The organism is Klebsiella sp. CN_Kp088, assembly GCF_040064335.1.
GTDB lineage: Bacteria > Pseudomonadota > Gammaproteobacteria > Enterobacterales > Enterobacteriaceae > Klebsiella > Klebsiella aerogenes.
Genome location: NZ_JBEAIQ010000025.1, coordinates 1 through 57,671 on the forward strand (window position 1 = coordinate 1; position 57,671 = coordinate 57,671).

General features: G+C 53.9%; 53 protein-coding genes (1 of these 53 running past the window's edge). 35 read left to right on the top strand and 18 right to left on the bottom strand.

Features of this window, described 5'->3' with window-relative positions:
* Positions 1-402: 402 nt before the first annotated feature.
* Together ABLV08_RS15390 and mdtD are read left to right on the top strand one after the other, a co-directional pair.
* The gene (locus ABLV08_RS15390; RefSeq protein WP_015368986.1) at positions 403-1,104 is read left to right on the top strand and encodes a FadR/GntR family transcriptional regulator; all 702 of its coding nucleotides are present in this window, start codon (positions 403-405) and stop codon (positions 1,102-1,104) included.
* 13 nt (positions 1,105-1,117) lie between these two features.
* Entirely contained in the window at positions 1,118-2,515 is a 1,398-nt protein-coding gene (mdtD, locus tag ABLV08_RS15395) for a multidrug transporter subunit MdtD (RefSeq protein ID WP_015368987.1), read from the top strand.
* On the opposite strand, the gene rbsR is transcribed toward mdtD, so the two are convergent.
* The 7 genes from rbsR to kup all read right to left on the bottom strand — a co-directional run bounded on the left by rbsR (position 2,512) and on the right by kup (position 10,418).
* Entirely contained in the window at positions 2,512-3,504 is a 993-nt protein-coding gene (gene rbsR, locus ABLV08_RS15400; RefSeq protein WP_072206472.1) for a ribose operon transcriptional repressor RbsR, read from the bottom strand. The two genes, mdtD and rbsR, sit on opposite strands and share 4 nt — an antisense overlap.
* Before the next feature lie 3 nt (positions 3,505-3,507).
* Entirely contained in the window at positions 3,508-4,440 is a 933-nt protein-coding gene (gene rbsK, locus ABLV08_RS15405; protein ID WP_162184124.1) for a ribokinase, read from the bottom strand.
* Between the two features lie 98 nt (positions 4,441-4,538).
* On the bottom strand, positions 4,539-5,429 hold the full coding sequence (rbsB, locus tag ABLV08_RS15410; RefSeq protein ID WP_015368990.1) for a ribose ABC transporter substrate-binding protein RbsB: 891 nt from the start codon (positions 5,427-5,429) through the stop codon (positions 4,539-4,541).
* 27 nt (positions 5,430-5,456) lie between these two features.
* Positions 5,457-6,422 carry a ribose ABC transporter permease gene (gene rbsC / locus ABLV08_RS15415; protein ID WP_015368991.1) on the bottom strand — a complete coding sequence of 322 codons (966 nt, stop codon included), beginning with the start codon at positions 6,420-6,422 and terminating at the stop codon, positions 5,457-5,459.
* Positions 6,423-6,427: 5 nt separating this feature from the next.
* Positions 6,428-7,933, bottom strand: a complete 1,506-nt coding sequence (gene rbsA, locus ABLV08_RS15420; protein WP_020077611.1) for a ribose ABC transporter ATP-binding protein RbsA — start codon at positions 7,931-7,933, stop codon at positions 6,428-6,430.
* A gap of 10 nt (positions 7,934-7,943) precedes the next feature.
* Complete coding sequence (gene rbsD / locus ABLV08_RS15425; protein ID WP_045362075.1) at positions 7,944-8,363, bottom strand: D-ribose pyranase; 420 nt, start codon at positions 8,361-8,363, stop codon at positions 7,944-7,946.
* 186 nt (positions 8,364-8,549) lie between these two features.
* On the bottom strand, positions 8,550-10,418 hold the full coding sequence (gene kup / locus ABLV08_RS15430; protein WP_015368994.1) for a low affinity potassium transporter Kup: 1,869 nt from the start codon (positions 10,416-10,418) through the stop codon (positions 8,550-8,552).
* 217 nt (positions 10,419-10,635) lie between these two features.
* Between kup and ravA the strand changes: the two genes are divergently transcribed.
* Together ravA and viaA are read left to right on the top strand one after the other, a co-directional pair.
* A complete protein-coding gene (gene ravA, locus ABLV08_RS15435; RefSeq protein ID WP_020077612.1) occupies positions 10,636-12,135 on the top strand; it encodes an ATPase RavA in 1,500 nt (499 codons plus the stop codon).
* Complete coding sequence (viaA, locus tag ABLV08_RS15440) at positions 12,132-13,580, top strand: ATPase RavA stimulator ViaA (protein WP_015703920.1); 1,449 nt, start codon at positions 12,132-12,134, stop codon at positions 13,578-13,580. The genes ravA and viaA overlap by 4 nt, the downstream gene beginning before the upstream one ends.
* Before the next feature lie 3 nt (positions 13,581-13,583).
* Here the strand turns inward: viaA and asnA are convergent, their stop codons facing one another.
* Positions 13,584-14,576: an aspartate--ammonia ligase gene (gene asnA / locus ABLV08_RS15445; RefSeq protein ID WP_015368997.1), complete on the bottom strand. Its 993-nt coding sequence runs from the start codon at positions 14,574-14,576 to the stop codon at positions 13,584-13,586.
* 152 nt (positions 14,577-14,728) lie between these two features.
* On the opposite strand from asnA, the gene asnC reads away from it, so the two are divergent.
* The 26 genes from asnC (at position 14,729) to ABLV08_RS15575 (ending at position 41,023) form a co-directional block, all read left to right on the top strand.
* Positions 14,729-15,187, top strand: a complete 459-nt coding sequence (asnC, locus tag ABLV08_RS15450; RefSeq protein WP_015368998.1) for a transcriptional regulator AsnC — start codon at positions 14,729-14,731, stop codon at positions 15,185-15,187.
* A gap of 98 nt (positions 15,188-15,285) precedes the next feature.
* On the top strand, positions 15,286-15,726 hold the full coding sequence (gene mioC / locus ABLV08_RS15455) for an FMN-binding protein MioC (RefSeq protein WP_015368999.1): 441 nt from the start codon (positions 15,286-15,288) through the stop codon (positions 15,724-15,726).
* 383 nt (positions 15,727-16,109) lie between these two features.
* On the top strand, positions 16,110-17,999 hold the full coding sequence (mnmG, locus tag ABLV08_RS15460) for a tRNA uridine-5-carboxymethylaminomethyl(34) synthesis enzyme MnmG (protein WP_015369000.1): 1,890 nt from the start codon (positions 16,110-16,112) through the stop codon (positions 17,997-17,999).
* A 113-nt stretch (positions 18,000-18,112) separates the two neighbouring features.
* Positions 18,113-18,736 (top strand): 16S rRNA (guanine(527)-N(7))-methyltransferase RsmG, encoded by a 624-nt coding sequence (gene rsmG / locus ABLV08_RS15465; protein WP_015369001.1) that lies wholly within the window; start codon positions 18,113-18,115, stop codon positions 18,734-18,736.
* Between the two features lie 616 nt (positions 18,737-19,352).
* Positions 19,353-19,733 (top strand): F0F1 ATP synthase subunit I, encoded by a 381-nt coding sequence (gene atpI, locus ABLV08_RS15470; RefSeq protein ID WP_015703918.1) that lies wholly within the window; start codon positions 19,353-19,355, stop codon positions 19,731-19,733.
* Positions 19,734-19,741: 8 nt separating this feature from the next.
* Positions 19,742-20,557 carry a F0F1 ATP synthase subunit A gene (gene atpB, locus ABLV08_RS15475; protein ID WP_015369004.1) on the top strand — a complete coding sequence of 272 codons (816 nt, stop codon included), beginning with the start codon at positions 19,742-19,744 and terminating at the stop codon, positions 20,555-20,557.
* 48 nt (positions 20,558-20,605) lie between these two features.
* Positions 20,606-20,845 carry a F0F1 ATP synthase subunit C gene (atpE, locus tag ABLV08_RS15480; RefSeq protein ID WP_000429386.1) on the top strand — a complete coding sequence of 80 codons (240 nt, stop codon included), beginning with the start codon at positions 20,606-20,608 and terminating at the stop codon, positions 20,843-20,845.
* Between the two features lie 54 nt (positions 20,846-20,899).
* Positions 20,900-21,370, top strand: coding sequence for a F0F1 ATP synthase subunit B (gene atpF, locus ABLV08_RS15485; RefSeq protein ID WP_004107293.1), 471 nt, complete (start codon positions 20,900-20,902; stop codon positions 21,368-21,370).
* Between the two features lie 14 nt (positions 21,371-21,384).
* Positions 21,385-21,918 carry a F0F1 ATP synthase subunit delta gene (gene atpH, locus ABLV08_RS15490; protein WP_015369005.1) on the top strand — a complete coding sequence of 178 codons (534 nt, stop codon included), beginning with the start codon at positions 21,385-21,387 and terminating at the stop codon, positions 21,916-21,918.
* A 12-nt stretch (positions 21,919-21,930) separates the two neighbouring features.
* Positions 21,931-23,472, top strand: a complete 1,542-nt coding sequence (gene atpA / locus ABLV08_RS15495) for a F0F1 ATP synthase subunit alpha (protein WP_015369006.1) — start codon at positions 21,931-21,933, stop codon at positions 23,470-23,472.
* Positions 23,473-23,522: 50 nt separating this feature from the next.
* Positions 23,523-24,386 carry a F0F1 ATP synthase subunit gamma gene (atpG, locus tag ABLV08_RS15500; RefSeq protein ID WP_015369007.1) on the top strand — a complete coding sequence of 288 codons (864 nt, stop codon included), beginning with the start codon at positions 23,523-23,525 and terminating at the stop codon, positions 24,384-24,386.
* 26 nt (positions 24,387-24,412) lie between these two features.
* Positions 24,413-25,795 (top strand): F0F1 ATP synthase subunit beta, encoded by a 1,383-nt coding sequence (gene atpD, locus ABLV08_RS15505; protein WP_015369008.1) that lies wholly within the window; start codon positions 24,413-24,415, stop codon positions 25,793-25,795.
* A 20-nt stretch (positions 25,796-25,815) separates the two neighbouring features.
* A complete protein-coding gene (locus ABLV08_RS15510; RefSeq protein ID WP_015703917.1) occupies positions 25,816-26,235 on the top strand; it encodes a F0F1 ATP synthase subunit epsilon in 420 nt (139 codons plus the stop codon).
* A 703-nt stretch (positions 26,236-26,938) separates the two neighbouring features.
* Positions 26,939-28,309, top strand: a complete 1,371-nt coding sequence (gene glmU / locus ABLV08_RS15515; protein ID WP_047036359.1) for a bifunctional UDP-N-acetylglucosamine diphosphorylase/glucosamine-1-phosphate N-acetyltransferase GlmU — start codon at positions 26,939-26,941, stop codon at positions 28,307-28,309.
* Between the two features lie 185 nt (positions 28,310-28,494).
* Positions 28,495-30,324, top strand: a complete 1,830-nt coding sequence (gene glmS, locus ABLV08_RS15520) for a glutamine--fructose-6-phosphate transaminase (isomerizing) (protein ID WP_047058298.1) — start codon at positions 28,495-28,497, stop codon at positions 30,322-30,324.
* A 231-nt stretch (positions 30,325-30,555) separates the two neighbouring features.
* Complete coding sequence (locus tag ABLV08_RS15525; protein ID WP_348856011.1) at positions 30,556-31,521, top strand: hypothetical protein; 966 nt, start codon at positions 30,556-30,558, stop codon at positions 31,519-31,521.
* Positions 31,518-32,096, top strand: a complete 579-nt coding sequence (locus tag ABLV08_RS15530) for a hypothetical protein (protein WP_348856012.1) — start codon at positions 31,518-31,520, stop codon at positions 32,094-32,096. The genes ABLV08_RS15525 and ABLV08_RS15530 overlap by 4 nt, the downstream gene beginning before the upstream one ends.
* A gap of 226 nt (positions 32,097-32,322) precedes the next feature.
* On the top strand, positions 32,323-33,363 hold the full coding sequence (pstS, locus tag ABLV08_RS15535) for a phosphate ABC transporter substrate-binding protein PstS (RefSeq protein ID WP_032712997.1): 1,041 nt from the start codon (positions 32,323-32,325) through the stop codon (positions 33,361-33,363).
* A gap of 125 nt (positions 33,364-33,488) precedes the next feature.
* Entirely contained in the window at positions 33,489-34,448 is a 960-nt protein-coding gene (pstC, locus tag ABLV08_RS15540) for a phosphate ABC transporter permease PstC (RefSeq protein ID WP_015703914.1), read from the top strand.
* Entirely contained in the window at positions 34,448-35,338 is an 891-nt protein-coding gene (gene pstA, locus ABLV08_RS15545) for a phosphate ABC transporter permease PstA (protein WP_015369014.1), read from the top strand. Before pstC ends, pstA begins: the two co-directional genes overlap by 1 nt.
* Positions 35,339-35,384: 46 nt before the next feature.
* On the top strand, positions 35,385-36,158 hold the full coding sequence (gene pstB / locus ABLV08_RS15550) for a phosphate ABC transporter ATP-binding protein PstB (protein WP_015369015.1): 774 nt from the start codon (positions 35,385-35,387) through the stop codon (positions 36,156-36,158).
* A gap of 49 nt (positions 36,159-36,207) precedes the next feature.
* Positions 36,208-36,933 carry a phosphate signaling complex protein PhoU gene (phoU, locus tag ABLV08_RS15555; protein ID WP_004145007.1) on the top strand — a complete coding sequence of 242 codons (726 nt, stop codon included), beginning with the start codon at positions 36,208-36,210 and terminating at the stop codon, positions 36,931-36,933.
* A gap of 166 nt (positions 36,934-37,099) precedes the next feature.
* Positions 37,100-37,300, top strand: coding sequence for a hypothetical protein (locus tag ABLV08_RS15560; protein WP_015703913.1), 201 nt, complete (start codon positions 37,100-37,102; stop codon positions 37,298-37,300).
* Positions 37,301-37,410: 110 nt separating this feature from the next.
* Positions 37,411-39,045, top strand: a complete 1,635-nt coding sequence (locus ABLV08_RS15565; protein ID WP_348856013.1) for a carbohydrate porin — start codon at positions 37,411-37,413, stop codon at positions 39,043-39,045.
* Between the two features lie 42 nt (positions 39,046-39,087).
* A complete protein-coding gene (locus ABLV08_RS15570; RefSeq protein ID WP_348856014.1) occupies positions 39,088-40,254 on the top strand; it encodes an alpha/beta hydrolase-fold protein in 1,167 nt (388 codons plus the stop codon).
* Between the two features lie 49 nt (positions 40,255-40,303).
* A complete protein-coding gene (locus ABLV08_RS15575) occupies positions 40,304-41,023 on the top strand; it encodes a glucosamine-6-phosphate deaminase (RefSeq protein ID WP_032713000.1) in 720 nt (239 codons plus the stop codon).
* 69 nt (positions 41,024-41,092) lie between these two features.
* Here the strand turns inward: ABLV08_RS15575 and yieH are convergent, their stop codons facing one another.
* Complete coding sequence (yieH, locus tag ABLV08_RS15580; protein ID WP_032713001.1) at positions 41,093-41,758, bottom strand: 6-phosphogluconate phosphatase; 666 nt, start codon at positions 41,756-41,758, stop codon at positions 41,093-41,095.
* A gap of 170 nt (positions 41,759-41,928) precedes the next feature.
* Here yieH and ABLV08_RS15585 point away from each other — a divergent pair, with 170 nt between their 5' ends.
* Positions 41,929-43,266, top strand: a complete 1,338-nt coding sequence (locus tag ABLV08_RS15585) for an NCS2 family permease (protein WP_015369021.1) — start codon at positions 41,929-41,931, stop codon at positions 43,264-43,266.
* 46 nt (positions 43,267-43,312) lie between these two features.
* Here ABLV08_RS15585 and ABLV08_RS15590 read toward each other — a convergent pair whose 3' ends face one another.
* The 9 genes from ABLV08_RS15590 to rpmH form a co-directional block, all read right to left on the bottom strand.
* On the bottom strand, positions 43,313-43,879 hold the full coding sequence (locus ABLV08_RS15590) for an NADPH-dependent FMN reductase (protein ID WP_015369022.1): 567 nt from the start codon (positions 43,877-43,879) through the stop codon (positions 43,313-43,315).
* A 37-nt stretch (positions 43,880-43,916) separates the two neighbouring features.
* Positions 43,917-44,501: a hypothetical protein gene (locus ABLV08_RS15595; protein WP_161798780.1), complete on the bottom strand. Its 585-nt coding sequence runs from the start codon at positions 44,499-44,501 to the stop codon at positions 43,917-43,919.
* A 330-nt stretch (positions 44,502-44,831) separates the two neighbouring features.
* Positions 44,832-45,770: an HTH-type transcriptional regulator YidZ gene (gene yidZ, locus ABLV08_RS15600; RefSeq protein WP_348856026.1), complete on the bottom strand. Its 939-nt coding sequence runs from the start codon at positions 45,768-45,770 to the stop codon at positions 44,832-44,834.
* Positions 45,739-46,923 (bottom strand): MFS transporter, encoded by a 1,185-nt coding sequence (locus ABLV08_RS15605; protein WP_045412595.1) that lies wholly within the window; start codon positions 46,921-46,923, stop codon positions 45,739-45,741. Before ABLV08_RS15605 ends, yidZ begins: the two co-directional genes overlap by 32 nt.
* A 196-nt stretch (positions 46,924-47,119) precedes the next feature.
* Positions 47,120-48,484: a tRNA uridine-5-carboxymethylaminomethyl(34) synthesis GTPase MnmE gene (gene mnmE / locus ABLV08_RS15610; RefSeq protein ID WP_015703904.1), complete on the bottom strand. Its 1,365-nt coding sequence runs from the start codon at positions 48,482-48,484 to the stop codon at positions 47,120-47,122.
* Between the two features lie 140 nt (positions 48,485-48,624).
* A complete protein-coding gene (gene yidC / locus ABLV08_RS15615; protein WP_015369027.1) occupies positions 48,625-50,271 on the bottom strand; it encodes a membrane protein insertase YidC in 1,647 nt (548 codons plus the stop codon).
* Between the two features lie 2 nt (positions 50,272-50,273).
* The gene (gene yidD / locus ABLV08_RS15620; protein ID WP_015703903.1) at positions 50,274-50,531 is read right to left on the bottom strand and encodes a membrane protein insertion efficiency factor YidD; all 258 of its coding nucleotides are present in this window, start codon (positions 50,529-50,531) and stop codon (positions 50,274-50,276) included.
* Positions 50,495-50,854: a ribonuclease P protein component gene (rnpA, locus tag ABLV08_RS15625; protein WP_015703902.1), complete on the bottom strand. Its 360-nt coding sequence runs from the start codon at positions 50,852-50,854 to the stop codon at positions 50,495-50,497. The genes yidD and rnpA overlap by 37 nt, the downstream gene beginning before the upstream one ends.
* A 15-nt stretch (positions 50,855-50,869) precedes the next feature.
* Positions 50,870-51,010, bottom strand: coding sequence for a 50S ribosomal protein L34 (rpmH, locus tag ABLV08_RS15630; RefSeq protein WP_015369029.1), 141 nt, complete (start codon positions 51,008-51,010; stop codon positions 50,870-50,872).
* Positions 51,011-51,629: 619 nt separating this feature from the next.
* On the opposite strand from rpmH, the gene dnaA reads away from it, so the two are divergent.
* From dnaA to gyrB, 4 genes are all read left to right on the top strand, one after another.
* Positions 51,630-53,030 (top strand): chromosomal replication initiator protein DnaA, encoded by a 1,401-nt coding sequence (gene dnaA / locus ABLV08_RS15635; protein WP_015703901.1) that lies wholly within the window; start codon positions 51,630-51,632, stop codon positions 53,028-53,030.
* A gap of 4 nt (positions 53,031-53,034) precedes the next feature.
* A complete protein-coding gene (gene dnaN, locus ABLV08_RS15640) occupies positions 53,035-54,135 on the top strand; it encodes a DNA polymerase III subunit beta (RefSeq protein ID WP_015369032.1) in 1,101 nt (366 codons plus the stop codon).
* Positions 54,136-54,283: 148 nt separating this feature from the next.
* Positions 54,284-55,357 (top strand): DNA replication/repair protein RecF, encoded by a 1,074-nt coding sequence (gene recF / locus ABLV08_RS15645; protein ID WP_015369033.1) that lies wholly within the window; start codon positions 54,284-54,286, stop codon positions 55,355-55,357.
* A gap of 28 nt (positions 55,358-55,385) precedes the next feature.
* Positions 55,386-57,671, top strand: the 5' portion of a protein-coding gene (gyrB, locus tag ABLV08_RS15650; protein ID WP_015703899.1) for a DNA topoisomerase (ATP-hydrolyzing) subunit B. It continues 129 nt past the right edge of the window; 2,286 of the gene's 2,415 nt are visible here — the first part of the coding sequence; its start codon is at positions 55,386-55,388; its stop codon lies beyond the right edge, outside the window.

Below are 57,671 nucleotides of genomic sequence, written 5' to 3' on the forward strand. Positions count from 1 at the left end.
ATGTCACTTTGAGTGCCCACACAGATTGTCTGATAAATTGTTAAAGAGCAGTTGCAACGCGGCTTTCAGCTCACCGTTGCGAGGTCCCGTATATTACGTTTTCCTCATTCAGAGTCAAGCGTTTATTTTCACTTTTCTCTGTCGGTTTTCAGCGTTGTTATTTACCGCTGAAACCCTGCTGACCCGGCGGCTTGCTTGCCGTTGTTCCGTGTCAGTGGAGGCGCATTATAGGGAGTTCTGGGACGTTGACAAGCCCTGTTTTCAAAAAACTTTTCAACCGTCTCTTTTTTCACCAAAGGCGGTGTCAAAACCGTAAAAAATCGCCCTTTTGCTGTTTTAACCACCGAAACAAGCCGCCAGGTGGCATACTGATGAAGTAGAAAAGAGAAAGGAACGGCATTTATGTCTATAAGCGCACAGCAGCTGGCGGCACAAAAAAACATATCCTGGGTCATCGCGGAGAAGATCGCCCAAAAAATTCTCACCGGCGAATATCCGCCAGAGAGCATTCTTCCTGGTGAAATGGAACTGGGCGAACAGTTTGGCGTGAGCCGGACGGCAGTACGAGAAGCGGTAAAAACGCTGGCAGCTAAAGGCATGCTGCTTCCGCGCCCGCGTATCGGAACTCGCGTTCTGGCACGCAGCAGCTGGAACTTTCTGGATAAAGAGCTGCTTGCCTGGTGGCTGACGGAAGATAATTTTGCCGAGGTGGTTAGCCATTTTCTGGTGATGCGCAGCAGCCTGGAGCCTCAGGCCTGTTTTCTGGCGGCGATAAACGGCACCTCCGAGCAGAAAGCGCAGCTCAATACGCTAATGGAAGAAATGATCGAGCTGAAAAGACATTTTATCCGCGAACGCTGGATTGAAGTCGATATGGCCTGGCATGAACATATTTATGCGATGAGCGGCAACCCGTTTCTCACCTCTTTCGCGTCGTTATTCCATTCGGTATATCAGACTTATTTCACCTCGATTACGCAAAATGAAGTCGTTAAACTCGATCTACACCAGGCTATTGTTGACGCCATTCAGGAAAGCGACGGTCCACGCGCGCAGCTTGCCTGCCAGACATTATTGAACACCCCAAACCACACAGGTAAATAAAGAAGGAAATGGCATGACCGGGAAGAAAGGGCTGAGTATGGCCGGACTGCCGTGGATTGCGGCCATGGCTTTCTTTATGCAGGCGCTGGACGCCACTATTCTTAATACCGCGCTTCCCGCGATTGCGCATAGCCTTGGTCACTCCCCGCTGGCGATGCAATCCGCCATTATCAGCTACACCCTGACGGTAGCGATGCTGATTCCAGTGAGCGGCTGGTTGGCCGATCGCTTTGGCACCCGCAAGGTCTTTATCGTTGCCGTTAGCCTGTTTACCCTGGGCTCCCTCGCCTGCGCGCTTTCCACTTCGCTTCCCGAATTGGTTGTCTTCCGCGTCATCCAGGGGATCGGCGGTGCAATGATGATGCCGGTTGCGCGCCTGGCGCTGTTACGCGCCTATCCGCGTAGCGAACTGCTGCCGGTACTCAACTTCGTTACCATGCCCGGACTGGTCGGCCCCATCCTCGGCCCTGTACTCGGCGGCGTGTTAGTCACCTGGGCCAGTTGGCACTGGATTTTCTTGATTAACATCCCGATTGGCATCATCGGCATTCTCTACGCCCGCAAATATATGCCGGACTTCACCACGCCCCGCCGTCGTTTCGACACCAGCGGTTTTGTGCTTTTTGGTTTAAGCCTGGTGCTGTTCTCCAGCGGTATTGAGCTCTTTGGCGAGAAAATCGTCGCCAGCTGGATAGCGCTGGCCGTCATCGCCCTGAGCGTCGTGCTCATGCTGGCCTATATTCGGCATGCTCGTCGCCATCCCACTCCGCTGATTTCGCTCTCTCTCTTTAAGACCCATACCTTCTCTGTCGGGATCGCCGGTAACCTGGCGACACGGTTAGGTACCGGCTGCGTGCCGTTCCTGATGCCGCTGATGCTACAAGTCGGTTTCGGCTACCCGGCCATTATCGCCGGCTGCATGATTGCGCCGACGGCCATCGGCTCGATAATCGCCAAGTCGACCGTCACGCAGATCCTGCGCTGGTTTGGTTATCGCAAAACGTTGGTGGGAGTCACCATCTTTATTGGTCTGATGATCGCGCAGTTTGCGCTGCAGTCGCCGGGAATGCCGCTGTGGCTGCTACTACTGCCGCTATTTGTACTGGGGATGGCGATGTCCACGCAGTTCACCTCGATGAACACCATTACGCTTGCTGATTTAACCGATGACAATGCCAGTAGCGGCAACAGCCTGCTCGCGGTAACCCAGCAGCTGTCGATTAGCCTTGGCGTAGCCATCAGCGCGGCGGTTCTGCGTTTTTATGAAGGGTTTGATAACGCCAGTACCATCGAACAATTCCACTATACCTTTATCACGATGGGTGCGATCACCGTGGTGTCAGCGTTGATGTTTATGCTGCTCAGAGCCAAAGATGGCCGCAACCTGATAACGGAGCGGCACAAGCACTAAGCTGAACCGCGAATCACCAGCTCTGGAGTGAGCTGCACGCGCTGCTGTTTTTGCCCGGGATCCGCCATGCGGTGAATCAGCACATCGATAGCGAGCTCTCCCAGTTCATCTTTAGGTTGATGAATGGTGGTGAGCGGCGGGGTCATATAGCGCGCCAGTTCAATATCGTCATACCCCACCAGCGCCATATCCTGCGGAATACGCAACCCGGACTGATACAGCGCCTGATACGCGCCGACCGCCATCGCATCATTACCGACAAAGACCGCCTGCGGCCGTGGCGTTAACGCCAGCAGTTGCTGCATCGCAGTAAAACCGCCGCCAAATTCAAAATCGCTGGTAATGACATAACCTTCGGCGACATCCAACCCGGCGCGCGCCATCGCCGCATGATAGCCCTCCAGCCGCAGTCGCGACGGCGTTTTATCCAGCGGCCCGGCAATGCAGGCAATACGGGTATGACCGCGATCGATCAGATACTGGGTCGCCATATCGCCACCGAGCAACGAATTATCCTGAATGAGATCGCTGTCGCCGTCGAACGGCGCCCAATCCATCATCACCGTCGGCACCGACGGATAACGCTGCATGATTTCCTGGGAAGGTTGATGCGTTTCGGTGCACAGCAGCAGCAGACCATCGACGCGTTTTTGCATCAGCGTTTCCAGATTGCGGTTCATCCGCTGCTCATCGCCTTCGGTATTACATAGCACCAGGCTGTAGCCGCGCTCGAAACAGCTGCGTTCCACGCCGCGCACCAGCTCCGAATAAAACGGGTTAGTACTGGCGGTGATCAGCATGCCGATGGTTCGCGTCTGATTTAACTTGAGGCTGCGCGCCAGCGCCGAAGGCGCGTAGTTAAGACTTTTGATCGCCGCATCAACTTTGGCGGTAATCGCCTCGCTGACAAAGCGGTCTTTATTAATGACGTGAGAAACGGTCGAGGTGGAAACGCCCGCGACGCGGGCCACATCCTTCATGGTAGCCAAGCATTACCCCTGTTGACGCAAGAATTCGTCGATCTCTTTGCGCCACGGCACAGACGGTTGCGCCCCCTTACGGGTGACGGCAATCGCGGCGGCGGCATGGGCAAAACGGATGGCGTCTGACACTTCACGGCCTTCCAGCAGCGCGGTGACAAATGCGCCATTAAAAGTGTCGCCAGCGGCAATCGTATCGATGGCCTGAACTTTAAATCCTGGAACCCGGCGGCTTTCGCCCTCGCAGCTTAACCAAACGCCGCGGCTGCCGAGAGTAATCATCACCGTACCAATTCCCTTCGCATGAAGCGCACTGGCGGCTTTCGCGGCATCGTCGTCGCTCTCAACGCGAATACCGGTCAGCTTTTCCGCTTCGGTTTCATTCGGCGTAATGACATCCACCAGCGCCAATAGCTCATCCGAAAGTTCACGCGCCGGTGCGGGATTGAGTACCACCGTCGTCTGATGCTCATGAGCGATTTTCGCGGCAGCCATCACGCTCTCCAGCGGCGACTCCAGCTGCATTAACAATGCCTGCGCGTTGGCGATACGTTCTTTCTCCGCCTCTACCTGAGAAACCGATAGCGCTGCATTAGCGCCGGCATGAATACCGATGACATTCTCACCTTCCGCGTTAACGAAAATTAACGCGACGCCGGTAGATTCGCCAGCAACGGCACGCACCGGAGCCACGTCGATATTATCGCTCGCGAGCTGGCGGCGGACGCGTTCGCCAATGTCGTCATCGCCGGTACAGGCGATGAAGGCAATATCCGCGCCGCTACGCCCGGCAGCCACCGCCTGGTTAGCGCCTTTACCGCCGAATGCGACCTGATAGTGGTTTCCGGTGACGGTCTCACCTGGAGTAGGGAAGGATTCAAGGTTAAGAATGTGATCGGCATTGATGCTGCCAAGGACGACAAGTTTGCCTGCGGTTTTCATCATCTTTATTCCCGGGAAAGCGCGCCACCGGACTCCGGTGGCGCATGCCCTGCTTTTCTTTTTATGTTGTCCCTCGGGCCGTTGCCGGCCCGAATCGCATTTTACTGCTTAATGACCAGTTTCAGCTCAACCGGATAGCTGGCATCCACTTTTTCGCCCTTCAGCACTTTATCAGCGGTTTCGACGCCTTTAACGCCGATCTGCTCCGGCAACTGGGCGATAGTCGCTGCCAGTTTGCCACTATTTACTGCTTTTTCGCCATCCGGAGTACCGTCAAATCCAACCACCATCACATCAGATTTTCCTGCAGTCTGCAGCGCACGCAGCGCGCCCAGCGCCATTTCGTCGTTCTGCGCAAACACCGCCTGCACGTCAGGATGCGCCGTCAGCAGGTTCTGCATCACGTTCAGACCTTTAGTACGGTCGAAGTCAGCGGGTTGGCTGGCCAGTACGTTGAACTTATGCGCCGCCACGGCCTGTTTGAAACCTTCGCCACGCTCGCGCGCCGCAGAGGTACCAGCAATACCTTGCAGCTCAATCACTTTCGCGCTTTCGCCAACTTTCTTCGCAATATAGTCGCCGGCCATTTTACCGCCCAGCACGTTATCGGAAGCAATATGGCTCACCACATCACCTTTAGAAGCCTGGCGGTCAAGGGTAATGACCGGGATTTTAGCCTGGTTCGCCATCTTCACCGCATTGCCGACAGCATCGGAGTCGGTTGGGTTAATCAGCAGCAGCTTGGCGCCACGCACCGTTAAGTCTTGTACGTTCGCCAGCTCTTTTGCCGGGTTATTCTGAGAATCCAGCACCACCAGGTTGTAACCCAGCTTATCGGCTTCTTTCTGCGCGCCGTCTTTCAGAGAAACGAAGAACGGATTATTCAGGGTAGAGATAACCAGTGCGATGGTATCTTTCGCCATCGCGTTTGCGCTAACGGTCGCGCTTAGAGCAACAGCAGAGACCAGGGTCGCCAGTTTTTTCATATTCATAGTTAAGATGTCCTGTAGAGTTCTCAGTTACTGCTTTTTGTTATCTACCAGTACCGCCAGCAAAATCACCACCGCTTTGACGATCATCTGGTAATAGGAAGAAACGCCTAAAAGGTTCAGACCATTGTTCAGGAAGCCAAGGATCAGCGCGCCAATCAGCGTGCCGACGATACGACCTTTACCACCGGCCAGGCTAGTGCCGCCAAGTACGACCGCTGCAATCGCATCTAATTCATAGCCCGTCCCCGCCGTCGGCTGCGCAGAGGAAAGACGCGCCACTTCGATGATCCCGGCCAGTGAAGCCAACATTCCGCATAACGCATAGACGATGATTTTCACTCTATTTACGCTGATGCCGGAAAGCCGCGTCGCCGCTTCATTACCGCCCAGGGCATAAATATAACGACCCAGGCGAGTATGGTGCAGCATGTACCAGGCCGCCAGGAAGACAATCGCCATAATCCATACCGGCGTAGGGATCCCCAGCGGGCGTCCGATACCGAACCAGCCGAACAGATCGGCGTTATCGCTAAAGCCGGTGTTGATCGGGCTGCCGTTGGTGTAAACCATCGTCACGCCGCGCAGCAGCAGCATCATTACCAAAGTGGCGATAAACGCCTGCACACGCCCTTTCGCGACAATCACCCCGGTCACCGCGCCAATAGCCGCACCGAGCGCCAGCGCGGCGGCAACGGCCACCAGCGCATTCACTTCGATACCGACGATAGACGCCGCGACGGCGCCGGTCAACGCCAACAGAGAACCGACGGACAGATCGATCCCCGATGTCAGAATGACCAGCGTCATCCCGACCGCCATGATGGCGTTAACGGAAGTCTGCTGCAGAATATTGAACAGGTTATTGACGGTAAAAAAGTTGGGGCTCATGGTCGAAACGATCGCGATCAGCACCAGCAGGGCGATCAGCGATTTTTGCTCCATCAGCCACGCTTTAGTGAAATAGCGGCGACCAGTAACAGCCTGGGTAGTCATCTTTTTTACTCCTGATTCACACGGTTAAGCTTGCCCACAGCGGCAGCCATCAATACTTCCTGGGTGGCCTGCTCGCGTGTGAATTCACCGCCGAGATGCCCTTCATGCATCACAATGATGCGATCGCTCATGCCCAGCACTTCCGGCATCTCCGAAGAGACGAGAATGATGCTCAGGCCATCGGCTTTAAACTGGTTAATCAGCTGGTAGATCTCTTTCTTCGCACCAACGTCGACGCCACGGGTCGGTTCATCGAGGATCAGCACTTTCGGCCGGGTCATCAGCCCGCGAGCGATAGCGACTTTTTGCTGGTTACCGCCGGAAAGCAGGCCGATTGCCTGCTCCATTGAAGGCGTCTTCACATTAAACAGCCGAATGAAATCACTGACCGCCTGCTGTTCATCTTTATGCTTAAGGCTGCCGCCCGCCCGGCTGAAGTAGCGTAGCGCGGTCAATGACATGTTTTCTTTGACCGACATTCCGAGCACCAGGCCATCACGCTTACGGTCTTCGGAGATATAGACAATGCCGTTCGCCAGGCCATCCTGCGGCGAACGGGTGACGACTTCATGGCCATCCAGCGTCACGGAACCGCTGCTACGCGGCAGCGCGCCGTACAGCACCTTCATCAGTTCAGTACGCCCGGCGCCCATCAGCCCGGCGACGCCGAGGATTTCGCCCTGACGCAGGGTAAACGTCACGTTTTCCACACCGGAGCCGCAGAGATTATCAACCTTCAGACGTACCGCGCCCGGCGCCTTATCGAGATGCGGATATTGATCTTCCAGCTTACGGCCAACCATCATCTCGATCAGTCGATCCTCATCCAGCGAAGCCACTTCGCGCTCGGCAATAAATTGCCCGTCGCGAAATACGGTGACGTCATCGCAGATTTCGAAGATCTCTTTCATGCGGTGAGAGATATAGACAATGCCGCGCCCCTGCGACTTCAATTCGCGGATGACGCGGAACAGCGATTCGGTCTCGGTATCGGTCAGGGCATCGGTGGGCTCATCCATAATGATGACCTTCGATTCGAAGCTCAGCACTTTAGCGATTTCCACCATTTGCTGATCGCCAATCGACAGATCGCCCACCAGCTTCTGGCTGTTAAAGCGTAAATTCAGCTTCGCCAGCAGCTTGTCCGCTTCGGCATACATCTTTTTCCAGTCGATTTTGCCAAAGTGGTTAACGAACTCGCGGCCGAGGAAGATGTTCTCGGCAATCGTTAATTGCGGGATCAGGTTGAGTTCCTGGTGAATGATGCCGATACCGGCTTCCTGTGAGGATTTTGGGCCGTTAAAGGTCGTTTCTTTACCTAACCACAGCAAAGAACCGGCATCACGGGTATAGATACCGGTCAGCACCTTCATCATTGTAGATTTACCGGCGCCATTTTCCCCTACCAGCGCCATCACCCGGCCGGCATAGACATTCAGCGCCGCGCCGGAGAGCGCTTTGACGCCAGGGAACGCTTTATCGATCCCTTTCAGCTGTAATAAAGCTTCCATGACGGCGACCTCAGAAAGTGACGCCGGCACAAAGAATAATATTCGCATACGGGGAACACTCCCCGCTGCGAATTACCGCCTGACTATCTGCGGTTTGTTTTTTGAACTGCTCATGACTGGTGTAACGAATTTCAATCGTATTTCCCTGGTGCTGCTGCAGCTGCTCAAGATGATTGAGCAACGTCGCGTGGAGTTGCGGATTATGGGTTTTAATCTCTTCCGCGATGAGCGCCGCCTCAACCTGCATTTCCGCCGTTACGACTTCCAGAACCTGCATAAAAGAAGGTACGCCCTGAGTAAGCGCCATATCAATGCGCGCGCTGCTGCGGGGAACCGGCAATCCGGCATCGCAAACAACCAGCGTATCGGTATGACCGAGGCGGGAGATAACGGAAGAAATATCAGCGTTAAGTACGGTGCCTTTTTTCATTTTGTCTCTTTTGCTCCACTAGCGAAACGTTTCGCTGCCCTAAGTATTGTCAATCAGCGAACAGAAAACCACCGGCAGAAGAGAGAAATGTGATCGCCATCGAAACGTTTCGCAACGCGGGGACAAGAAGTTACATCAAGATGTGAGAGACAAAAAAGCCCTTCATTATTGAAGGGCTTTTTGACATCAGATTTCCACCTGCGTACCGAGCTCAATAACCCGGTTAGGAGGGATTTCAAACTGATCCGGCGCGCGCAGGGCGTTACGCTGCAGCAGCAGATACAGCTTGCCACGCAGGCGCAGATACCATGGCCGTTTGCCAATAATCAGCGACTCATGGGACATAAAGAACGACGTTTCCATCATTCGGCAGCTCAACCCTTCCAGGCCGCAGCGATGGAACACCTCTTCGACGTTCGGCGTTTCACGCCAGCCATAGCTTGCCACGACGCGCCAGAACGACGGCGACAGTTGCTCAATCTGCACGCGGCGAACGTTATGCACATACGGGGCATCTTCGGTACGCAGAGTCAGCAGGATCACGCGTTCATGCAGCACCTTGTTGTGTTTCAGGTTATGCAGCAGAGCAAAAGGGATCACGTTCAGGGCGCGAGACATATAGACCGCGGTACCCGGTACGCGCACCGGCGGCGATTTCTCCAGCGAGGAGATCATCGCTTCCAGCGAGTTGCCATGCTCGTGCATCCGGCGCAGCAGGCGGAAACGCTCGCTCTTCCAGGTGGTCATCACCGTAAACATCACCAGGCCCAGCGATAACGGCAACCAGCCGCCGGAGACGATTTTATCGAGGTTCGCCGAGAACAGCGGAATATCGATACACAGGAAGGCCACCAGCATCAGGCCGACAAACAGCTTATTCCAGTGCCAGTTTTTGCGCGCCACGGTCGCCGAAAGAATGGAGGTCAACACCATGGTGCCCGTTACCGCAATACCGTACGCCGCCGCCAGATTAGAAGAGTGCTCGAAGCTGACAATGACGATGACCACAGAAACGTACAGCAGCCAGTTAATGAACGGGATGTAAATCTGCCCGGACTCCATTTCCGAAGTATGGATAATGCGCATTGGTGACAGATAGCCCAGACGCACGGCCTGGCGAGTCAGCGAGAAGACCCCGGAAATCACCGCCTGCGAGGCGATAACCGTCGCCAGGGTCGCGATAATCAGCATCGGGATCAGCGCCCATTCCGGCGCCAGCAGGAAGAACGGGTTTTTAATGGCTTCCGGGTGCTTCAGCAGCAGCGCACCCTGGCCAAAATAGTTAAGCACCAGTGATGGCAGCACCACCGAGAACCACGCCACGCGAATCGGTAGTTTGCCGAAGTGGCCCATATCAGCATACAGCGCTTCCACACCGGTAATCGACAGCACCACCGCGCCAAGCGCAATAAAGGATACCGTTTTGTACTGCAGGAAGAAATGTACCGCCCAGTAAGGGTTCAGCGCCTGCAGAACTTCCGGGTTATCGAGGATACTGCGAGCGCCAAGCACCGCCAGCAACAGGAACCAGATCAGCATAATTGGCGCGAACAGCTTGCCGACCATCCCGGTACCGTGTTTTTGAATAGCAAATAGCAGGGTCAGCACAATAATGGAGATGGGGACAATCCAGGTATCCAGCTGTGGGGCGATAATTTCCAACCCCTCTATCGCCGACATCACCGATATTGCCGGGGTTATTACTACTTCACCATAGAAGAAGCTACCGCCAATCAGGCCGAGGATCACCAACACGGAGGTCATCTTTGCCGAGGTGTTGCGCCCCGCCAGTGACATCAGCGTTAAGATCCCGCCCTCGCCGGCGTTATCCGCCCGCATCACGAAGGTGATGTATTTAATTGATACGGTAAAGATCAACAGCCAGAAAATCAGCGACAGAAAGCCAAACACCGCATCGCGTTCAACGCCAAAGCCAAACTGGCCTGACAGACATTCGCGAAGAGTATACAGTGGGCTGGTACCGATATCGCCGTAAACCACGCCGATTGCCGCCAGCGTTATTGCCGGCAACGATTGTTTATTATCAGTGCTCATAGACTAGTCTTTTCGTTTATAAAACAAATGTGTGCCTAGTCCCTTGGCCCACAAAAAGCGCACAGTATGCACGATTATTTGCTGAATCGTACCCCTAACTGACACCATATTAACTTAGCTCAAAGAAAATAAATCGATTCTTCAGGCTATTACCACCCCTAATCAAACATCTATACTCGACGCAATAACGACACACGACAAAGCACGCAACTCTATTATGGCTCAATCACATTTACTGGCAGAAAGAATTTCCCGACTTAGCGCCGCCCTGGAAAAAGGACTCTTTGAACGCAGCCACGCAATACGTCTGTGCCTGCTGGCTGCGCTCAGCGGCGAGAGCGTATTCCTGCTGGGTCCACCCGGCATCGCGAAAAGCCTGATCGCCCGCCGGCTTAAGTTCGCTTTCAAGCAGGCGCGCGCTTTCGAATATCTGATGACCCGCTTCTCCACCCCGGAAGAAGTTTTCGGCCCGCTGTCTATTCAGGCGCTCAAAGATGAAGGGCGCTATGAGCGTTTAACGGCAGGCTATCTACCAGAGGCGGAAATCGTCTTCCTGGATGAAATCTGGAAAGCCGGCCCGGCTATCCTTAATACCCTGCTGACGGCCATCAACGAACGCCACTTCCGCAACGGCGCCCATGAAGAGAAAATCCCGATGCGCCTGCTGGTTGCGGCGTCGAACGAACTTCCCGAAGCGGATAACAGCCTCGAAGCCTTATATGACCGCATGCTGATCCGCCTGTGGCTGGATAAAGTGCAGGATAAAACTAACTTCCGCTCGATGCTGGTGAGCCAACAGGATGAAAACAGCAATCCGGTTCCCGAAAACCTGCAAATCAGCACCGAAGAGTTCACCCAGTGGCAGCATGACATTGGTACCGTGAAGTTGCCGGACAATGTCTTCGAGCTGGTTTTCCAACTGCGCCAACAATTAGATGCCTTGCCTAATGCGCCTTACGTTTCCGATCGCCGCTGGAAAAAAGCCATCCGTCTGCTGCAGGCCAGCGCCTTCTTTAGCGGCCGCGACGCCATCGCCCCTATCGACCTGATCCTGTTGAAAGATTGCCTGTGGCATAACATCGAAAGCATGAATCTGATGTCTCAGCAGTTGGAATCCCTGATGACCAGCCATGCCTGGGGCCAGCAGGCGATGCTGACTAAACTGGGCGCTATCATCCAACGCCGCATCCAAATCCAGCAGCAGCACAGCGATAAAACCGCGCTTAAAGTCACGCGCGTGGGCGGCATGTTCAGCCGTAAGCCGCATTATGAACTGCCGGACGGAATTGAAGGCGAGACGTTGACGCTGCTTCTCCAGCAACCGCTGAAATTGCACGATCTCGAAGTCATTCATATCGCCTTCGAACGCGAAGCGCTGGTCAACTGGCTGGAAAAAGGCGGCGAGATCCGCGGCAAGCTCAACGGCATCGGTTTTGCCCAGCCATTGACGATGGATGTCGATGCCAGCCAGCACCTGGTGGTGCGCGACGTCAGCCTGCAAGGCTCGCGCCTGTCGCTGCCAGGCAGCGAATCTCAGGAAAATATGCCTGCCGAGATCCGCCAGCAGCTGGAAGCGCTGGATGACGAGTGGCACCAGCAACATAACCGCTTTAGCGAACAGCAAAAATGCCTGTTTATTCCCGGCGACTGGCTGGGGCGTATCGAAGCCAGCCTGCAGGACGTCGGCGCGCAAATTAAACAGGCGCGCCAGCCATGACGCTCGACATGCTGAATGTCATGCTGGCGGTCAGCGAAGAAGGGATGATCGAGGAGATGCTGCTGGCGCTGCTGGCCTCTCCTCAACTGGCGGTGTTCTTTGAAAAATTTCCGCGGCTGAAAAATATCATCGCCGCCGATATTCCGCGCTGGCGAGAAGCGGTTCGCGCCCGGCTCAAAGAGACGCAAATCCCTCCTGAACTGGACGCCGAAGTGCAGATCTATCAGCAGGCTCAGCTGCTTTCAACGTCGCAATTTATTGTGCAACTGCCGCAGATCCTCGGCAAGCTGCATAAGCTACAGTCGCCCTTTGCCGCTCAGGCGCAGCAGCTGGTGGACGATAACGCGACCTTCACCCCAGCGCTACATACTCTGTTCTTACAACGCTGGCGCTTAAGCCTCGTGGTACAGACCACCACCCTCAACCAGCACCTATTAGACGATGAGCGCGATCAGCTGCTCAGCGAGGTGCAGGAACGAATGACGCTCAGCGGGCAGCTAGAGCCGGTGCTGGTGGAAAACGACAACGCCGCCGGCCGCCTGTGGGATATGAGCGCCGGCGAGCTTAAACGTGGCGATTATCAGCTGATCGTGCGCTATGGCGATTTTCTCAGCCAACAGCCGGAACTGATGCAGCTTGCTGAGCAGTTGGGCAGATCGCGGGAAGCCAAACTGGTGCCGAAGAAAGATGCGCCGATGGAGACCTTCCGCGCGATGGTTCGTGAACCGGCAACGGTACCAGAGCAGGTCGATGGCCTGCAGCAAAGCGACGATATTCTACGTCTATTGCCGCCAGAGTTGGCAACGCTCGGCATCACCGAACTGGAGTTCGAGTTCTACCGTAAGCTGGTGGAAAAACAGTTGTTAACCTATCGCCTGCACGGCGACGCATGGCGGGAGAAAATAACCGAACGCCCGGTAACCCGGCAGGATTTTGATGAGCAGCCGCGGGGGCCATTTATTGTCTGCGTAGATACCTCAGGTTCGATGGGCGGCTTTAACGAGCAATGCGCTAAAGCCTTTTGTCTGGCGCTGATGCGCGTCGCGCTGGCGGATAACCGTCGCTGCTACATCATGCTGTTCTCCAGCGAAGTGGTGCACTACGAGCTAACCGGCCCGCAGGGGCTTGAACAGGCGATCCGTTTTTTAAGCCAGCGTTTTCGCGGCGGCACCGATCTGGCCAGCTGTTTTCGCGCGATCGTTGAACGTTTGCAAAGCCCGCAATGGGTCGATGCCGATGCGGTGGTGATTTCCGATTTTATCGCCCAGCGGTTGCCGGATGAGGTGGTCAATAAGGTGGGGGAGTTGCAGCACAAACATCAGCACCGTTTTCACGCGGTGGCGATGTCGGTACACGGCAAACCCGGCATCATGCGCATCTTCGATCATATCTGGCGCTTTGATACCGGATTGCGTAGCCGCCTGCTGCGTCGCTGGCGGCGTTAAACTTTACAACAGAGCGGCGACGCTTTCACGCACCTGCGTGGGCCATACGCCGCACTGTACCTGGCCGATATGGTCAAGCTGCAGCAACAGCATGGTTAAACGCGACTGGCCAATACCGCCGCCAATGGTCTGCGGCATTTCGCCGCGCAGCAGCGCCTGGTGCCATTCCAGCTGCAGACGGTCTTCATCGCCGGTCACCGCCAACTGGCGCTTCAGCGCCTCGGCGTCAACACGGATCCCCATAGAGGAAAGCTCAAAAGCGTCTTCCAGCACCGGGTTCCACACCAGGATATCGCCGTTCAGGCCGGCAAAACCTTCCGCCGATGGCGAGCTCCAGTCATCGTAATCCGGCGCGCGAACATCGTGGCGCTTGCCGTCAGACAGTTTACCGCCGATACCGATTAAGAAGACGGCGCCAAGCTCTTTAGCGATCGCCCGCTCGCGGCCTTTGGCATCCAGACCCGGATAACGGCTCAGCAACTCCTGACTGTGAATAAAGTGGATCTGTTCCGGCAGGAATGGCGTCAGACCAAATTCCTGACTTACCGCCAGCTCGGTGGCTTTGATCCCGGCGTAGATCGCCTCAACGGTCGCTTTCAACGTGCCAGTATGGCGTTCGCCGTCGCCCATGACGCGTTCCCAGTCCCACTGGTCAACGTAAACGGAGTGAATTGGGGTGAGGCGGTCTTCATCGGGGCGAAGGGCCTTCATGTGCGTGTACAGCCCTTCGCCCGCGCTGAAGTCGTGTTGTCCCAGGGTTTGACGCTTCCACTTCGCCAGTGAATGAACCACTTCGAATTGGGCGTCTGGCAGTGTTTTCACTTTTACCTGAACCGCTTTCTCGCAGCCGGACAAGTTGTCCTGCGTCCCATCTCCTACGCGGCTTAAGATCGGCGCCTGCACTTCAATCAGGCCAAGCTTCTCTTCCAGCTGACGGGAAAAATGGGATTTAACGAAACTAATCTGGCGTTGTTTTGCGATGTATGCGGTTTTCATTTTTTATTACTCCTGCGTCCTGTTGATATTGATTAAGCAACAGAAATGGCACTGAATTCAATAATCAATCAATAAAAAGACGCCTTGAGTTTTGATTCATTAAATTAAAAAGCTAAAATAGAAAGAATCATCAAACATCATAAGAAAAAACAATGGAAAATTATCAGATCGACAATCTGGACCGCGGCATTCTTGATGCCCTAATGGCGAATGCGCGCACCGCTTACGCCGAACTGGCCAAACAGTTCGGCGTGAGTCCAGGTACGATTCACGTACGCGTAGAGAAAATGAAACAGGCGGGCATAATTACGGGGGCGCGAATCGACGTCAGCCCGAAACAGCTCGGTTATGACGTCGGCTGCTTCATCGGCATTATTCTTAAGAGCGCCAAAGACTATCCTTCCGCTCTCGCCCGGCTGGAGAGCCTGGAGGAGGTGACCGAGGCTTACTACACCACCGGCCACTACAGCATCTTTATTAAGGTGATGTGTAAATCTATCGATGCCCTGCAGCAGGTACTTATCAACAAGATCCAAACAATCGATGAAATTCAGTCCACTGAAACCCTGATCGTGCTGCAAAACCCGATCATGCGTACTATCAAGCCCTGATCGTTTTTTTTAATCCCACATTTTTCCACAGGTAGATCCCAGCTCGCTCACAGCGTACAATACGCCACTCAGAATAGTTGAGCGAGCGATCGGCGATCATGGCAGACATTACACTTATCAGCGGCAGCACCCTGGGCAGTGCGGAATATGTAGCAGAACATCTGGCAGAAAAGCTGGAAGAAGCGGGCTACAGCACTGATATCCAGCACGGTCCGCTGGTTGACGATCTGCAGGCTGAAGGGATCTGGTTAGTTATCTCTTCTACCCATGGCGCCGGCGATATTCCGGACAACCTGGTCCCCTTTTATGAAGCGTTGCTGGAGAAGCAGGCCGATCTTTCTGCCGTTCGCTTTGGCGCGGTGGGTATCGGTAGCCGCGAATATGACACTTTTTGCGGCGCAATCGACAAACTCGAAGCGGCATTAAAGGCCAACGGGGCAAAACAGATCGGTGAAACGCTGAAAATTAATGTCCTCGAACACGAGATTCCTGAAGATCCGGCCGAGGTTTGGGTGGGATCCTGGAAAGATTTACTCTGAGTTTTGTAAAGATCCGCAGCTTCTTCTGTGGATAACCCTGCTCAAAAGCTTGGATCAACCGGTAGTTATCCAAAGAATAACCGGAGTATGCTTTTTGAGCTGTGCATAACCCTTCATTCTGATCCCAGCTTATACGGAACAGGATCACCGATCATTCACAGATTGCGATCCTTCTTAAGCGTTTGATCTTAAACAGTGGATCCGACTTATCCACAAAGAGAGTCGATCCTAATAAGAGATCACAATAGAACAGATCTCTAAATAAAAGATCTTCTTTTTAATACTCAGGATCCCGACCCCTTTCTCGAAAGAGCAAAGTTGAGTAGAATCCACGGCCCGGGCTTCAATCCATTTTCAAACCGCGTTATGCGAGGCAGATCACCATGTTTTATCAGGATCCTTTTGACGTCATCATCATTGGCGGGGGTCATGCAGGCACTGAGGCCGCGATGGCAGCAGCGCGAATGGGCCAACAAACCCTGCTTTTGACACACAATATCGACACGCTGGGGCAGATGAGCTGCAACCCGGCGATTGGCGGCATTGGGAAGGGACACCTGGTAAAAGAAGTGGACGCGCTCGGTGGTCTGATGGCGAAAGCGATCGATCAGGCAGGTATTCAGTTTAGGATACTAAACGGTAGCAAAGGACCAGCTGTTCGTGCGACCCGCGCCCAGGCCGACCGCGTGCTGTATCGCCAGGCGGTACGCACCGCGCTGGAGAACCAGCCGAACCTGATGATCTTCCAGCAGGCGGTAGAAGATCTGATTGTCGAAAACGATCGTGTCGTCGGCGCGGTGACCCAAATGGGCCTCAAGTTCCGCGCTAAGTCGGTGGTACTAACCGTCGGCACCTTCCTGGATGGCAAAATCCACATTGGGCTGGACAACTACAGCGGCGGTCGCGCCGGCGATCCGCCGTCGATCCCGCTGTCTCGCCGTCTGCGTGAACTGCCGCTGCGCGTAAGCCGCCTGAAAACGGGTACTCCGCCGCGTATTGACGCACGCACCATCGATTTTAGCGTGCTGGCGCAACAGCACGGCGATAACCCGATGCCGGTCTTCTCGTTTATGGGTTCCGCGGATCAACATCCGCGCCAGGTACCGTGCTATATCACGCACACCAACGAGAAAACCCATGATGTGATCCGCAGCAACCTCGATCGCAGCCCCATGTACGCCGGGGTGATTGAAGGTATCGGCCCACGTTACTGCCCGTCGATCGAAGACAAAGTCATGCGCTTTGCCGATCGCAACCAGCATCAGATCTTCCTTGAACCAGAAGGGCTGACTTCAAACGAAATTTATCCAAACGGTATCTCCACCAGCCTGCCGTTTGATGTACAAATGCAAATCGTCCGCTCAATGCAGGGGATGGAAAACGCGAAGATCGTTCGCCCTGGCTATGCCATTGAGTACGATTTCTTTGACCCGCGTGACCTGAAGCCGACGCTGGAGAGCAAATACATTCAGGGTCTGTTCTTCGCCGGCCAGATTAACGGCACTACCGGTTATGAAGAAGCCGCCGCACAGGGTTTGCTTGCCGGTCTTAATGCCGCCCGCTTCTCAGCGGAAAAAGAGGGTTGGGCGCCGCGTCGCGATCAGGCCTACCTTGGCGTGCTGGTGGACGATCTGTGCACACTTGGCACCAAAGAACCGTACCGCATGTTTACCTCCCGTGCGGAATATCGCTTGATGCTGCGTGAAGACAACGCCGATCTGCGCCTGACCGAACAGGGGCGTGAGCTGGGGCTGGTGGACGATGAGCGCTGGGCGCGTTTCAACGAGAAACTGGAAAGCATTGAGCGTGAACGCCAACGCCTGAAAACCAGCTGGGTCAACCCGCTGGCGGAAAGCGCTGCCGAAGTGAACGCTCACCTGACCGCGCCGCTATCGCGTGAAGCCAGCGGCGAAGATCTGCTGCGTCGTCCGGAAATGACCTACGAACAGCTGGTTCAGCTTTCTCCGTTCGCGCCGGGCCTGCAGGATCAACAGGCGGCAGAGCAGGTTGAGATTCAGGTTAAGTACGAAGGCTATATCGCTCGTCAGCAGGACGAAATCGAAAAGCAGCAGCGCAACGAGAATACTTTGCTGCCGGCAACGCTCGATTACCGTCAGGTATCCGGCCTGTCCAACGAGGTTATTGCCAAGCTGAACGACCATAAACCGTCATCGATCGGCCAGGCATCGCGTATTTCCGGGATTACCCCGGCGGCAATTTCTATTTTGCTGGTGTGGCTGAAAAAGCAGGGGATGCTGCGCCGCAGCGCCTGATAATCGTCAGAGCGCGTTAATTTGGCGGATGCAAAATCAGCGTTCGCCTTTATAATTCACAGCCCGGTAAGCGTTAGCGCCTCCGGGCTCATTATTTTTAGAAGGTACTCACCGTGCTCAACAAACTTTCTCGTCTGCTGGATGAAGCGGGTATTTCGCTCACCGATCACCAGAAAAACCAGCTGGTGGCGTATGTCGGGCTGCTGGATAAGTGGAACAAAGCCTATAACCTGACCTCTGTTCGCGATCCTAACGAGATGCTGGTTCGCCATATCCTCGATAGCATTATCGTTGCGCCATATCTACAGGGCTCCCGCTTTATCGATGTGGGAACCGGCCCGGGCCTGCCGGGTATTCCGCTGGCTATCGTGCGCCCGGAATCTCATTTCACATTACTGGATAGCCTTGGCAAGCGTGTGCGCTTCCTGCGCCAGGTCCAGCATGAGCTAAAACTGGATAACATCACCCCCGTGCAGAGCCGTGTGGAAGCGTTTCCCGCCGAGCCGCCGTTTGATGGCGTCATTAGCCGCGCTTTTGCTTCGCTGAACGACATGGTGAGCTGGTGCCACCACCTGCCGGCGGCAGATGGGCATTTCTACGCGTTGAAAGGGCAGGCGCAGGAAAGTGAAATGGCAGACCTGCCAGAAGGTTACCAGGTTTGCGACGTGATTAAACTGCATGTACCCCAGTTGGAAGGGGAGAGACATTTGGTGGTCATTAAGCCAAACGCCTTATAATTTTTATCAAAAAATGTGGAAAAAATGTGGCCTGCGCATGTTACAAAAATCAAAGTTACCTGCGGGTATTATCTGGCCACTTTTAACCTTGTTTTTACTATGGCTTTTCTAGTGTTTAACTTTAGCGTGGTGGTTTACTGGCAGAATAGTCAACTTTGAAAATATCAGGGTGCTAAAAATCGATGAACTGTCAGTTCATATTGATGTTAAATTTTTATTATAAATGTCAATAAAAGGTTTTTATTGTATGTGGGGTTGTTTTACAAAAAGACCTCACTTTTTATCTTGAATATCAAAAAGATGAAAACTTACTGATTCTGTACAGATTTAATTCGATTGCGCCGAAAATGTTTATTATGTGATCTGATGCACGCTTTAATGGCCGCGTTTTCTCATTATTTGCACTTCTGGTTGATCCCTCACTGATTGACGAAATGCATGAAAAATTGCCGCTCAGAAAATAATTAAACATTTATTCACTATTTTGCTACTTAATGTTTGAAATCACGTGTTGTCACCGTATAATTTGTCCGCTTTTTGACGCTTGACTCTTGGTCTTAAAGAACGTTTTATACGACACGCGGCATACCTCGAAGGGAGCAGGAGTAAAAACGTGATGTCTATGTCGCTCGTGAGTCGAAACGTTGCTCGAAAGCTTCTGTTTATTCAGTTACTGGCAGTAATAGCAAGTGGACTGCTGTTCAGCCTCAAAGACCCCTTCTGGGGCATCTCCGCCATATGCGGAGGTTTGGCAGTTGTTTTGCCAAACGCGTTGTTTATGATTTTTGCCTGGCGCCATCAGGCGCATACACCAGCACAAGGCCGAGTGGCCTGGACCTTCGCCTTCGGTGAAGCATTCAAGGTGTTGCTGACCTTCGCCCTACTGGCGATGGCGCTGGCGGTTTTTGAAGTGGTATTTTTGCCGCTGATAGTGACGTGGGTTTTGGTGCTGGTGGTACAAATTCTGGCTCCAGCTGTAATTAACAACAAAGGGTAAAAGGCATCATGGCTTCAGAAAATATGACGCCGCAGGATTACATAGGACACCATCTGAACAACCTTCAGTTGGACCTACGTACATTCTCGCTGGTGGATCCGCACAACCCCCCAGCCACCTTCTGGACGCTCAATATTGACTCCATGTTTTTCTCGGTGGTTCTCGGTCTGCTGTTCCTTGCCATGTTCCGTAGCGTTGCTAAGAGAGCGACCAGCGGCGTACCAGGGAAATTCCAAACCTTCATCGAAATGATCATCGGCTTCGTCCATGGCAGCGTCAAAGACATGTACCATGGCAAGAGCAAGGTCATCGCGCCGCTGGCGCTTACCGTGTTCGTCTGGGTATTCCTGATGAACCTGATGGACCTGCTGCCAATCGACCTGATTCCTTATATCGGCGAACACATTTTCGGCCTGCCTGCACTGCGCGTGGTTCCGTCTGCTGACGTGAACATCACCCTGTCAATGGCGCTTGGCGTGTTCATCCTGATTATTTTCTACAGCATCAAAATGAAAGGCGTTGGTGGGTTCGTTAAAGAACTGACCATGCAGCCGTTCAATCACTGGGCGTTCATTCCTGTCAACTTAATCCTTGAAGGGGTAAGCCTGCTGTCCAAACCGGTTTCTCTCGGTCTGCGACTGTTCGGCAACATGTATGCCGGTGAGCTGATTTTCATTCTGATTGCTGGTCTGTTGCCGTGGTGGTCACAGTGGATTCTGAATGTGCCTTGGGCCATTTTCCACATCCTGATTATTACGCTGCAAGCCTTCATCTTCATGGTTCTGACGATTGTCTATCTGTCGATGGCATCCGAAGAGCATTGATTTTTACCAACACTACTACGTTTTAACTGAAACAAACTGGAGACTGTCATGGAAAACCTGAATATGGATCTGCTGTACATGGCTGCCGCTGTGATGATGGGTCTGGCGGCAATCGGTGCTGCGATCGGTATCGGCATCCTCGGGGGTAAATTCCTGGAAGGCGCAGCGCGTCAACCGGATCTGATTCCTCTGCTGCGTACTCAGTTCTTTATCGTTATGGGTCTGGTGGATGCTATCCCGATGATCGCTGTAGGTCTGGGTCTGTACGTGATGTTTGCTGTCGCGTAGTAAGTTGTTCGAAAGAAACCTAAGCCACAGAGTTAATTTAAGAGGTATTGTGCTGTGAACATGAACGCAACAATCCTCGGCCAGGCCATCGCGTTTGTTATCTTCGTATGGTTCTGCATGAAGTACGTATGGCCGCCGTTAATGGCTGCCATCGAAAAGCGCCAGAAAGAAATTTCTGACGGTTTAGCTTCTGCAGAACGCGCTAAGAAAGATTTGGACCTTGCACAGGCCAACGCGACCGACCAGCTGAAAAAAGCGAAAGCGGAAGCCCAGGTAATCATCGAGCAAGCGAACAAGCGTCGCTCTCAGATTCTGGACGAAGCTAAAGCTGAAGCAGAACAGGAACGCACCAAAATCGTCGCACAGGCGCAGGCTGAAATCGATGCCGAACGTAAACGTGCTCGCGAAGAACTGCGTAAGCAGGTTGCTATCCTGGCTGTTGCTGGCGCCGAGAAGATCATCGAACGTTCCGTGGATGAAGCTGCTAACAGCGACATCGTGGATAAACTTGTCGCTGAACTGTAAGGAGGGAGGGGCTGATGTCTGAATTTGTAACGGTAGCTCGCCCCTACGCCAAAGCAGCTTTTGACTTTGCCGTCGAACACAAAAGTGTTGAACGCTGGCAGGATATGCTGGCGTTTGCCGCTGAAGTGACTAAAAACGAACAAATGGCAGAGCTTCTCTCCGGTGCCCTGGCGCCGGAAACGCTCTCAGATGCGTTTATCGCTATCTGCGGCGAGCAACTCGACGAAAATGGTCAGAACCTGATTCGGGTGATGGCTGAAAATGGTCGTTTGAAGGTGCTCCCGGATGTTCTTGAGCAGTTCATTCACCTGCGTGCGGCCAGCGAGGCCATCGCAGAGGTAGATGTTATTTCTGCCAACCAACTGAGTGAAGAACAGCTTGCGAAGATCTCCGGCGCGATGGAAAAGCGTCTGTCACGCAAAGTTAAGCTGAATTGCAAAATCGATAAGTCTGTTATGGCAGGAGTTATCATCCGTTCGGGTGATATGGTCATTGATGGTAGCGTACGCGGCCGTCTTGATCGCCTGGCAGACGTCTTGCAGTCTTAAGGGGACTGGAGCATGCAACTGAATTCCACCGAAATCAGCGAACTGATCAAGCAGCGCATTGCTCAGTTCAATGTTGTGAGTGAAGCTCACAACGAAGGTACTATTGTTTCTGTAAGTGACGGTGTTATCCGCATCCACGGCCTGGCCGATTGTATGCAGGGTGAAATGATCTCCCTGCCGGGTAACCGTTACGCTATCGCACTGAACCTGGAGCGCGACTCCGTTGGTGCGGTTGTGATGGGTCCGTATGCTGACCTCGCCGAAGGCATGAAGGTTAAGTGTACTGGCCGTATTCTGGAAGTTCCGGTCGGTCGTGGTCTGTTAGGCCGCGTAGTGAACACCCTGGGTGCGCCAATTGACGGTAAAGGTCCTGTTGAGCACGATGGTTTCTCGCCAATCGAAGTTATCGCTCCGGGCGTTATCGATCGTCAATCCGTAGACCAGCCGGTACAGACCGGTTACAAATCTGTTGATGCCATGATTCCAATCGGCCGTGGCCAGCGTGAGCTGATCATCGGTGACCGTCAGACCGGTAAAACCGCGATGGCAATCGATGCGATCATCAACCAGCGTGATTCCGGCATCAAATGCGTATACGTAGCTATCGGCCAGAAAGCGTCCACCATCTCTAACGTGGTGCGTAAACTGGAAGAGCACGGCGCGCTGTCCAACACTATCGTTGTTGTGGCGACCGCTTCTGAATCTGCTGCGCTGCAATACCTGGCGCCGTATGCCGGTTGCGCAATGGGCGAATACTTCCGCGACCGCGGTGAAGATGCGCTGATCGTTTACGATGACCTGTCTAAACAGGCTGTTGCTTACCGTCAGGTTTCCCTGCTGCTCCGTCGTCCGCCAGGACGTGAAGCATTCCCGGGCGACGTGTTCTACCTCCACTCCCGTCTGCTGGAGCGCGCATCCCGCGTTAACGCGGAATACGTTGAGAAGTTCACCAATGGTGAAGTTAAAGGTAAAACCGGCTCCCTGACTGCGCTGCCGATTATCGAGACGCAAGCGGGTGACGTTTCCGCATTCGTTCCGACCAACGTAATTTCCATTACCGATGGTCAGATCTTCCTGGAAACCAACCTGTTCAACTCCGGTATTCGTCCGGCGGTTAACCCGGGTATCTCCGTATCCCGTGTTGGTGGTGCTGCTCAGACCAAGATCATCAAGAAACTGTCCGGTGGTATCCGTACCGCGCTGGCGCAGTATCGTGAACTGGCTGCGTTCTCTCAGTTCGCATCCGATCTGGACGAAGCGACTCGTAAGCAGCTGAGCCACGGTCAGAAAGTGACCGAACTGCTGAAACAGAAACAGTATGCCCCTATGTCTGTAGCACAGCAGGGCCTGGTACTGTTCGCTGCTGAACGCGGTTACCTCGAAGATGTGGAACTGGCGAAAATCGGTAGCTTCGAAGCCGCTCTGCTGGCTTACGTTGACCGTGACCACGCTCCGCTGATGCAAGAGATTAACCAGACCGGTGGCTATAACGACGAGATCGAAGGCAAGCTGAAAGGCATCCTCGACTCCTTCAAAGCAACCCAGTCCTGGTAAAGTCTGGCGGCTTGCCTTAGGGCAGGCCGCAAGGCATTGAGGAGAAGCTCATGGCCGGCGCAAAAGAGATACGTAGTAAGATCGCAAGCGTCCAGAACACGCAAAAGATCACCAAAGCGATGGAGATGGTCGCCGCCTCCAAAATGCGTAAAACGCAGGATCGCATGGCGGCCAGCCGTCCATATGCAGATACTATGCGCAAAGTGATTGGTCACCTTGCGAACGGTAATCTGGAATATAAGCACCCATACCTGGAAGAACGCGACGTTAAACGCGTGGGCTACCTGGTGGTGTCGACCGACCGTGGTCTGTGCGGTGGCTTGAACATTAACCTGTTCAAAAAACTGCTGGCGGATATGAAAGCATGGTCCGATAAAGGCGTTCAGTGCGACCTCGCAATGATCGGCTCTAAAGGCGTGTCTTTCTTTAACTCCGTGGGCGGCAATATTGTGGCCCAGGTGACCGGTATGGGTGATAACCCGTCCCTGTCCGAACTGATCGGCCCGGTAAAAGTGATGTTGCAGGCCTACGATGAAGGCCGTCTGGACAAGCTTTACGTTGTCAGCAACAAATTTATTAACACCATGTCTCAGGCTCCGACCATCACTCAGCTGCTGCCGTTACCGGCTTCAGAAGATGATGATCTGAAACGTAAGTCCTGGGATTACCTGTATGAGCCCGATCCGAAAGCGCTGCTGGATACCCTCCTGCGTCGTTATGTGGAGTCTCAGGTTTATCAGGGCGTGGTAGAAAACCTGGCCAGCGAGCAGGCCGCCCGTATGGTGGCGATGAAAGCCGCGACCGATAATGGCGGCAGCCTGATTAAAGAGCTGCAGTTGGTATACAACAAAGCTCGTCAGGCCAGCATTACTCAGGAACTCACCGAGATCGTCTCGGGGGCCGCCGCGGTTTAACCAGGTTATTTCGTAGAGGATTTAAGATGGCTACTGGAAAGATTGTCCAGGTAATCGGCGCCGTGGTCGACGTCGAGTTCCCTCAGGATGCCGTACCACGCGTGTACGATGCCCTTGAGGTACAGAATGGTAATGAGAGCCTGGTGCTGGAAGTTCAGCAGCAGCTCGGCGGTGGCGTAGTTCGTGCTATCGCCATGGGTTCTTCCGACGGTCTGCGTCGTGGTCTGGAAGTTAAAGACCTCGAGCACCCGATCGAAGTCCCGGTAGGTAAAGCGACTCTGGGCCGTATCATGAACGTCCTGGGTCAGCCGATCGACATGAAAGGCGACATCGGCGAAGAAGAACGTTGGGCTATCCACCGCGCGGCGCCTTCCTATGAAGAGCTGTCCAGCTCTCAGGAACTGCTGGAAACCGGCATCAAAGTTATCGACTTGATGTGTCCGTTCGCTAAGGGCGGTAAAGTTGGTCTGTTCGGTGGTGCGGGTGTAGGTAAAACCGTAAACATGATGGAGCTGATTCGTAACATCGCGATCGAGCACTCCGGTTACTCCGTGTTTGCGGGCGTTGGTGAGCGTACTCGTGAGGGTAACGACTTCTACCACGAAATGACCGACTCCAACGTTCTGGATAAAGTATCCCTGGTTTACGGCCAGATGAACGAGCCGCCGGGAAACCGTCTGCGCGTTGCGCTGACCGGCCTGACCATGGCTGAGAAATTCCGTGACGAAGGTCGTGACGTTCTGCTGTTCGTCGATAACATCTATCGTTACACCCTGGCCGGTACTGAAGTATCTGCACTGCTGGGCCGTATGCCTTCAGCGGTAGGTTATCAGCCGACTCTGGCGGAAGAGATGGGCGTTCTGCAGGAACGTATCACCTCCACCAAAACCGGTTCTATCACCTCCGTTCAGGCGGTATACGTACCTGCGGATGACTTGACTGACCCATCCCCAGCAACCACCTTTGCGCACCTTGACGCAACCGTGGTACTGAGCCGTCAGATCGCGTCTCTGGGTATCTACCCGGCCGTTGACCCGCTGGATTCCACCAGCCGTCAGCTGGATCCGCTGGTTGTTGGTCAGGAACACTACGACACCGCGCGTGGCGTACAGTCCCTGCTGCAGCGTTATCAGGAACTGAAAGACATCATCGCCATCCTGGGTATGGATGAACTGTCTGAAGAAGATAAACTGGTGGTAGCTCGCGCTCGTAAGATCCAGCGCTTCCTGTCCCAGCCGTTCTTCGTAGCAGAAGTATTTACCGGTTCCCCGGGCAAATACGTTTCGCTGAAAGACACCATCCGTGGCTTTAAAGGCATCATGGAAGGCGAATACGATCACCTGCCGGAGCAGGCGTTCTACATGGTCGGTTCCATCGAAGAAGCCGTGGAAAAAGCCAAAAAACTTTAACGCCTTAATCGGAGGGTGATATGGCAATGACTTACCACCTGGATGTCGTCAGCGCAGAGAAACAGATGTTCTCTGGCCTGGTCGAGAAAATCCAGGTAACGGGTAGCGAAGGTGAGCTGGGTATTTTCCCGGGTCACGCGCCGCTGCTCACCGCCATTAAGCCTGGTATGATTCGCATCGTTAAACAGTTCGGTCACGAAGAGTTTATCTATCTGTCCGGCGGCATTCTTGAAGTGCAACCGGGCAACGTGATCGTTCTGGCCGATACGGCAATTCGTGGTCAGGATCTCGACGAAGCGCGAGCCCTGGAAGCGAAACGTAAAGCGGAAGAGCACATCAAGAGCTCTCACGGCGACGTGGATTACGCTCAGGCGTCCGCGGAACTGGCCAAAGCGATCGCTAAACTGCGCGTTATCGAATTGACCAAAAAAGCGATGTAACACCGGCTTGAAAGCTAAAAGCCAGTCTGGAAACAGACTGGCTTTTTTTATGCTTAATACGACAGCGGTGACGTCGGACAAAACACACTCCCCCTTAATTGTTATTGATTAGTTAAATGATGAAGCGTAGACTGATTTTTGTGATGCAAATCACAAAAAACACTGTCAAACCGCACCTGCAATCTGGAAATCATCATGAAACTGTTCCACAAAATCATCGCCAAATTTAGCGCCCTGAGCTTCTGATCGCCGCGCTACCGTCCTGCTTTCACGCACTATCGCTCATCAAAACGACAACACATGCGATGTGAAACAACGGAAAAGAGGTCACCAGAGAGTGGCCTCTTTGCTTTTTATGCCTCTCTTTAACCACTTTCCAGCCCAAACTCATTGACCTTTCCCGCCCGGGACAGGCTAAAATTCTGTCAGGTTATAAACTTACGGTTTATCAGCGACAACGGTAAACACTGCTTTATTCAGGTGACAAAAAAACAGCAAAAGCAGTGAGATAGAAGGCCATTCCCCTCACTATCATCGTTTTTCAGCGTTAAACTGTTTTACGATGGTTAAAAATAGCGCCCTAAAATGGTGTATAGCATTGAGCCTGGACGTTTTCTCCGCGTCTCGTTTCATGATGAAAAATATGTAGCAATTTCAACGTGAAAGGCTTTTACTTTTCGTTCTAACAGCTGTCAGGATGCGTATGTCAAACAGTGCGATGAGCGTGGTTATCCTTGCCGCAGGCAAAGGGACCCGCATGTATTCCGATCTTCCTAAGGTGCTGCATACTCTGGCCGGGAAGCCAATGGTTCAGCACGTCATTGATGCGGCTAAAGATTTAGGCGCTGCCGCGGTACACCTGGTGTACGGCCACGGCGGCGATCTGCTGCGTCAAACGCTGCATGAAGATAACCTCAACTGGGTGCTGCAAGCAGAGCAGCTCGGTACCGGCCATGCGATGCAGCAGGCGGCGCCGTTCTTCAGTGATGATGAAGATATCTTGATGCTCTATGGCGATGTGCCGCTGATTTCGGTTGAAACGCTACAGCGCCTGCGCGCCGCAAAACCGCAGGGCGGCATTGGCCTGTTGACGGTGAAGCTGGATGATCCAACCGGTTATGGGCGCATCACGCGTGAAAATGGCCAGGTGACAGGTATCGTTGAGCATAAAGACGCCAGCGAAGCTCAGCGCCAGATTCAGGAAATCAATACCGGGATTCTGGTTGCTAACGGCGCGGACCTGAAACGCTGGCTGGCGAAGCTCACCAACAATAACGCCCAGGGCGAATACTACATCACCGATATTATCGCGATGGCCCATCAGGAAGGTCATGAGATCGTTGCGGTGCATCCTCAGCGCCTGAGCGAAGTTGAAGGGGTGAACAATCGCCTGCAACTTGCGCGTCTGGAAAGAGTGTATCAGTCAGAGCAGGCGGAAAAACTGCTGTTGGCGGGCGTGATGCTGCGCGATCCGGCGCGTTTCGATCTGCGCGGCGTGCTGAAACACGGGCGCGATGTCGAAATTGATACTAACGTTATTCTGCAAGGTCATGTCGTGCTGGGCGATCGCGTGAAGATCGGCGCCGGCTGCGTCATCAAAGACAGCGTCATCGGTGACGACTGCGAAATCAGCCCGTATAGCGTGGTTGAAGATGCGCAGCTGCAGGCCGCCTGCACCATCGGCCCGTTTGCACGTCTGCGTCCGGGGGCTGAGCTGCTGGAAGGCGCTCACGTCGGCAACTTTGTCGAAATGAAGAAAGCGCGTCTGGGCAAAGGTTCGAAGGCAGGTCATCTCTCCTACCTCGGCGATGCTGAAATTGGCGACAACGTTAATATCGGCGCGGGTACTATCACCTGTAACTATGATGGCGCAAATAAGCATAAAACGATCATCGGCGATGATGTGTTTGTCGGTTCTGATACGCAACTGGTCGCGCCGGTCAGCGTCGGTAATGGCGTGACGATTGCCGCGGGCACCACCGTCACGCGTAATATAGCTGACAACGAACTGGTGCTAAGTCGCGTGCCGCAGGTCCACAAACAGGGCTGGCAGCGACCGGTGAAGAAAAAGTAGTGATTAGATTGTCGCCGGGTGAGAGATCGCCCGGCAAACCAGGATGAGAGGATCAATATAGGTCCCCGTCCGCAGGCAGTACCATAAAAATAACCCCACTCTCTACAAGGCTCGGGGCGCCCGTAAAGGGCAAATACAGGTCAGCGACAACGCATGGCATATCGCCATTATCAGGAAATTTAACTATGTGTGGAATTGTTGGCGCAGTCGCGCAGCGTGATATTGCTGAAATCCTTCTCGAAGGTTTACGTCGTCTGGAATACCGTGGCTATGACTCTGCCGGTCTGGCTGTGGTCGATAACGAAGGTCATATGACCCGCGTTCGTCGTCTCGGTAAAGTTCAGATGCTGGCTCAGGCGGTAGAAGAGCAACCGTTACACGGCGGTACCGGGATTGCCCATACCCGCTGGGCGACGCACGGCGAGCCGTCTGAGAGCAATGCGCATCCGCATGTTTCTGAACATATTGCGGTGGTCCATAACGGGATCATCGAGAACCATGAGCCGCTGCGCGCCCTGCTGCAGTCTCGCGGTTATGTCTTCGTCTCTGAAACCGATACCGAAGTTATCGCGCATCTGGTGCACTGGGAGCTGGAACAGGGCGGCACTTTGCGTGAAGCCGTACTGCGTGCAATCCCGCAGCTGCGTGGCGCCTATGGTACGGTGATCATGGATACCCGCGATCCGGGGACGCTGCTGGCGGCACGCTCAGGCAGCCCGCTGGTTATTGGCCTGGGCATGGGCGAAAACTTTATCGCTTCTGACCAGCTGGCGCTGCTGCCGGTGACCCGCCGCTTTATCTTCCTCGAAGAGGGCGATATTGCCGAAGTTACCCGTCGTACGGTGGTGATTTTCGATAAATCCGGCGCGGAAGTGAATCGCCAGGAGATCGAATCTAATCTGCAGTATGACGCCGGTGATAAGGGGATTTATCGCCACTATATGCAGAAAGAGATTTACGAGCAGCCGAACGCGATTAAGAACACCCTGACCGGGCGCATCAGCCATGGCGAGGTCGATCTCAGCGAGCTGGGGCCGAATGCCAACGCGCTGCTGTCGCAGGTTGAGCATATCCAGATTGTTGCCTGCGGAACCTCGTATAACTCCGGGATGGTCTCCCGTTACTGGTTCGAAGCGTTAGCCGGTGTGCCGTGTGATGTCGAGATTGCTTCGGAATTCCGCTACCGCAAATCCGCGGTGCGTCGCAACAGCCTGATGATCACCCTCTCCCAGTCCGGTGAGACGGCGGATACCCTGGCGGCGCTGCGTCTCTCTAAAGAGCTTGGCTATCTGGGGTCGTTGGCTATCTGCAACGTTCCGGGCTCCTCGCTGGTGCGCGAGTCTGACCTGGCGTTGATGACCAAAGCCGGTACCGAAATCGGCGTGGCATCGACCAAAGCCTTTACCACTCAGCTGACCGTGCTGTTGATGCTGGTGGCGAAACTGGCGCGTCTCAAGGGCCAGGATGCGGCTATCGAGCAGGATATCGTGCATGGCCTGCAGGCGCTGCCGAACCGTATCGAGCAGATGCTGTCGCAGGATAAGCGCATCGAACAGCTGGCGGAACGTTTCTCCGATAAGCATCACGCGCTGTTCCTTGGCCGCGGCGATCAGTTCCCGATCGCGCTGGAAGGGGCGCTGAAGCTGAAAGAGATCTCCTACATTCATGCTGAAGCTTATGCGGCGGGCGAGCTGAAACACGGCCCGCTGGCGCTGATTGATGCCGAAATGCCGGTCATCGTTGTGGCGCCGAACAACGAACTGTTGGAAAAACTGAAATCCAATATTGAAGAAGTTCGCGCCCGCGGCGGTGAACTGTACGTCTTCGCCGATGGAGACGCCGGTTTCAGCGGCAGCGACAACATGCACATCATCGAGATGCCACATGTCGAAGAGGTGATTGCGCCGATCTTCTACACCGTGCCGCTGCAGCTGCTGGCTTATCACGTTGCGCTGATCAAAGGCACCGACGTTGACCAGCCGCGTAACCTGGCGAAATCGGTGACCGTAGAGTAATCAGGCTGTACGGACCGACACTCTTGTGAGTGACGCTATAATCCGGTATTTCTGCAAAGGGATGCCGGATTTTTTATATTGTCACAGTCTATTTTTGATTTTATTTTAATACTATTCACAAAATAGGAATTGTCCTGTTTTCTTGTTTTTTCTCTGTTTTCTTATAGGAAGTGTTTACATACGCGAGTGTGTCGTATAGTTTTTATACTAAAAGCCAATGCAAGGAATGCTATGAGTTCTCTCTTCTCTAATTCAGAAAATAAGTTATTAAATTATGACTTTTCTCGCTGGATGGGTAATACATCTGGCTCTGACTTTGATTTCCGCGCTCTAGGTTCTGCATTAGATTGCACCCGTGATTTTAATCAAGTAGGTATCATATTTAATGATGGAAGAATGAGTTATCTCGTCCGGGCTTCCCGTTGTTATGCTAACCCATCGCGAAATCAGATAACCCATGTAATAGTCACAAAACTTAATCGTAGAGATACATACTCTTCTGAGCAAAGTATTAAGAAATCTATATCTGAGCCGTCATTAAGTTCGGAAATATCGTCAACAGCACTATCTTGTGGCGGTGCTCTGTTAACTGCGGGTGTTTTTATTATCGGTACTGGTGCTACTGCAGTTACTGCTGGTGCATCAAGCGCATTTGCGATATTAGGGTATGCAGGTGCGGTGGCAACAACTGCGCAATGTATCAATGGTGTGATAAGGCTATGGGATATTGAGTTCAATAATTCTGCGTTAACAGGTTGGTTGGATTCGGAAGATTGGTATACATCAACGTCAACGGCGTTGGATGTCATCTCTCTTGCTTCTGCTGCTGGTGCATTGCTTGATGTTTTAAAAACTTATAAAAGTATGAAAGCGATTTCTTCTTTAGAAGCCAAAAAGTGGCTTAAAGCATGGCCGAGGCAGGATCGGGCTCGTTTAACCGAGTTAATTATAAAAACACAAAATCCGGGTATTTCTAATAAAGAAATAAAAGCATTGATTCGGGCTGGAGTTTATCCTAAACGTTACCCTATTGAGCCGATCCAGAAAGAGCTTAAAAAACAACTCATTAGTGCATTATCGAGTATGACTGCTTTTTCGGGAAGTGCGGTGAGTGGAGTCATTGGTTCACCTGGGAGCCTTAAAAAAACTGGTGATTACGTAATAGGGACAATTCAATCGTTTGCGATTCTAAAATGAAAAACTTATGTGGTAATAATTTCTTAGCGCTTCTCAAGCATGGTGTGGAAATCGATCAACTTATCAAGCGAAGAGATAGAGATGAGATCGCGCAGCATACAACAACAGATATGATGAGTTTGTCTCATGGGCAACGCTTATCACCTTCTCCGCTAGTTCCTGCTTGTATTTATTTGATATTAATTGTTATTTTTTCAGTTAATGCGGCTTTTATATTGCAGAGTCTCCAACTTACTCCGCCCCGTTTTCTGGCTTTCTACTTTCCGCTGCTATTAGGGGTTATTGTTATAACCAGCTTAGCTGCAGGGTTAGTAGGTCGAGGTCATGCTGTTGGATTACGTATTTTTATGTACCTATATCTCGCCAATTTGTTTATTTTTTGTCTAGTCCTGGCGCTTGCCGTCATCGAAGATGAAGCTATTGCTGCCAATAAGGTCATTCTTTTTATGTGTGAGATAGCCGTACTCTGGTTAGGCCGTAGATTGATGAATGGAACGGCTTTTACACTGTTTACGCTTTATCGCCGTACGATCAGGCTTGCTATGGTTGCCCAACATCTCAACGTTGCCAGATGATTTTACGCTATCCATAATGATGTAATAAAAGCCAAATCTTCCTGTCATATGACCAAAAGATAAAAATGTAATTAATTGATATTATTAATTTTATTTTAGGTTTTCTTACTTTCTCCTGGTGTGTCATAAAACTGTCATAATTCGTACATTTTACTGTCACCTGTTTGTCCTATTTTGCTCACCATAGCTTCGAAACAACGGTTTACGAATCCCAGCAGGAGACATTATGAACGTTATGCGTACCACCGTCGCAACAGTTGTCGCCGCGACCTTATCGATGAGCGCTTTCTCTGCTTTCGCAGCAGCAAGCCTGACTGGCGCAGGTGCAACTTTCCCTGCTCCGGTGTATGCCAAATGGGCTGATACCTATCAGAAAGAAACGGGCAATAAAGTTAACTACCAGGGTATCGGTTCCTCTGGCGGCGTTAAACAGATTATTGCCAACACCGTGGATTTCGGTGCTTCTGATGCTCCTCTGGCTGATGACAAACTGGCGCAGGAAGGCCTGTTCCAGTTCCCGACCGTCATCGGCGGCGTGGTACTGGCGGTTAACCTGCCGGGCGTTAAATCCGGCGAGCTGGTGCTCGATGGTAAAACCCTCGGCGACATCTATCTGGGCAAAATCAAAAAATGGGATGACGAAGCGATCGCTAAACTCAACCCTGGCCTGAAACTGCCGGCTCAGAACATCGCAGTGGTTCGCCGCGCGGATGGTTCCGGTACTTCCTTCGTCTTCACCAGCTATCTGGCGAAAGTGAACGAAGAGTGGAAATCTAAAATTGGCTCAGGCTCTACCGTAAACTGGCCAACCGGCCTGGGCGGTAAAGGCAACGACGGGATCGCAGCCTTCGTTCAGCGTCTGCCGGGCGCTATCGGCTACGTCGAGTATGCTTACGCTAAGCAGAATAACCTGGCCTACACCAAACTGCTGTCCGCTGACGGCAAACCGGTCAGCCCGACGGAAGATAACTTCGCTAATGCGGCGAAAGGTATCGACTGGAGCAAGTCCTTCGCTCAGGACCTGACTAACCAGAAAGGTGAAAATGCATGGCCGATCACCTCAACCACTTTCATCCTCGTCCACAAGGCCTCCAATAAGCCGGAGAATACCGCGGAAGTGCTGAAGTTCTTCGACTGGGCATATAAAAACGGCGGCAAAGAAGCGAATGCGCTGGATTACGCCAGCCTGCCGGACAGCGTGGTTGAGCAGGTTCGCGCCGCATGGAAAACCAACGTGAAAGACAGCAGCGGTAAAGCGCTGTACTAATACCCGCGGAATGTCGAGCTGCCGGCTAGCTTCCTGCAGCTCGAATTATTTCGGGTATAGCATTACCTTTGCCCGTAAGCTCAGTAAAATGCTGGCTTTTTGGGCCCGAACTTAAAGAGTAACCTATGGCTGCAACCAAGCCGGCATTCAACCCTCCGGGGAAAAAGGGTGACATGATCTTCAGCGCGCTGGTGAAACTGGCTGCGCTGATTGTGCTATTGATGCTGGGTGGCATCATCGTTTCCCTCATCATCTCTTCATGGCCAAGTATTCAGAAATTTGGCTTTTCCTTTTTGTGGACCAAAGAGTGGGATGCGCCGAATGAAATCTTCGGTGCGCTGGTACCGATTTACGGGACTCTGGTTACCTCAATTATCGCGTTGTTGATCGCCGTTCCGGTGAGCTTCGGCATCGCGCTGTTCCTGACTGAACTCTCCCCGGCCTGGCTAAAACGCCCGCTGGGTATCGCTATTGAGCTGCTGGCGGCGATCCCGAGTATCGTATACGGCATGTGGGGCCTGTTTATTTTTGCTCCGCTGTTTGCGACTTACTTCCAGGAACCAGTCGGCAACGTCCTTTCGACGATCCCGTTTGTCGGCGCGCTGTTTGCCGGCCCGGCGTTCGGTATCGGCATCCTGGCGGCCGGCGTCATTCTGGCCATCATGATCATTCCTTATATCGCCGCCGTAATGCGTGACGTCTTCGAGCAGACGCCGGTGATGATGAAAGAGTCCGCATATGGGATCGGCTGCACCACGTGGGAGGTAATTTGGCGCATCGTGCTGCCGTTCACCAAAAACGGGGTGATTGGCGGCGTCATGCTCGGCCTGGGCCGCGCGCTGGGTGAAACCATGGCCGTCACCTTTATTATCGGTAACACCTATCAGCTCGACAGCGCTTCACTGTATATGCCGGGCAACAGTATTACCTCGGCGCTGGCCAATGAATTCGCGGAAGCGGAAAGCGGCCTGCACGTAGCGGCGCTGATGGAACTGGGTCTGATCCTGTTCGTTATCACCTTTATCGTTCTGGCCGCGTCGAAGTTCATGATTATGCGTCTCGCTAAGAACGAGGGGGCACGCTAATGGCAACGATCGAATTGCAAACCACCGCCGCGCTGGCGGAATCCCGTCGCAAGATGCAGGCTAAGCGCCGCCTGAAGAACCGCATCGCCCTGACCCTGTCGATGGCGACCATGGCGTTTGGCCTCTTCTGGCTTATCTGGATCCTGATGTCGACCATTACGCGTGGCATCGACGGCATGAGTCTGGCGCTGTTTACCGAAATGACGCCGCCGCCGAATACCGCGGGCGGCGGTCTGGCGAACGCCCTGGCGGGTAGCGGCCTGCTGATCCTGTGGGCGACCGTTTTTGGTACGCCGCTTGGCATCATGGCCGGTATCTATCTGGCGGAGTACGGCAGAAAGTCGGTACTGGCGGAAATCATCCGCTTTATTAACGATATTCTGCTTTCCGCGCCATCTATCGTCGTGGGGCTGTTCGTCTACACCATCGTGGTGGCGCAGATGCAGCACTTCTCCGGCTGGGCGGGCGTTATCGCGCTGGCGCTGCTGCAGGTGCCAATCGTGATTCGTACCACTGAAAACATGCTGAAGCTGGTGCCGGATAGCCTGCGTGAAGCAGCCTATGCGCTGGGGACGCCGAAATGGAAGATGATTTCCGCGATCACCCTTAAGGCGTCGGTATCCGGCATTATGACCGGTATCCTGCTGGCCATTGCCCGTATCGCCGGGGAGACGGCGCCGCTGCTGTTCACCGCGCTCTCCAACCAGTTCTGGAGCACCGATATGATGCAGCCGATCGCCAACCTGCCGGTGACCATTTTTAAATTTGCCATGAGTCCGTTCGCGGAATGGCAGCAACTGGCATGGGCCGGGGTATTGATTATCACCCTGTGCGTCTTGCTGCTGAATATTCTGGCGCGCGTTGTCTTCGCGAAGAAGAAACACGGTTAATTTTTGCGGCGCGGCTTAAGCGGCGCCGAATGAGGAAGAGATTGAGATGAGTATGGTGAACGCGAATCCGGGTAAAATTTCAGTTCGTGACCTGAACTTCTACTACGGCAAATTCCATGCCCTGAAGAACATAAACCTGGATATCGCTAAGAACCAGGTGACGGCGTTTATCGGCCCGTCAGGCTGCGGTAAATCCACTCTGCTGCGTACGTTCAACAAGATGTTTGAGCTGTACCCGGAGCAGCGTGCAGAAGGCGAAATTCTGCTGGATGGCGACAATATTCTCACCAATACCCAGGATATCGCGCTGCTGCGCGCGAAAGTAGGGATGGTATTCCAGAAGCCGACTCCGTTCCCGATGTCTATCTACGACAACATCGCCTTCGGCGTGCGTCTGTTCGAGAAGCTGTCGCGCGCCGATATGGACGAGCGCGTACAGTGGGCGTTGACCAAAGCCGCATTATGGAATGAAACCAAAGATAAACTGCACCAGAGCGGGTATTCTCTCTCCGGTGGTCAGCAGCAGCGTCTGTGTATCGCCCGCGGTATCGCGATTCGCCCGGAAGTGCTGCTGCTCGATGAACCTTGCTCAGCGCTGGACCCGATCTCCACCGGGCGCATCGAGGAACTTATCACCGAGCTGAAGCAGGATTACACCGTCGTTATCGTTACCCACAACATGCAGCAGGCTGCGCGTTGTTCCGACCATACGGCATTTATGTATCTCGGCGAGCTGATTGAATTCAGCAACACGGACGATCTGTTTACCAAGCCCGCTAAGAAGCAAACTGAAGATTATATTACTGGCCGCTACGGTTGATTGCCCTTCTGCTTTCAGGTGCTAACCCGATGGGCAATCAGGAGACATCATGGATAACTTAAATCTTAATAAACATATTTCCGGCCAGTTCAACGCCGAACTGGAGTACATTCGCACCCAGGTAATGACCATGGGTGGGCTGGTGGAGCAACAGCTTTCTGATGCGATCACCGCGATGCACAATCAGGACAGCGATCTGGCGAAGCGCGTAATCGATGGCGACAAGCAGGTCAATATGATGGAAGTGGCGATCGACGAGGCCTGCGTGCGCATCATCGCTAAACGTCAGCCGACCGCCAGCGACCTGCGACTGGTGATGGCGATCATCAAGACTATCGCCGAGCTGGAACGTATTGGCGACGTGGCGGATAAAATCTGCCGCACCGCGCTGGAGAAGTTTTCCCAGCAGCACCAGCCGCTGCTGGTGAGCCTGGAGTCGCTAGGCCGCCATACCGTACAGATGCTGCATGATGTGCTGGATGCCTTTGCGCGTATGGATCTTGATGAAGCGGTACGTATCTATCGCGAAGACAAGAAAGTCGATCAGGAATATGAAGGCATCGTGCGTCAACTGATGACCTATATGATGGAAGATTCACGTACTATTCCTAGCGTTCTGACCGCGCTGTTCTGCGCGCGCTCCATCGAGCGTATCGGCGATCGCTGCCAGAATATCTGCGAATATATTTTCTACTTCGTTAAAGGCCAGGATTTCCGTCACGTAGGCGGCGACGAACTGGATAAACTACTCGCGGGTAAAGATCCGAAAGAGTAAAAATCATGGTGGCCGATTCTGGTAAAGGAAATTATCAGAATCGACTATGATTTTGCGCATCTCTGAAATATTGCTGCGATTATCGTCACAATTAATACTCTGGCTATTTGAGTTTTAAATTTTCTCGCGTAACAATCCTTCTCACTGACTGAGCGCTGAAGCTCAGATGGTTAAAATGGATTGTTACTGCGACAGCAGGCAAAACCTGATATTGCCCCAGACGGCGATGTCAGGTTTTTTTGTTTTAGACGCTGAATGGTTTGCTGATAAGGGTTGCTACCGCAATGAGCGGGCAAAACCTGAAGAGGATTATCTGTTAATGCAGATGGTCTCCTTCAGGTTTTTTTTTGCCACTTATTCGGCATGAAAATAAAAGCTGCAGTTACGTGGAATGGTATTAATGCAGTTTATTAAAAACATAACGCTATTTATTCGTTACGTGTTTCATTTACGCCAATGCTTATATAAGGGATTATTATGATTAGAAGAAATATGATCGCTTCGGCGATGGTTTTGCTGGCGCCGCTTTGTTATTCAACAAATCTTATTGCCGGACAGCTTACGGTTGAACAACGATTGGAGCTTCTGGAAAAAGCGCTTCAGGACACGCAAAAAGAACTCAAGAAATATCAGGATCAGGAGAAAAAAAGAAACCAGGTTTGGGCCGCCTGGTCGCAACCGGTAAATAGCCAGAAGAGCCAGAGTGCGAAAGCGCCTACGGCGACCCAAGCGGCCGTTAAGCCAGACGCGGTACTGGTCAAAAATGAACAGCCGGCGCAGGGCGGTGAGCCAGCCTATAGCGCCATGACGCTGAAAGATTTTAGTAAATTCGTGAAAGATGAAATTGGCTTTAGCTATAACGGCTATTACCGTTCTGGCTGGGGAACTGCCTCGCACGGCTCGCCAAAATCGTGGGCCATCGGCTCGCTTGGCCGTTTGGGTAACGAGTATTCCGGCTGGTTTGATTTACAGCTTAAACAGCGCGTTTTTCAGGAAGGCGACAAACGTGTGGACGCCATCGTGATGCTCGATGGCAACGTGGGTCAGCAATATTCTGCTGGCTGGTTTGGCGACAACGCCGGCGGCGAAAACTACCTTCAGTTCTCGGATATGTACGTCAACACCAAAGGCTTTTTGCCGTTTGCCCAGGAAGCGGATTTTTGGGTCGGTAAGCACGGTGCGCCGAAAATCGAGATCCAGATGCTGGACTGGAAAACACAAAGAACCGATGCGGCAGCTGGCGTAGGGCTTGAAAACTGGAAAGTGGGCGCCGGTAAATTTGATATCGCGCTGGTGCGCGAAGATATTGATGATTACGACCGCTCTTTGACTAATAAGCAGCAAATTAATACCAATACCCTGGATGTGCGTTACAAAGATATTCCGCTGTGGGACAAAGCCTCGCTGATGGTCAGCGGGCGCTATGTCGCCGCCAATCAAAGCTCATCAGAGAAATATAAAGAGGGGAATGAAGGTTACTACCAATGGAAAGATACCTGGATGGTGGGAACCTCGTTAACGCAGAAATTTGATAACGGCGGCTTTAACGAATTTTCATTATTACTGGCGAACAACTCCATTGCCAGCAGCTTCTCGCGCTATGCCGGTTCGAGCCCGTATACCACCAACAATGGGCGCTATTATGGCGATCATACCAACGGCACCGCCGTGCGCTTAACCTCGCAGGGGGAAACCTATTTGCGTGATGATGTCATTATGGCGAATGCAATCGTCTACTCATTTGGTAATGACGTCTATAGCTACGAAACCGGCGCCCATTCAGATTTTGAATCTATTCGCGCCGTGGTTCGCCCGGCATATATCTGGAATAAATATAATCAGACCGGCGTTGAGTTGGGCTACTTCAAACAGCAGAACAAAGATGTGACGGGAAAGAAATATAACGAATCCGGTTATAAGACCACCTTATTCCATACCTTCAAAGTTAATACCAGTATGCTGACCTCGCGCCCGGAAATCCGTTTTTATGCGACTTATATTAAAGCCGAAGATATCGACCTGGATAAGGCCGCTAACAATACCACCGCGGTTTTTGAAGATGGCAAGAACGACCAATTCGCACTCGGCGCGCAGGCCGAAATTTGGTGGTAAGGCCGCAAGCGCCTGCTCATAAAAACGTAAAAAGGAATCAAGATGAAACGACATGCAATCTACTTCACCCTGGCGCTGGCTGGCGCCACATTTACGGCACACGCCGCACCACTGCCGACGGTGCCTGATGCCGCCATTCCAGTTAGCCAATATATTACTCAGGTGAATACGGATAACAGCGTGACTTTCCGGTTATTTGCCCCCGATGCCAGGCGCGTTTCCGTCGTCACGGGGTCGACGCCGGATACCTTTGTCTCTCATGACATGACCAAAGACAGCCAGGGCGTATGGACGTGGAAAAGCTATCGCCTGGCCGCCAATCTTTATGAGTACTACTTTGATGTTGACGGTTTTCGTTCCGTCGATACCGGCAGCCGTTATCAGAAGCCGCAGCGCCAGGTGAATACCAGCCTGATCCTGGTGCCCGGCAGCATTCTTGACGATCGGGCGGTCCCGCACGGCGATCTGCGTACCGTCACCTACCATTCGACGGCGCTTAAGTCAGAACGCCGCGTCTATGTCTGGACGCCACCGGGCTATAACGGCAGCGGCGAGCCTTTGCCGGTGCTCTATTTCTACCACGGTTTTGGTGATAGCGGTCTGTCGGCCATCGACCAGGGACGCATCCCGCAAATGATGGATAACCTGCTGGCGGAGGGCAAAATCAAGCCGATGCTGGTGGTGGTGCCGGATACCGAAACCGATATTCCTCAAGCGATCGCGGAAAACTTCCCGCCGCAGGAGCGGCGTAAAAACTTCTATCCACTGAATGCGAAAGCCGCAGACAACGAATTGATGCATGACATCATTCCGCTGATCGATTCCCGATTTAACGTGCGTAAAGATGCCGACGGCCGGGCGCTGGCGGGGCTGTCACAGGGCGGTTATCAGGCGCTGGTGTCCGGGATGAATCATCTTGAGAATTTCGGTTGGCTTGCCACCTTTAGCGGGGTTACGACAACCACGGTTCCCGATGCTGGGGTGGAGGCGCAGTTGAATAACCCTGACGCCATCAATAAGCAACTGCGTAACTTTACGCTGGTGGTTGGCGAAAAAGACTCCGTCACTGGCAAAGATATTGCCGGCCTGAAAAGTGAACTGGAAAAGCAGAAGATCAAATTTGATTACCACTCTTATCCCGGCCTGAACCATGAAATGGACGTCTGGCGTCCGGCCTATGCCGAGTTTGTGCAAAAGCTCTTTAAATAACCGTCAGGGGGCATGGCGCCCCCTGTCTCAACCAGTAAAGGAAGATGAGATGAAATTGATTGTGACGGAAGATTATGAAGAGATGAGCCTGGTCGCCTGCCATCATCTTTTAGGCTATATCACGGTGCCGCGACGGATGAATCTGGCGGTGACGGCGGGGAGTACGCCGAAGCGTATGTATGAGCATTTAGTGGCCGCCATCAAAGGAAAATCATTCTATGATCGGGTTCACTATTACAACTTTGATGAGATACCTTTTCGCGGCCAGCAGCGTGAAGGGGTGACGATTTCCAACCTGCGCCAGCTGTTTTTTACTCCAGCGCAAATCAAAGAAGAGAACATCCATAAATTGACGCTGGAGAACGCGGCTCAACACGATCGCCGCCTCGAAGAGGCCGGCGGTCTTGACCTGGTCGTGCTGGGGCTGGGTGCCGACGGCCATTTTTGCGGCAACCTGCCGAACACTACACGTTTTCATGATGAGACGGTCGAAGTACCGATACAGGGGGAGCTGATTGGCATTGTCGCGAACGGCGAAATGGGGGGCGATTTCAATGTGGTGCCGGATAGCTATGTCACCATGGGGCCGAAAAGCGTGATGGCGGCAAAAAACCTGCTGCTGATTGTCAGCGGCGCGGCAAAGGCGCAAGCGCTAAAGCAGGTGGTGGAAGGCCCGGTCAGCGAACTGGTGCCGGCCTCTGTACTCAAGTTGCACCCTTCGTTGGTGATTATTGCGGATAAAGCGGCTGCGGCGGAATTGCAGCACTAAAAAGCCGCTGGCCAGCGGGGCTACCGTTGTGACCAACCGTAGCCCGACCGAGCGTAGTGACGTCGGGTCTTAACGAGTAATATCCCAGCCACGCGCTCTCCACAATGCCGGCAGCTCAGCTAAATCGGTAAAGGTCGTTACTTTCGGATGATCGATCGGTTGGTTGTGCGGGTCGGCGCAGAAGTAAAAGACTTCCATACCCGCGGCAATTCCTGATTGGGCTCCCGCGCTGGAATCATCGACCAGAATACAGTTTTCGACTTGTACCTGCATGGCCTCTGCCGCATGGAACATCAGCGCCGGGTCGGGTTTCCAGCGCTGAATGTCGTAACCGCTGTACAGCCGGTCTGGGAAGTGGTGCAGCATCTGCGTTCTACCGAGCGAATGCTGCATTTTACTGACCGGGCCATTCGACACCACGCACATGGGGATCTTCACCGCGTCCAGCAGCGCAGCGGCGCCGGGGATGACCTCCAGCTCGCTATCGAACAGACGGGCGACTTCGGCGCGATACACCGGCTCCAGAGTCTCTTTCTGCAGGTTAACGCCATATTCAGCGTTGATGGTGTCGATAATCTCGTACAGCTTAACGCCCTTGAAGCGCTTAAAAATTTCGGCTAAATCCAGCGTAATACCGAATTCCTGAAACATGTGAACATAGGCGCGTGAGCAAATCACCTCGCTATCGACCAGCGTGCCGTCACAATCGAAAAATACTGCTTGTGGTTGGGTCATACTCTTTCCAGTTTAACAAGTTTAACGTTTTCGTAATGCTCAATGCCGCGACGCAATCGTTGCCGTATAAGCAAAATAAATGAAAAAAATTACCATACAACCGCGCCTGGTGCCGTAATTTGGTATAGGATAGCCTCGAATTTTCCCTCCTTTACGTTCGGAAACCGATAATGAGTCAACAACCAACCAGCCAGTCTTCTGGCCAGGGTCTGCTGGAGCGCGTATTTAAACTGCGCGAGCACGGCACCACGGTGCGCACTGAAGCGATCGCCGGTTTCACCACGTTCCTGACGATGGTCTACATCGTCTTCGTGAACCCACAAATTCTTGGCGTGGCGGGTATGGATACCAGCGCTGTCTTTGTGACCACCTGTCTGATCGCTGCCTTCGGCAGCATTCTGATGGGTCTGTTCGCGAATCTGCCGGTGGCGCTGGCGCCAGCGATGGGTCTGAATGCCTTCTTTGCCTTCGTGGTAGTTCAGGCGATGGGCCTGCCGTGGCAGGTGGGTATGGGCGCGATTTTCTGGGGCGCCGTTGGCCTGCTGCTGCTGACCCTCTTCCGCGTACGCTACTGGATGATTGCCAATATCCCGGTGAGCCTGCGCGTGGGTATCACCAGCGGTATCGGGCTGTTTATCGGCATGATGGGCCTGAAGAACGCCGGCGTTATCGTGGCGAACCAGGACACGTTGGTCAGCATCGGCAACCTGACTTCCCACAGCGTGCTGCTGGGCGTGCTCGGATTCTTTATTATCGCTATCCTGGCATCGCGTAATATTCATGCCGCCGTGCTGGTCTCCATCGTCGTCACCACCCTGTTGGGCTGGATGCTCGGCGATGTGCACTATACCGGCATCGTCTCCGCGCCGCCGAGCGTGACCTCGGTTGTGGGTCAGGTCGATCTGGCCGGTTCGCTGAACCTTGGCCTGGCGGGCGTGATCTTCTCGTTCATGCTGGTTAACCTGTTCGACTCCTCCGGCACCCTGATTGGCGTCACCGATAAAGCCGGGCTGGCAGATGCGCAGGGTAAATTCCCACGCATGAAGCAGGCGTTGTTCGTCGATAGCGTGTCGTCTGTTGCCGGCTCCTTTATTGGCACCTCTTCGGTTACGGCCTATATCGAATCCTCCTCCGGCGTTTCGGTTGGCGGGCGTACTGGCCTGACCGCCGTTGTCGTAGGTATCCTGTTCCTGCTGGTCATCTTCCTGTCGCCGCTGGCGGGGATGGTTCCGGCCTATGCCGCCGCTGGGGCGCTGATTTACGTTGGCGTGCTGATGACCTCAAGCCTGGCGCGCGTGAAGTGGGATGACCTGACGGAAGCGGTACCGGCGTTTATCACCGCGGTGATGATGCCGTTCAGCTTCTCGATCACCGAAGGTATCGCCCTGGGCTTTATTTCCTACTGCGTGATGAAGATTGGTACCGGCCGTCTGCGTGAACTCAGCCCGTGCGTGATCATCGTTTCGCTGCTGTTCGTGCTGAAAATTGTCTTTATCGATGCGCATTGATCCGCACGCATGATGAAATGGCCCGGCATCGCTGCCGGGCTTTTTTTTATGCTTTAACCCGCTGAATATAATCGCCAAAGGCGGTCAACTGGCCGCGCAGATGGTCCAGTGTGCTCTGATCGACCACTTCACCCGCCTGCGGATCGACTTTGTTCTGAATCACACCGCCCATAAATTCCGGCTTGTTCATGACCATCGCATCGAGGAAGACCAGAATCTGGCGTAGATGATACTGGCAGCGGGCCCCGCCGATGGCGCCCATGGAGCTGGTCTGGATCAGCACCGGCTTACCGGCCAGCGGCTGTTCCGGCAGACGCGAGAGCCAGTCGATAGCGTTCTTCAGACCGCCGGGTACCGAGTAGTTATATTCCGGAGTAACGATCACCACGCCATCCGCTTCGCGGATTTGTTTCGCGATCGCCTGCACGCTCTGCGGGAACCCCTCTTCCTGTTGGATATCGGCATCGTACAGCGGGATATCGCCGATCGACGGCAGCGCGGAGATTTCCATGCCCGCAGGCGCAATGCCCGGCAGCGTGCGCGCAACCATGGCATTAAAAGAACCTTTGCGTAGACTTCCGAGTAACGTAACAACTTTCAACGTATCAGACATGAGTGCTCCTTTGCATCATGATGGCCGGCTAAACCGGTCAGTTGAGGGAGAATACTTTTTCTACCGGTAAGCTGGTAAAGCGCATCAGGCGCGCGTCAGTCTCTTTGGCGCGCGTTTGCGCATCAGGCAGGCAGCGCCAGCCCTCTTTACTATCAAATTCCCAGACCTTCAGCGGCCCGATATTCGGGGTGACGGCGATTGACCACACCAGCAACGTTTCAGCATCACAGATGGCTTCAATCGATTGGGTGCCAGCGGTACGCAGGCGACCAGACCCCGGCAGCAGTTGTACTCGCACGGGGGCTTCACCGGTGAGCTTCAGCACGCTGCGGCGCAGCGCCACCAGTTGGGCGCGGGCTTCATCCGGATCGTGCTGGATGTTAATCCATAAATTCTCATTGCTATTGAAGACATAGCGATCGGCTGCATGTAGCGGATGGACGCCACGCGAGGCATGCTGTAGTTCCATATCGAGACCGCAGTCACCTTCGGTCGTCAGCGCTACGCCGACGATATTCCCGGCATAAGAGATGGAAAAGCGGGGAAGGTGGGGATCGCGAAATACGGGCCGTCCATTGGGTTCGCTGATGATTTCCGGCAGCTCGCCGATACCATAAAGCATGAAAAGCAGTTCAGCGAGCAGCGAACGCGAGGCGCGATAGCGGCTCTGTCGGTATTCGGGTAGGTTACGTGCGGATTGATGACATGCCGCCGACAAACGCGTCGATAGCGGCTCCCTGGTGTTGAGTATCCCTCTTGCAAAATGCGTTGCCATTCGTCGCTCCGTGATTAATGGTCAGAGATAAAAATTGTGAATGATATTATCGCTCACAATGAGCAGGTTTTAATGCGGAAATTCTTCCTTGAGAAGGGATAATGTCTGACTTTTACAATTTCTTGCGCAACAACGTGAGGATGATGGGCAATTTCCCTACAGCGTATTGGAATAGAGCTATTTGAGGGTCTCTCTGAGCCATACGATCTTTGGATTATAGCTATTACGCTTATGCCACAGCAGGGTAAACGGCACGCGCATTTTTTCCAGCAGCTGCGGCTCCAGCGGCAGCGGGCGCGAAACCAGCGGCAGATGATGTTGCTGATTGTAGTGCTGACAGTAGCGCGGCGCGGTGGCTATCATGGTGTGATTTGGTTGCGCCGCCATAAACAGCGACTGCTCAAAGCCGGGCAGGGTCAGGGCAACCGTCCGTTTGTGGCCCAGGTCATGCAGCACATCATCCAGCGCCCAGGTATCGCTTTGTTCCCAGCAGATATTGATGTGCGGATAGCGCAGGAAAGCCGCCAGGTTCCACTCTTCATTGAGCGCCGGATGATCGGCGCGCAGCCACACCTGCGGCAGGTCGCTAAACAGGACATCAAAATCGATATACCACGGCAGCAGGCTCAGCTGTTCGCGCGAACGCGGATGGGTTTCCTTGCCGCAAAAACCGATATCAACCTCGCCGCGAATGATGGCATCCAGCGAGTCGTAATCCCAGTTGCGTAAACGGATCAGCGCTTGTGGATAACGTTGATAAATTTGCTGGGAGAGGGCGTTGAACAGGATCATCAGCAGCGGTGATTCTGCCGCCAGCTCGAACTTCAGGCCGCTTGGCATAGTGTGGTGCGGTTTATCGAGGATCTGATTGCCCATCTGCATCCAGTCGGCAAGATCCTGCTCCATGCTGCTCATTAACGGCGTTGGCGCCAGCCCTAGCGGTGTTTTAACAAACAGCGGATCGTCAAACCAGGTGCGTAGCTTGGCCAATGATTTACTCACCGCCGACGGCGAAACGTTCATCCGTTTCGCCGTGCGGGTGACGCTGCGCTCCTGGGTCAGAAGCTGCAGACATAACAGTAAGTTAAGATCGAGACTCGACAGGGATTTCTTCATCATATTGCGTCGCGCGCGCCGGCGAGACGACCAGTATCAGAACAATACTGACTATGCTACAGGCAATGAGTATCCCGATCAGCATATTCATGGCGCTCAGCCCGATGATAGCCGCCAGCCAAATCCACAGCGAAGAACCACAGACCTGGGCGATGCCGAGGGCGGAGCTGGCGACGCCCGCCCGCAGCGTGAAAGGCCCCAACGCCTGGCTCATCGCGACGCCAAAGCCAACCGAGAAACCCGCGCAGATCATACCTAATCCCAGCATGGTGATGGGCTGGCTGGCGGCGAGGCTCAATACCACGCCAGCGATAAGGAACAAAGTCTGCGAGGTCAGCATCAGGGTACGCGGTTTAAACAGCGTCAGAGCGAACGGCGTGGAGAACGACACGGCCATGCTGACCATTGCCATCAGCGCCATCGCCATTGAATAAGTTCCGCGGTCGAAACCCATCTCTTCCATCATCAGCACCGGAGAGACGTTTACGTAGGTCAAAATTGCGGTGACGCTGAGAGTCGTAATGACTATGCGGCTGAGGAAAAAACGGTTTAGCAGCGACTCAGCGGCGCCATTGTGCTGTGCGTCTGCCTGCGGATGCGTTGTCGGGCGCGTCTCACGCAGGATAAACACCGACAATAACCCCACCATGACCCCCATGCCTGTCATGGTGTAGAACAGGCTCTGCCACGGATATTTCAACATGATCAGATGGCCAAGTACCGGCGCGAGAACGGGAATGATGCAGGTAATGCCATTAAGCAGCGACAGTACCTTGGCGCGGCGGCGCTCGTCCAGCGTATCGCGCAGAACGGCAAAAGCGACGACGTAGCAGCTTCCCGCGCCGATCCCCTGGATAAAGCGGCCGATCAGGAAATGCGTGCTGTTATGCGCCTGCGAGCACAACAACGAGGCCAGTATGAAGGTGATGGCGCCGAAAATCGCGACCGGTTTACGCCCGGATTTATCCGCCGCTCGCCCGGCAAAAAGCATCGCGGTAGCCATGCCGGCTAAATAGACCGAAAAGGCGATATGCAGCTGTGCCTCGCTGGCGCCAAGATCTTGGGCGATGCGCGGTAGACCGACCAGATACATATCAATGCCGGATGGATAGAGCAGTACCAATGCGAAACTGCAGATAAGAAAGCGTGCCATAGGACCCTCGCAATAAGAATGGCGTACAGCATAGTGGCTAACGCCGGGGAGTACGAGTTGCCATTTGGACAACACTCTTTTCCTGAAAGGAAAAACAGTTGATTGCTTCACAGAGTTGATGTGATTAAGGCAATCAAATAAAAAACCCGCCATAACAGAAGGTTATGGCGGGTTAGTAGATGCTTACCAGTAACGCTTACTTACCGATACAGAAACTGGAGAAGATGCGGCCCAGCAGATCGTCAGAGGTAAATTCGCCGGTGATTTCACTTAATGCCTGTTGCGACAGACGCAGCTCCTCCGCCAGTAATTCACCGGCCCAGGCGCCCAGCAACTGCGCTTTGCCCTGCTGCAGATGGTCCGCAGCTGTTTCCAGCGCTTGCAGGTGGCGACGACGGGCGAGGAAGCCGCCTTCCATGTTGGTATCGAAGCCCATGCTCTGCTTAAGGTGGTTGCGCAGCACCTCGACCCCTTCACCGGTACGCGCCGACAGGCGGATTAGTGAGTGGCCATTTACTTCGCTGAGCCCCAGCGCTTCGCCGGTGACGTCGGCTTTATTACGCACCACGGTAATCGGCAGTTTAGCGGGCAGGCGCTCGATAAAGTCCGGCCAGATCTCCGCCGGGTCAACGGCGCTGGTGGTGGTGCCGTCGACCATAAACAGCACCCGATCCGCCTGCTCGATCTCCTGCCAGGCGCGTTCAATGCCGATACGCTCCACTTCATCACTGGCGTCACGCAGGCCTGCGGTATCGATGATATGCAGCGGCATACCGTCGATGTGAATATGTTCGCGCAGTACGTCGCGGGTGGTGCCGGCGATATCGGTGACGATCGCCGCTTCTCGTCCGGCCAGCGCGTTGAGCAGGCTGGATTTACCGGCGTTTGGCCGTCCGGCGATCACCACTTTCATCCCTTCACGCAGCAGGCTGCCCTGACGGGCTTCGGCGCGGACGGCATCGAGATCGGCGATCACGTCGTTCAGTTGGGCTTCAATTTTACCATCGGAGAGGAAATCAATTTCTTCATCCGGGAAATCAATCGCCGCTTCCACGTAGATGCGCAGGTGAGTGAGCGCTTCCACAAGATGGTTCACACGCGCGGAGAAGGCCCCTTGCAAGGAGTTCAACGCCGAACGGGCCGCCTGCTCTGAGCTGGCGTCGATAAGGTCGGCGATGGCCTCTGCCTGCGCCAGGTCGAGCTTGTCGTTGAGGAACGCGCGCTCGGAAAACTCGCCCGGATTGGCGATGCGAACGCCGGGCAACGTCAGAATACGTTTGAGCAGCAGATCCAGAATGACCGGGCCGCCGTGGCCCTGCAGTTCGAGGACATCTTCGCCGGTAAAGGAATTGGGTCCCGGGAACCACAGCGCAATCCCCTGATCCAGCGGCGTACCGTCGGCGTCTTTGAACGGCAGATAGTCGGCATAGCGCGGCTTCGGCAGCTTGCCGAGTACCGCCTGCGCGACGTCGCGCGCCTTAAGGCCGGAGATACGCAGGATGCCCACACCCCCGCGTCCCGGTGGGGTTGCCTGGGCGACGATAGTGTCGTTATGGCTCATGATATGTCTCTTCAAATCGCAATAAAAAAAGGCGGTCATTCGACCGCCTTTTGATTGTAGGCCTGATAAGCGTTAGCGCCATCAGGCAACCCGGCGCGCATTGCCGGATGGCGGCTTCGCCTTATCCGGCCTACACCGAATCAGGATTTTTTCTTCTCGCGGCTATGTAGGCCACGCTTCTCCAGACCACGGTAAATCAGCTGCTGCTGAATAATGGTTACCAGGTTGCTGACGATGTAGTACACCACCAGACCAGACGGGAACCACAGGAAGAACACCGTGAAGATGACCGGCATAAAGGTCATGATCTTCTGCTGCATCGGGTCGGTCACGGTGGTCGGCGACATCTTCTGGATGAAGAACATGGTCGCGCCCATGATGATCGGCAGGATGTAGTACGGGTCTTGCGCGGACAGGTCATGGATCCACAGGATAAACGGCGCATGACGCAGTTCAACCGAGGCGCTCAGCATGTAGTACAGCGCAAGGAAGATTGGCATCTGAATAATCAGCGGGAAGCAGCCACCCAGCGGGTTAACTTTTTCTGCTTTATACAGCGCCATCATTTCCTGGCTTTGACGTTGTTTATCGTCGCCCAGACGCTCGCGCATAGCCTGAATCTTCGGCTGCAGCATACGCATCTTCGCCATGGAGGTGTACTGCGCTTTAGTCAGCGGGTACATGATGCCACGAACGATAAAGGTGATGACGATAATCGAGAAGCCCCAGTTGCCGAGGAAGCCGTGGATGAATTTCAGCAGCTTAAACAGCGGTTGGGAGATGAACCACAGCCAGCCGTAGTCGACGGTCAGATCCAGGTGCGGCGCGACGGCAGCCATTTTATCCTGCAGAGCCGGACCGACCCACAGCACACTTTCCAGCTTGTCGGTTTGACCTGGCTGCACCAGTACCGGCTGTGATTTATAGCCGATAGCGACAACGCCATTACCGAGGTTAGCGGTATAGAAGTTGTTGGTGCCGTTGTTATGCGGAACCCACGCGGTGGTGAAGTACTGCTGCAACATCGCCACCCAACCGTCTTTGGTGCTGACGTTCAGGTTTTCGTTATCGACGATAGTATCGAATTTATATTTTTCGTATTTCGAATCAGCAGTGGAGTACGCCGCGCCACGGAAGGTGTGCATGGTAGACAGACCGCCGGTTTGCGTATCGCGGCTTGATGGCAGCGCTGCTGTTTGCTTCAGCTGACCGAAGGAGGAGATCTCCAGCGGTTTTTCGCCGACGTTTTTCACGTTGTAGCCAACGTTCACCGCATAATCACCGCGTTTCAGGGTGAAGGTTTTGGTGAAGACGTTGCCCGCTTTGTCGGTGTAGGTCAGCGGAATAACGATTTCGTTCTGGCCGTCAGCCAGTACATACGCATCTTTATCAGCGTTATACAGCGGACGCGGGCCGTTAGCCGGGTTATCCGGGCCGTCACGACCAGTTAAGCCGCTCTGTGCCTGATAGATAAACTGTGGCGTGGTTTCCAGTAACTGGAACGGTTCAGTAGATTTCAGCGCTTTCGGGTAAGCCGGAAGCAGCGCTTGCTCAACATCACCACCGCTGGTGTTGATGGTCAGATCAAGCACATCAGTTTTAACCGTAATCAGTTTCCCCTGGCCACTGGCCGGTACGCCCTGGTCTGCGGCGCTACCCGCTGCTGTGGTCGTAGTCTGCGTGGTCTGCTGCTGGGTTTGCGGATTTTTGTCCTGCTCCCAGGCTTGCCAGATCATGAAAGACACGAACAACAAAGCGATGATAAGAAGATTGCGTTGCGAATCCATCGTTAGTGTTCTCTGGTATCAAATGGTCCAGGCGGGACGGGGTCGTCACCACCAGGGTGTAAAGGGTGGCATTTTAATACGCGTTTCACCGTCAACCAACTGCCTTTTATCACTCCAAACCTGCGCAATGCCTCAATTCCGTATTGAGAACAGGTTGGCGTGAAACGACAGTGCGGCCCGAGTAGCGGACTAATCAGGCGCTGATAGACCCTGATAAGGCCTATCAGGACCCGCGAGCCAGGCGACAATGGCGGCGCCATAATTTTTCCAACGCTTCCGAGAGAGCACGGTTATCGAGGTCGGCAACCCCTTTCTTTGCCACCACCACGAAATCCATTGGCGGGAGTTCATGTTGACGTAAACGGAAGCTTTCACGCGTCAGACGTTTAATCCGATTGCGTTCATGCGCGCGCTTAACGTTTTTCTTGGCGACGGTAAGACCGATGCGGGGATGCCCCAGCGAATTCAGGCGGCCGAGGATGGTGATTTGCGGCGTGCCAGCCCGTTGTGGCTGCTGGAAGACGAAAGTGAAATGACTGGGAGTTAACAAACGTAACTCCCTGGGAAATGCTAGCTTAACCACGCAGGGTTAGCTTTATTACTTGGAAACGGTCAGACGAGCGCGGCCTTTAGCACGACGACGTGCCAGAACCTGACGACCATTTTTATTAGCCATACGAGCACGGAAGCCGTGAGAACGGTTGCGCTTCAGTACAGACGGTTGAAAAGTGCGTTTCATGGCGATTTCTACCTAAACTTGAATAAATTCACTGACTTTTGCGTAGACCCGAACGAACTTCGAACGACTTACGCCTCAGCGTGGGTGATTAAAGAGGCCGGATTGTAATAATTGTACACTCCGGAGTCAATTCTCTTTCCTTATTTCTCGCACCTTGCCGCACAAAAAATAAGCTGAGACGAGTTGCGAAAACGGGCGTTACGCGCCGGGTGGGGGATTATACGGCCTGGCGGGTAAAGCGCAAGGATCGTAAAGGATCTTTGTTAGATCAATTCTGTTCAAAACCGGCATAGCTCATTAATTTTTCCAATATGCGGGCGAAATCGTGCCGCACTCTCGCCAGGATCGATTACACTTACCCGGTTTCGATCCTCCTGTGGATAAATCGGGAAGAATCTGTTGAGAAACACAAGATCTCTTTCTCAGTTTAGGCTATGATCCCCGGTCCCGATCGCGATCCACGGATCCGTCCCGGGTAAAACCGCAAATAGCGGTTCGCACGTCACCCCTTTTGCGCAGGGGCTTTTTCGGCTAATGCAGGGTCTTGCGACGTGTGCCAACAATCACGATTGTTTCAGTTTTTCTTTTATATCGATTTTATGTTCGAGTGGAGTCCGCCGTGTCACTTTCGCTTTGGCAGCAGTGTCTTGCCCGATTGCAGGATGAGTTACCAGCCACAGAATTCAGCATGTGGATCCGCCCATTGCAGGCGGAACTGAGCGATAACACGCTGGCACTGTATGCGCCAAACCGTTTTGTGCTCGATTGGGTAAGGGACAAATACCTCAATAATATCAATGGGCTCCTCAATGACTTTTGTGGTGCGGACGCCCCACAGCTGCGCTTTGAAGTGGGCGCGAAGCCTGCGGCGCCGTCCCACCAGGGGACGGCCAACGTCGCCACGGCGATCCCGGCCGCTCAGGTGCAAACCGCGCGCGTCGCGCCGGCTGTCGCCCGTCAGGGCTGGGATAACGTTCCGGCGCCGGCAGAGCCCACCTACCGTTCCAACGTCAACGTCAAGCATACGTTTGATAACTTCGTCGAAGGTAAATCTAACCAGCTGGCACGCGCGGCGGCGCGTCAGGTGGCCGATAACCCGGGCGGCGCGTATAACCCGCTGTTCCTTTATGGCGGCACCGGTCTGGGTAAAACCCACCTGTTGCACGCCGTCGGCAACGGCATTGTGGCGCGTAAGCCAAATGCTAAAGTGGTTTATATGCACTCCGAGCGTTTCGTGCAGGACATGGTTAAAGCCCTGCAAAACAACGCCATCGAAGAATTTAAACGCTATTACCGCTCCGTTGACGCCCTGCTGATCGATGATATTCAGTTCTTCGCCAATAAAGAGCGTTCGCAGGAAGAGTTCTTCCATACCTTCAACGCCTTGCTGGAAGGTAATCAGCAGATCATCCTCACTTCGGATCGTTATCCAAAAGAGATCAACGGCGTTGAAGATCGTCTGAAATCGCGCTTTGGCTGGGGCCTGACGGTGGCGATCGAGCCGCCTGAACTGGAAACCCGCGTCGCGATCCTGATGAAGAAAGCCGATGAGAACGATATCCGCCTGCCGGGCGAAGTCGCATTCTTTATCGCTAAGCGTCTGCGTTCGAACGTGCGTGAGCTGGAAGGGGCGCTGAACCGCGTCATTGCTAACGCCAACTTTACCGGCCGGGCGATCACCATCGATTTCGTGCGCGAAGCGCTGCGCGATTTACTGGCGCTGCAGGAAAAATTAGTCACCATCGACAATATTCAAAAGACGGTGGCGGAGTATTACAAGATTAAGGTAGCGGACCTGCTGTCCAAACGCCGCTCCCGTTCGGTGGCGCGCCCACGCCAGATGGCGATGGCGCTGGCCAAAGAGCTGACCAACCACAGCCTGCCGGAAATCGGCGATGCGTTTGGCGGTCGCGACCATACCACCGTGCTGCACGCCTGCCGTAAGATTGAGCAGTTGCGTGAAGAAAGCCACGATATTAAAGAAGATTTTTCCAATTTAATCAGAACATTATCCTCGTGACGCTATGAAATTTACCGTAGAACGTGAACATTTATTAAAACCGCTGCAACAGGTGAGCGGTCCGTTAGGTGGTCGTCCGACGCTGCCAATTCTCGGTAACCTGCTGCTTCAGGTCGCGGACGGCACGCTGTCGCTAACCGGTACCGATCTGGAAATGGAAATGGTCGCGCGCGTGTCGCTGATTCAGCCGCACGAAGCGGGCGCCACCACCGTTCCGGCGCGTAAATTCTTTGATATCTGCCGCGGCCTGCCTGAAGGCGCGGAGATCGCCGTGCAGCTTGAAGGCGACCGTATGCTGGTGCGCTCCGGCCGCAGCCGCTTCTCGCTGTCGACCCTGCCTGCCGCCGATTTCCCGAATCTCGACGACTGGCAGAGCGAAGTGGAATTTACCCTGCCGCAGGCGACGATGAAGCGCCTGATTGAAGCCACCCAGTTTTCGATGGCGCACCAGGATGTCCGTTACTACTTAAACGGCATGCTGTTTGAAACCGAAGGTAGCGAACTGCGCACCGTCGCCACCGATGGCCACCGTCTGGCGGTTTGTTCAATGCCTTTGGAAGAGTCGCTGCCGAACCATTCGGTGATCGTGCCGCGTAAAGGGGTGATTGAGCTGATGCGTATGCTCGATGGCGGCGATACGCCGCTGCGCGTGCAGATCGGCAGCAACAATATCCGTGCTCACGTCGGCGATTTTATCTTCACCTCGAAGCTGGTTGATGGCCGTTTCCCGGACTATCGCCGCGTATTGCCGAAAAACCCGGATAAACACCTTGATGCCGGCTGCGACATTCTCAAGCAGGCCTTTGCCCGCGCGGCAATTCTGTCGAACGAGAAATTCCGCGGCGTGCGGTTGTACGTCAGCGAAAACCAGCTGAAAATCACCGCGAATAACCCGGAACAGGAAGAGGCGGAAGAGATTCTCGATGTCACTTATTCGGGCAGCGAGATGGAAATCGGCTTTAACGTTAGCTACGTGCTGGATGTGCTCAATGCGCTGAAGTGCGAGAATGTGCGCATACTGCTGACGGATTCCGTATCGAGCGTGCAGATTGAGGATGCGGCTTCACAGTCCGCCGCCTATGTTGTCATGCCTATGAGATTGTAGAATCTGCAAAGGGGCTGGTTTACTTGCCATTTCGCCTTCCGGCAGTGCTCGAAATGCTCACGTACTTCGTGTACGCTCCGCTTTCTGCGCGCTGGCGGTAGACGAACTGGCTGCGACACCCACGCCCCTTGAATGATGACGAGCTGATATGTCGCTATCCCGACTCCTAATCAAAGATTTCCGCAATATCGAAAATGCGGATCTCGCTTTATCCCCCAGCTTTAACTTCCTGGTTGGCGCAAACGGCAGCGGCAAAACCAGCGTGCTGGAAGCTATCTATACGCTCGGCCATGGCAGGGCGTTTCGCAGTTTGCAAATTGGCCGGGTAATTCGTCACGAGCAGGATTCGTTTGTCCTGCACGGGCGTTTACAGGGCGAAGAGCGGGAAACCGCCATTGGCCTGACCAAAGACAAACAGGGCGACAGCAAAGTGCGTATCGACGGCACCGATGGCCACAAGGTGGCGGAACTGGCGCACCTGATGCCGATGCAGCTGATCACGCCGGAGGGGTTTACTTTACTCAACGGCGGCCCCAAATACAGAAGAGCGTTCCTTGATTGGGGATGCTTTCATAACGAAGCCGGATTCTTCACCGCCTGGAGCAACCTGAAGCGCCTGCTGAAACAGCGCAACGCCGCGCTGCGCCAGGTGAGCCGCTATGCGCAACTGCGGCCGTGGGACCTGGAATTAATCCCGCTGGCGGAACAAATCAGCCGCTGGCGTGCCGAATACAGCGCCGCTATTGTCGAAGACATGGCGGATACCTGTCAGCAATTTTTACCGGAATTCACCCTCACCTTCTCTTTCCAGCGCGGCTGGGAAAAAGAAACGGACTACGCCGAGGTGCTGGAGCGGAATTTCGAACGCGACAGAATGTTAACCTACACCGCCCACGGTCCGCATAAAGCGGATTTTCGCATTCGCGCCGATGGGGCGCCGGTGGAAGACACCTTGTCGCGCGGGCAGCTTAAGCTGCTGATGTGCGCCCTACGACTGGCGCAGGGCGAGTTCCTGACCCGCGAAAGCGGGCGGCGCTGCCTGTACCTGATAGATGATTTTGCCTCGGAGCTTGACGATGCCCGGCGCGGGTTGCTTGCCAGCCGCTTAAAAGCCACGCAATCGCAGGTTTTCGTCAGCGCAATCAGCGCTGAACACGTAATGGACATGTCGGACAAAAATTCGAAGATGTTCACCGTGGAAAAGGGTAAAATAACGGATTAACCCAAGATTAAATGAGCGAGAAACGTTGATGTCGAATTCTTATGACTCCTCCAGTATCAAAGTCCTGAAAGGGCTGGATGCGGTGCGTAAGCGCCCGGGTATGTATATCGGCGACACGGATGACGGCACCGGTCTGCACCACATGGTATTCGAGGTTGTGGATAACGCTATCGACGAAGCGCTCGCAGGTTACTGTAAAGACATCGTTGTTACTATCCACAGCGATAACTCCGTCTCCGTACAGGATGACGGCCGCGGCATCCCAACCGGCATTCACCCGGAAGAGGGCGTCTCCGCGGCGGAAGTTATCATGACCGTCCTGCACGCCGGCGGTAAATTCGATGATAACTCCTATAAAGTGTCCGGCGGTCTGCACGGCGTAGGCGTCTCGGTGGTTAACGCCCTGTCGCAGAAGCTGGAGCTGGTTATCCAACGCGATAACAAAGTTCACAAACAAATTTATGAGCACGGTGTGCCGCAGGCGCCGCTGGCGGTAACCGGTGAAACCGAAAGCACCGGTACCATGGTGCGTTTCTGGCCAAGCCTGGAAACCTTTACCAACGTCACTGAATTCGAATACGAAATCCTGGCGAAACGTCTGCGCGAGCTGTCGTTCCTCAACTCCGGGGTCTCTATCCGCCTGCGCGATAAGCGCGACGGCAAAGAAGACCATTTCCACTACGAAGGCGGCATCAAGGCGTTTGTTGAGTATCTCAACAAGAACAAAACGCCGATCCACCCGAATATCTTCTATTTCTCCACCGAAAAAGACGGTATTGGCGTTGAAGTGGCGCTGCAGTGGAACGATGGTTTCCAGGAAAACATCTACTGCTTTACCAACAACATTCCGCAGCGCGACGGCGGTACTCACCTGGCGGGCTTCCGCGCGGCGATGACCCGTACCCTGAACGCCTACATGGATAAAGAAGGCTACAGCAAAAAGGCGAAAGTCAGCGCTACCGGCGACGATGCGCGTGAAGGCCTGATTGCCGTGGTTTCCGTAAAGGTGCCGGATCCGAAGTTCTCCTCTCAGACTAAAGACAAGCTGGTCTCCTCCGAGGTGAAATCGGCGGTTGAACAGCAGATGAACGAACTGCTGAGCGAATACCTGCTGGAAAACCCGTCCGATGCGAAAATCGTGGTCGGCAAAATTATCGACGCCGCGCGTGCGCGTGAAGCCGCGCGTCGCGCCCGTGAAATGACCCGTCGTAAAGGCGCGCTTGACCTGGCAGGCCTGCCGGGCAAACTGGCGGATTGCCAGGAACGCGACCCGGCGCTGTCTGAACTGTACCTCGTGGAAGGGGACTCCGCGGGCGGCTCTGCGAAACAGGGCCGTAACCGTAAGAACCAGGCTATCCTGCCGCTGAAGGGTAAAATCCTTAACGTTGAGAAAGCCCGCTTCGATAAAATGCTCTCTTCTCAGGAAGTAGCCACGCTTATCACCGCGCTGGGCTGCGGCATCGGCCGCGATGAGTACAACCCGGATAAACTGCGTTATCACAGCATCATCATCATGACCGATGCGGACGTCGACGGCTCGCACATTCGTACCCTGCTGTTGACCTTCTTCTATCGTCAGATGCCGGAAATCGTTGAACGCGGTCACGTTTACATTGCTCAGCCGCCGCTGTACAAAGTGAAGAAAGGCAAGCAGGAACAGTACATTAAAGACGACGAAGCGATGGATCAGTACCAGATCTCCATCGCGCTCGACGGCGCGACCCTGCACACCAACGCCAGCGCACCGGCCTTAGCCGGCGAGTCACTGGAAAAACTGGTGGCCGAGTACAACGCGACGCAGAAAATGATTGGCCGCATGGAGCGCCGTTTCCCGAAAGCGATGCTCAAAGAGCTTATCTATCAGCCGACGCTGGCCGAAGCCGATCTGAGCAACGAGCAGACCGTCACCCGCTGGGTTAATCAGCTGATTAGCGAGCTGAACGAAAAAGAGCAGCACGGCAGCCAGTGGAAGTTTGATATTCGTGAAAACAGCGAGTTGCAGCAGTTCGAGCCTATCGTGCGCGTGCGTACCCACGGCGTCGATACCGACTACCCGCTGGATAACGAGTTCATCACCGGCGCGGAATACCGCCGCATCTGCACCCTCGGCGAGAAGCTGCGCGGGCTTATCGAAGACGACGCGTTTATCGAACGCGGCGAGCGCCGCCAGCCGGTAGCTAGCTTCGAACAGGCGCTCGACTGGCTGGTGAAAGAGTCGCGTCGCGGCCTCTCTATCCAGCGTTATAAAGGTCTGGGCGAGATGAACCCGGATCAGCTGTGGGAAACCACCATGGATCCGGACAGCCGCCGCATG

Coding starts and splice junctions, on each gene's coding strand:
- ABLV08_RS15390 (WP_015368986.1), top strand. CDS start 403: ATGTCTATAAGCGCACAGCAGCTGGCGGCACAAAAAAACATATCCTGG.
- mdtD (WP_015368987.1), top strand. CDS start 1,118: ATGACCGGGAAGAAAGGGCTGAGTATGGCCGGACTGCCGTGGATTGCG.
- rbsK (WP_162184124.1), bottom strand. CDS start 4,440: ATGATGAAAACCGCAGGCAAACTTGTCGTCCTTGGCAGCATCAATGCC.
- rbsB (WP_015368990.1), bottom strand. CDS start 5,429: ATGAATATGAAAAAACTGGCGACCCTGGTCTCTGCTGTTGCTCTAAGC.
- rbsC (WP_015368991.1), bottom strand. CDS start 6,422: ATGACTACCCAGGCTGTTACTGGTCGCCGCTATTTCACTAAAGCGTGG.
- rbsA (WP_020077611.1), bottom strand. CDS start 7,933: ATGGAAGCTTTATTACAGCTGAAAGGGATCGATAAAGCGTTCCCTGGC.
- rbsD (WP_045362075.1), bottom strand. CDS start 8,363: ATGAAAAAAGGCACCGTACTTAACGCTGATATTTCTTCCGTTATCTCC.
- kup (WP_015368994.1), bottom strand. CDS start 10,418: ATGAGCACTGATAATAAACAATCGTTGCCGGCAATAACGCTGGCGGCA.
- ravA (WP_020077612.1), top strand. CDS start 10,636: ATGGCTCAATCACATTTACTGGCAGAAAGAATTTCCCGACTTAGCGCC.
- viaA (WP_015703920.1), top strand. CDS start 12,132: ATGACGCTCGACATGCTGAATGTCATGCTGGCGGTCAGCGAAGAAGGG.
- asnA (WP_015368997.1), bottom strand. CDS start 14,576: ATGAAAACCGCATACATCGCAAAACAACGCCAGATTAGTTTCGTTAAA.
- asnC (WP_015368998.1), top strand. CDS start 14,729: ATGGAAAATTATCAGATCGACAATCTGGACCGCGGCATTCTTGATGCC.
- mioC (WP_015368999.1), top strand. CDS start 15,286: ATGGCAGACATTACACTTATCAGCGGCAGCACCCTGGGCAGTGCGGAA.
- mnmG (WP_015369000.1), top strand. CDS start 16,110: ATGTTTTATCAGGATCCTTTTGACGTCATCATCATTGGCGGGGGTCAT.
- atpI (WP_015703918.1), top strand. CDS start 19,353: ATGTCTATGTCGCTCGTGAGTCGAAACGTTGCTCGAAAGCTTCTGTTT.
- atpB (WP_015369004.1), top strand. CDS start 19,742: ATGGCTTCAGAAAATATGACGCCGCAGGATTACATAGGACACCATCTG.
- atpE (WP_000429386.1), top strand. CDS start 20,606: ATGGAAAACCTGAATATGGATCTGCTGTACATGGCTGCCGCTGTGATG.
- atpH (WP_015369005.1), top strand. CDS start 21,385: ATGTCTGAATTTGTAACGGTAGCTCGCCCCTACGCCAAAGCAGCTTTT.
- atpA (WP_015369006.1), top strand. CDS start 21,931: ATGCAACTGAATTCCACCGAAATCAGCGAACTGATCAAGCAGCGCATT.
- atpG (WP_015369007.1), top strand. CDS start 23,523: ATGGCCGGCGCAAAAGAGATACGTAGTAAGATCGCAAGCGTCCAGAAC.
- atpD (WP_015369008.1), top strand. CDS start 24,413: ATGGCTACTGGAAAGATTGTCCAGGTAATCGGCGCCGTGGTCGACGTC.
- ABLV08_RS15510 (WP_015703917.1), top strand. CDS start 25,816: ATGGCAATGACTTACCACCTGGATGTCGTCAGCGCAGAGAAACAGATG.
- glmU (WP_047036359.1), top strand. CDS start 26,939: ATGTCAAACAGTGCGATGAGCGTGGTTATCCTTGCCGCAGGCAAAGGG.
- glmS (WP_047058298.1), top strand. CDS start 28,495: ATGTGTGGAATTGTTGGCGCAGTCGCGCAGCGTGATATTGCTGAAATC.
- ABLV08_RS15525 (WP_348856011.1), top strand. CDS start 30,556: ATGAGTTCTCTCTTCTCTAATTCAGAAAATAAGTTATTAAATTATGAC.
- ABLV08_RS15530 (WP_348856012.1), top strand. CDS start 31,518: ATGAAAAACTTATGTGGTAATAATTTCTTAGCGCTTCTCAAGCATGGT.
- pstS (WP_032712997.1), top strand. CDS start 32,323: ATGAACGTTATGCGTACCACCGTCGCAACAGTTGTCGCCGCGACCTTA.
- pstC (WP_015703914.1), top strand. CDS start 33,489: ATGGCTGCAACCAAGCCGGCATTCAACCCTCCGGGGAAAAAGGGTGAC.
- pstA (WP_015369014.1), top strand. CDS start 34,448: ATGGCAACGATCGAATTGCAAACCACCGCCGCGCTGGCGGAATCCCGT.
- pstB (WP_015369015.1), top strand. CDS start 35,385: ATGAGTATGGTGAACGCGAATCCGGGTAAAATTTCAGTTCGTGACCTG.
- phoU (WP_004145007.1), top strand. CDS start 36,208: ATGGATAACTTAAATCTTAATAAACATATTTCCGGCCAGTTCAACGCC.
- ABLV08_RS15560 (WP_015703913.1), top strand. CDS start 37,100: ATGGTTAAAATGGATTGTTACTGCGACAGCAGGCAAAACCTGATATTG.
- ABLV08_RS15565 (WP_348856013.1), top strand. CDS start 37,411: ATGATTAGAAGAAATATGATCGCTTCGGCGATGGTTTTGCTGGCGCCG.
- ABLV08_RS15570 (WP_348856014.1), top strand. CDS start 39,088: ATGAAACGACATGCAATCTACTTCACCCTGGCGCTGGCTGGCGCCACA.
- ABLV08_RS15575 (WP_032713000.1), top strand. CDS start 40,304: ATGAAATTGATTGTGACGGAAGATTATGAAGAGATGAGCCTGGTCGCC.
- yieH (WP_032713001.1), bottom strand. CDS start 41,758: ATGACCCAACCACAAGCAGTATTTTTCGATTGTGACGGCACGCTGGTC.
- ABLV08_RS15585 (WP_015369021.1), top strand. CDS start 41,929: ATGAGTCAACAACCAACCAGCCAGTCTTCTGGCCAGGGTCTGCTGGAG.
- ABLV08_RS15590 (WP_015369022.1), bottom strand. CDS start 43,879: ATGTCTGATACGTTGAAAGTTGTTACGTTACTCGGAAGTCTACGCAAA.
- ABLV08_RS15595 (WP_161798780.1), bottom strand. CDS start 44,501: ATGCTTTATGGTATCGGCGAGCTGCCGGAAATCATCAGCGAACCCAAT.
- yidZ (WP_348856026.1), bottom strand. CDS start 45,770: ATGAAGAAATCCCTGTCGAGTCTCGATCTTAACTTACTGTTATGTCTG.
- ABLV08_RS15605 (WP_045412595.1), bottom strand. CDS start 46,923: ATGGCACGCTTTCTTATCTGCAGTTTCGCATTGGTACTGCTCTATCCA.
- mnmE (WP_015703904.1), bottom strand. CDS start 48,484: ATGAGCCATAACGACACTATCGTCGCCCAGGCAACCCCACCGGGACGC.
- yidC (WP_015369027.1), bottom strand. CDS start 50,271: ATGGATTCGCAACGCAATCTTCTTATCATCGCTTTGTTGTTCGTGTCT.
- yidD (WP_015703903.1), bottom strand. CDS start 50,531: ATGGCGCCGCCATTGTCGCCTGGCTCGCGGGTCCTGATAGGCCTTATC.
- rpmH (WP_015369029.1), bottom strand. CDS start 51,010: ATGAAACGCACTTTTCAACCGTCTGTACTGAAGCGCAACCGTTCTCAC.
- dnaN (WP_015369032.1), top strand. CDS start 53,035: ATGAAATTTACCGTAGAACGTGAACATTTATTAAAACCGCTGCAACAG.
- recF (WP_015369033.1), top strand. CDS start 54,284: ATGTCGCTATCCCGACTCCTAATCAAAGATTTCCGCAATATCGAAAAT.